Raw genomic sequence first — 57,671 nt, 5'->3', positions numbered from 1 at the left:
GGTAATATTCCAGTGCAATGAAACGGGTTGTGGGATAAAGCGCTAGCGCTTTCTGAACCCCTGCTCCCTTGCATGCTGATAGCGCTTCCCACTCACGCTCTAAGCTAGATTTCTCAGAGCCTAATGGCGCTCGACGCAACACAACCGTGTCACCGGTTTCAATCTCTGTTGCCAAGTACGCGTTCGGAACAGGCTTCGAACTGAGCTGCTCCGTCAGTGTGAATTTTCTGTCTAACACCGTCCCCACTTGCCAGCTTTCCTGCATAGCAAGGGTTTCCGCTAACAACTTAAGATGGTCAGGTGTCATCAAAGCCTCCTCGGCAAATCGAACTGTGTAAACAAACCTTTATCGAGCACAACCACACTGTCTTGCAGCGTGTAATCAAGAACAATCTTGTGCGTGTCTAATTCATAGTTGAGTTTGTTGATCCGACGGTCGCTGGTTGCACTACTAGCCCCATCAAAAATCGCCCTGAACAAGGCCCACTCTCCAGAATAAGAGCGCGTCGCCAAGCGATTGTCGCCTTGATAAAAGCTAGTGCTTAAATAGCCATCAATCCCCATCGAAGGCCACGACACATTGCTCCACACTCTTGGGCCATGACGATAACTGAACACATTTTCCACTTCACGAATCTGAAACTCTGTCACATCAGTGCTCATTGAGCTTGGACGCAACGACACCTGCAATGCCAGTTCTTGCCCAGCAGAACCAAAGAACAATTTGCTGATGGTTTTCGCTTTCTTAAGCTGATCTCTGGTCGATGCGGAGATAGGCATGGCTTGACCATCAATTTGTCGTAGCTTCAACAATCCGTTGTCCCAATACACAAACGGCGCGAGCATTTGGTCAATAAAGCTATCTAGCTTTCCTTGTGGCTTAAAGAAGCTTGAGAAATCATCAATCGCCACTTCCCCGCGCCCTTGTAGCGCAAACGGGAACCGACCAGCAACGGTGGCAGCATAATATTGATAAACCTGCTCATCCCACTGTTTGTTTAAGTATCCCGCACTGGCGTAGATCACTTGCTGCCACGACTGACGCTCAATAGATTTCACCCAGCCCGCCACTTGTGCGGGAGCTTTGCTTGATTGACGGCCAAATAACACCAAAGCATCTTGGCTACCTTGTGCGTGGGCAATGGCATAATCCATCATGACTTTGCCTGGGTCAGGGCTTGTCAACGCCGTATCAAAGTAGGTGTTAAGACTGTCGAACTGGGCAATAAGTGCATCCACAGGCAACGGGCTTTTGGCATCACCCTGCCCTTTCAAGAATGCGCTGTAGCTTGCGAAGGTTTCGTTCACGACATAAGACGGTTGAAGCTTCAACAGCTTGTCACCTGCCACACCGCCAACTTTATCCGCAGCTTTTGCGGCTTTCGCTACTTTACCCAACTTAAGAACCTTCGCGCCCTGTTGAAGCGCTGCTGTATCTCCTGTTTCTTCTTTTGCCAGCGTTGTGTTGATCACGATAGCATCTAACAAATCCAACAAGGGCCCACTGGATGGTTCTCGCGAAAGGCGAAGTGAATAGCTCAAGTCATTGGTTGACGTAAATTTTCTTACTTCGATATTGCTAAGAATGTCTTGCCAGCGATAAATGTAGTCTGAAAAATACAAACGTTGGATCTGCTTACTAAGCGCTGCCATCTCAGGGATCGACACGGGAGACAAATCACCTTGAATCGCTCGAAACTCTTCATACTGTTGTTTTAGTACCGGAGAGTTGGCGGAAAGATTGAGGCTGTCATATCCCTGCTTAGTGAAAATTTCAGGCATTACATAGCCATGAAACCCTTCAGAGAAACTAAACAGAACGTCGAATTTATCCCCTAACTGGCGTCGAACATCCACTTGCGCTCGATATGCAGGCAAGCTCTTTAATCTGGCATAGATCAAGCGTTCAGGAGATAGACCGTCAAGGTTACTCGATGCCACGGAGATGAGTTCTTGGTTCGGTTTAATGGCGTGGTCGTACTGACTTTCGAACAAGTCATCAAGCAAAAGGGAGAGCGATTTCACATCATCAATGGATGCTTCCCCTTGATCTTCCAAGTTCTCAAGCAAATAGGAAATCAATGCATCTTTATCCAACTGTTGTTGATTGAAGAGCATTTTGTAGTAACGCAGGATCTCGAAAATACGGGTGGGATTTCCCAAGCTCACGTATACATAGAGCTCATTACTGATCAGTTCTTCAACACGTGGCAACAAAAACAAATGCAACTGTTCTTCGTAGGTGCTGTAAACCTTACTGGCGGTGTCTTGTTGCTGAACACTAACTTGGCTATACCAAGGTCGCGGCGCTATTCCTTCTTTCACCACACCACGTAGTTCACTCATGACCGAAATCGTATCAATAATGGTGTGTGATTCTTTAGCGAGTCGTTCGATATCACTTTGATACAAACCGAGCTGGGTTAATGCCTTGCTGCGCCAAGCTTCATCGTTATCCCAGTTTTCTTTCATTGCCGCTGACACACCGCCAATGACCAAAAACGCTACCGCCACCATGGCGGTTCTCGACAACAAGTAACGTGTCTGACGGAACATGTTCATGGCCGTTATCTTGCGCTCAGGCAACAGCACATCAGAAAACAGGCGGCCTGCAAAATAGCCGCGTCTACCCGGCAGTTGCTCTCTGCGTACTAAGGCATTGAATTCTGCGCGCTCAGCGATAACTTGCGTCAGTAAATCCAACTCTTTGCCGCTTTGTCCACTTGAGACGAGATAAATACCCCGAACCCATACTGCGCTCCGAACACGGTTTTCTCGCCCGACTTCCGCCATTAATGCGCGTGCTTGATCGAAGAAAATGCGCAATTGATAAGGCAGTGCGAGCACTGAATCCGTGCGTTCGTTACTGACATTTCGTAGCAAGGTCATTTGCTGTTTAGCGAGATCTTTAAGCAGCAGTTTTACTTTTTCGTCAAACTGAATAGTATCGAATCGGCGAGTATCATCATTTGATAAGGTTATGCCGAACGGGTTGTCGACGTCTCGGCCCGAATAGCTTTCAAAGAAAGGGACGAAATCCGCAATCGTATCGGCTTTGGTGAACACACTATAAACCGGAAGATTAACGCCAAGCGCTTCACAGAGAGAAAGCACTGCATCTTGCAAGGTCGACGCGAGCGCCTGCGCATCTTTTTTGTCGGCTTCGATCAATTGATTAGCTTCAACAACCGTCAAAACGCCACTCAAACCCTGCCTTGGTCGGTATTTCATTAGTTGCTGTGCCAGCACCTTCCACAAAGCTGGATCCACACCATCATGATCAAAGAGTCGATGTCCTGCTTCTATGACCACCATTTGGTCATTGCTCCAAAAGCGTAGGTATTGCGTGGCATCGGTTTCACTCAGCTGAATATCAATGACAGGTTCGAGGTCATTCTGACGAAGCAGCGCACTCTTGGCGCTGTTTTGACGCCCGATGAGTACATACCAAGGCAATGAATACATGCTCGACAACTTACGGTTTCCGTCACCTTTAATTTTTCGGATCGATGCCGTAAAGATGTCTCGAATTGCTTTCGTGTCTTGTTCGAGCAAGACCTGTTGCTCGTGTTTTTGAATAGATTCTTCCGTTTTCGGCTTAGAGAAAAGACCAAAGGCCAACACCAAGAATGGCAAAACAAATGCGCCGATAAGAAACGCCATACGCGCCCAAGCAATGCTGGAATCGACAGGAACGGACCACCAGCCAAGCAAGCATGCACCTGACATAACCAGTGCAAGCAAAAGGAGTAAGAATGCCTTTTTCATATTATTGCTGCGCCCTCCTGATTGTCGCATTCAGTCCGTAGCGAACATTCAGTTCATTTTTAAGTTTTTTAATCGCATTCAGGTTATTACCGGCATCCAAGATGACTTCTATTCCTGAATCCGTTTCAACGGAATACGTGTCATAGCCTGATTTACTCAGATTACTGGAAAGCTTGAGCACATCAGCCGTTTCAGAGAAGACTGCCAGAAGAATTTCCCAATCAACCGTGACGGAAGTAGGTGTCGTCACTTCTTGCTCCTTTGGTTCATTCAACGGCAACAAACCCAAATCTTGTTCGTTGCTTACGTACACCAAATCCTGATTGGTTTTCGCCAAGTCCACGTCAGACAAATCGAGGGTGGCAAATTGGCTAAGCAAGGCATCACTGCGGGTGTGATACCAATATTCAGATGCGAAATAGCCACCGCCCAATAACACGCAAGACAACGTGATGATTTTCGCCATACTTAACGGTTTGTTCGGCTGTGTGTGGGTGTGTAATTCGGGGGTTCGAGGAATAGGCAGTGGTGATTCTTCTCGATAGTGACGAAGAATGCCATAAACATCAGATTTGATGTCATGCAACGCACCCGGCTCAACGTGACGATAACGACCTTTAAACCCGAGCATGACCAAGACATACTGAAGTTCAATAAAGTCAGCAAGTTTTGCAGGTTGCTGACAGGCCTTTTCCAGCAAAACGAAGAATACTTCACCGCCATTGCGCTGATTGAACACCTTGCTCAGCAGGGAATGATTCTCCCATCGAGCACGTTGTCCCCACTCGGTATAAAGAATGATTTCATCGAAGGCGGCACACAGCACAAAACATGCTCTGTCGATCACGCTAGGGTGATAATCAAGGTACAAGCCTCGGCGCTTGAAATTGGTTATCCCGTCGAGAACTTGCTGACGAAAACGCTCCAGATCTCTCGGCTCGCCTTGCCGCGGTAACGTCACCAACGTGCCGAGTAATTCCGTCGCGGCATTGAGCAGTGGGCTGCCATAAACAGCAAGATTTTCAATTAACTGGCCGCTATCACCCAATTCAGGCAAGGCTTCTTGAGCCGCAGCTTGAGCTTGGGCGTGTACATCCAACTGCTGCCGACGAACAACAATGGTGGGTTCTTCGTTAAAGAGTCCGCTCATGCGCTGCCTACCTGATCACGTGGAGTTCAACAGTGACATTACCCACGCGCTCATCAATATGCAGCGCAATGGGTTCATCTTTCTTCACGAGAGATTGCCAAAGATCCGATTGAATATTCACTTCGAAATACGCTGCATTGCTGCGTGACTTCAACTCCGTCGGTGCGACAGGCAAATAACGAAGTTCGACCCCAGAAAGTGCATTTCTGACAAGATCAGCAATGTCGCTGTTTCCTGCCATTTTTGCCGCCAAGGAGAATTGCTCGCCCAACTCGACCGCACCCATATCGTCTGACGAAACAACAACGATGAAGCGACCGCTATTAAATAGCGCCCGATCTTTCACGATGGTGCGAAGTAAACGGCGAGAAACAAACAGGCTGGTGTCCCAAGGCAAGGTGGTGACGTTATCAAGCTGCACTTCGCGCAGCAGCACTTGTATTTCCGCGAATGCAATGGAGAAATTGTCATACATGGCATTTGGGTTCCATGTCGGAAACTCTTCCGGCATGCGCCCTTCTAGCCCTTGCATTTGACCGACCATAGCAATGCACTCGAGATAGAGCGCTTCGGCGGTCAACGCACCGGTGTCCAGCCAATGGCGAATTTTTGGCAACCAGCCGCCCAAGGTTTGTAGCCAAAGATAATCACGCATCAGTGCTTGGTAGCTTTTGCTGCCGCTGTCGACTTGGAGACGATTAGAAATGGTTTGTGCACGATACTGCATTTGCGCATAGATTTCCGACACGCAATCTTTCAAGTAGTCTGACACACTGAAGCTCAAACATGCAGGAACAAATGCCTTATTGAGCAGCACTTCACCTTCCGATTTATGCTCAGAAACAAACGCCACAGGCAGCAAGGTGTAATCTTGCAGATCTTCACCTTCTAGCTTCAATACAATATTCAGTTGCGCCACTTCCAACGGCACGGCTTCACTGTGATCGCGGCTGGTGTCATAGGCTTGAAATTCTAGTGGCATGTTGCGCATATGCTGGCCTTGGCCCACATCAACCACGCCAGCGCGATACACAGGCACTGCCAAATACACACGCTTGTTTAACGTGCCTTTCGGAATGTCGAGCACCAAGCCTTGAGCCATCTCGAAAGGCGTGCCATCAGGGAATATCCCCTTGGCTTTTTTTACGCCAACCTTGCCAATCTTTGGCATAGAAGCGTCAAGTTCAAGTTCCGAAAGCCCGAAGCTTCCAGGCGCAATTTGCCCACAATATGATTTGGCGAAATGCTCTAAATACCGCTCTTGTTGTTGGAAATGTTGAGGGCTAAGAAACATGCCCTCGCTCCAAACGACCTTTTTCATGTCCACGGTTTAATCCTCTGTCCCTGTCATCGTCAGGTTAATGCCATCCAATTGCAGCGTGATGGTTTGAGACCAATTTCCAAACGATGTAAAAATTGCTTTGTTGTTAGCTTCTCGATAGTTCGCAAACGCGACGATGACGCCAACAAATTTGGTTTCCGCGTTCGCGGGAATAATTTCGGTGCGGGCTTCCCCCGGCATAACGCTTGGCAAATAGCGCTTAGACAAAAGCCCTGCTTTCAATGCCCCTTGGTCGTCGTTATACAGCTGAATGAAATCGGCCTGATTAAACGCTTCACTGTCAGCGAGTTGATAAACACGGATTTCGACAGGCGAAGGCAGGTTATCCACGTTGGGGTTAATGTTGCTTTCTGCACGAATATCCATGGTGAATTTCGGGGGCGAATCATCGCTAAACCAATCAATCGGATTAACGGAAACCGAAGAACCACACCCCGCCAATACGCCAATGGAAAGAAAACAAGCAAGTAACGCTTTCATCTTACTTGTCTCCCATTTTCAGCATGCGGTAAGACTCTTTGAAGTAGGCTCCGAACTTGATTTGCCAATCTCTGTTTGTCACTTGACGCTGAAAATAGCGCTTGTACATATCCCAGTATTTGGGTTTTCGACCAAAAAATGAGGGGCGTACAAGATCGTTAAACATACCTTCTAAGCTGTCGGGGGAAAGCTCTTCCAGTAAGCGCCCTAACGCCAATTCCATCGCCTTCTCAACACATTGCTGCTCGTGCTCACGCGGCGTTAGATATTCGGCGACAGAGGTATGATTTTGCCCAACAGGCTCAAACACATCTTCCGTATGTGCAGTAAAACTTGGGAAATTGTCATCTCCATCAACAAAGGGGTCATCCGAAAACCCGTGTGACAAATCGGCAGGTGCTTCCATTTGTGGTTGCGACGAAAATGCTGCCGCTGCTGAAGGCTGTGCGGATGAGGAGTTCGGCGCAGTATAGTTGGAACGTGCATTCGCAAACGGATCGTCTGTTTGCATGCCCGCTTCGTCAGAGCCACCTAAACCCTGTTCACCAAAGCCAGAAGGGGTTTGCCGAAAAACATTGCCTTGTTCGTTGCCTAGCCCTGCCCCAAAAGGCGCTCTTCCCTGATCATTCTGAGGCGTATTAAATGTGTTTTCTTGAAAAGGGTCTGCATCAAACGCGTTTTGTTGAAAAGCAGCGCGATTCGAAGAAACCGACGCGCCTTGACCATTGGCTGGCTGTGAGGGCGGTGCGGTATTGAAACGCGGCGCTGCTTGTTGTGTTGGGGCTTGTTGCTGAGCGTTCGAAAATGGGTCATCACTAAATGGCATGCCTTGTGAGCCCGCGAGTGATGGCTGTTTTACTGCCGCCGCTTGCTCGGGTACAAAGCAAGACACAAGCAAACGGTATTGCCCGACATTGAGCACATCACCATCGGTTAAGGTGGTTTGATTTCCTTTGCCTAGTGGCTGAGGCGCACCATTAATAAACAAGCCATTTGTGCTGTTGTCGACGACTTGATAGCCACGCGCTGATTTTTTGATCATGGCATGGGTTCCAGAAATCTCGCGGCTGGCATCGCTAAGCTGCAACGTCGAGCCATAAGCACGACCAATCTCACCACCTTCTTCTGGAAATTGTTTATTCCACTCTGAAACGGTCTCGCCAGAGGGCGAGCTAATAATCCTAATTGATAGCGGCATAGCCTCTTCCCATACATTTCTTGGTCGAAGAATTAAACGAATCCATAAACTGCGGGTATTTCTCGACAAAGTTTCGAGAAAAATACACACCCAACGGATTACTCTTTATCCGTTTTTTTGAAATCGCGCGGTAGCTGACACCTTGTTTTTTTATCGTTTCACCAATCACGGCATCGTTAGCCAAAATGGCTCCGACCTCGCCATTGAGCAGCAATTCAAGCAACGCATCTGGCGAACGCGGCTTGCGTTCAACGCGGTAACCTTGCTTGTGTAACCAAAACCATTTGTTTGACCCAAAAAGCGCCGCCACTTCTACGTGCTCTTTGAACTTTTCACTGCCAACATCCGTGGCATCTGAGAGAAAAACCCAACTCCACTTTTGCTCATCAATCGGCGATGAAAAAACGGCGTAGGTATCACGAATGGCGTTTTGTGACGCGAGGAAGAAGCCATGCTGGCTACCTACTTCCACCATCAATTGCGCCTTATCCCATTTCGTCATCGTCAACTGATAGGGTTGCTTCATCTCCTTCATCACGCATTTTACCGAATCCACACCCGGCCCTTTCATCACACCATCTTCTTGGTATTGATAAGGAAACCACTCCTGTGTTGTCAGTAACAGACGCTCTGGGCCGATATCAGCACTCACCCGAAAACTTGAAAACATAACCATCAATGCAGTGGTGACGAGCACGTTTTTACACATCTTTTTTGCTCTCAATTATTGACTCTCCACACTCATACCTTGAGAACGCACAACATTGCCGCTTTCCGAATACACATCGCTCGCCATTTCGAGCAACACTAACGGCACGGCTTTTTCTAGGCGTTTTGCTTGTCTAAAACTGATCGAAATATCGGGCGGTGAGATCACGCCCACGGGTAAACCGCCCGCCTTTTCGCCATCACGAAGAATACGAATGCCATAAAGCGCAGCTTGGTGGGCGTTGTTGACAAAACTCACGCCAACTGACATCAAAGCACTGTGTTCATTGCCGTTTACGGCTTCTGGCACCACGGTTAGCAACGGCAGGTTTTGGGATAAACCATTAATTTCATCAACCCGTGCGAGCAAACTCGAACTGCCTGTTAACCACAGCAAGGTCTTATCTAAATTGCCGTCTTGTGACTTAAGAGCACGGATTTCCGACGTCATGACACGCTCAAGCGTTTGATCTTCCATCGACTCATCAACCTCAAAACCCAGCACACGAATACCACGACGCTCGGCTTCTTGTTTCAGCGGTAAAAACTGGGTGAGATAAGCGCTTTTGTTTGTACGAGCATACAAAACGCCAATCTGAGACAACTCAGGCATGTATTTCAGCAAGAAGCTCAACGTGACGTTGGCAGGGAGGTTGAGCGAGGTGAATGCGAAATTATCGCCCGAGCCGCGATAGTTATCGATAAGCCCCATTAACACCGGATCTTTCGCATTCACTGAAACAACGGGGAGTTTTCCACCCTGATATTGTTTGTGAACGGCAACAGTGGCTTTTGACCCCACGGTATAAATTAGCTGCGCGCGCTGTTCGGCAGCATCAAGCACTTGTTCAAGCTCAGCCTCTGTTTTGGGTAGCTTGACCACATTAAACGAGACACTATCAAATTCTTGCTGATACACATTGAGCATGGTCAGCAAGGCCGTATCGTACGACGCCGCTTTGCGAGAAACGATAACCCAAATCGTAGGATTCGATTTGCGCGGAGCAATATGCAGTTCGTGGTTATTCCCTTCAAACGTCCAATCTTCTTCCGCGGTGATCTTAACCGTCTCTCCCATCCAATCGGGCCAATCGGATGGCGTGGCATGCAACGGAATCGAGAACGACATTAAACTCACGAGAATCACGCCAAGCACGTTTACTTTCAAGAGATGAAGCTTACTCATGACTGCACCTCGCTCATTGCCTCTCTGTCGGCACGCGTAGAGCCTGTCAGGAAAAAGACGATGCCCGCCAACACAAAGAAACCTGCCAATAACGTGAAACTTAGGCTGATGCTGAACGAGGTAATCAGAACGCCAATGAGCATTGCGCCTGTGACGTGTCCGACACGTTCGAGGAATCGATAGGTCGCCGCCGCTTTTGCTTCTTCATTCGTAGGTACATTGGAAACGATCTGGGTAACAACAGGGGCATTGATCAGTCCATGAGACAGGCCAAGCAACATCATGGCAAGCGTGCTCACAAGCACTGTCAGGGACATTGCATCTCTCTCTAATCCCCAACCAAGAAGCAGCAATGCAGATGCAGTAATCAAACTGCCAACCCCCAAAGACAGCTTGGCACCCCCTTTCTTGTCGATCATAGGGGTCACTTTTCCGTTAACGAACAACACCACAATGGCGTACGTCATGAGCACCTGACCCACACTTTCTTTTGAAATACCCTGATCGGCCATGATCAAAGGAACAGCGAAAAATACGACACCCGTAAGCAACATTTTGGCGGGAATACCTACCAACAAGAGCGTTCGAAGGAAAGACGCTTGGCAAAGGTAGCGAGCTGAATCTCGAGCCAGTTCTTTTGCCGCATTCTTCACCATCGCGGTTTTGGAATCCGGTCTTCGCACATCCGATTTTGATACCAAAACGGGTAGCCATTGCGCGAACAAGAACATGCCAAAACCAATCACCGCCGACAGGGCGAAAATGCCTTGCACTCCCAACATATCCGCGAGAAGAGCACCGAATGCCGCGCCTGCAATAAACCCAGCGTTGAAGCAGAAAACAATAATGCCAGTGGCTTGGGTTTTGTTGTGTTGGTTGCTGTAAGACAAAATATATTGTTGTACCGCGATGAACACAGCAGCTTGCCCGACACCAGAAATGAACCTTGCAGAAAGCAATACCGCGATGTGGTCGCTGACAAAAATCGCCAAACTCCCCAACGCCGCAAGACAAATCCCTGCAAGTAGAACGCGTCGATTGTCGGCATACTCTGCCACTTTCGATGCTGGCAACAGTGTTAGCGTAAAACCGAGGAAATACAGGGAGAAGAAAACAGAGGCAGCCGCGTCAGAATACCCAGCACTTAATGCGACTTGCTCGATAAACTGCGGCAAGATAGGTGCCATTAACGCTTCCATGAGTACTGTCATCAAAAGAAGCGGCTTTATTTTGTCCAACACATCATCGTTACTTTGGCTGTCTGCCGTCGCTTCCTTACTCAGCAGTTTCACAAAGGCAAAGCAAACGAACGCACAACCACCAAACAAAATCGCGAAACTCTTTAATACCTTGAGAAGTTGCCCAAGCAACACTTCTGGATGGAAAGCGATGTGAATGATATTGCCTTTGTCATCTTCACTTTCATACTCTGCAAGTTGCGATAGCACTTGGCTATGTTGACCATCCTCACTGCGGGCAATCGCGCGGTCATCGACGAACACAGTCAATGAAGCGACTTCCTTATTAGACCGAATGAAATCAGCCAACATCTGATCCATGCCTCCCACCAAGTCGGGATCAATGTCAGCTTGGAGCACAGGAGCTAGTCGATGCCCAATCAGGCTTGCCATCGAGTCCGCTTTGTTCTCTAGGCTTTGTTTGAGCAGTATCGTCACCAAAACGACCACCAGCATCGTCATGGTCAAAAATATGACAGAGAAGCTCTTCAGGTATCGGCTGCCGCTTTGATTCAACGTGACGGACCAAATAAACAAAGAAAGCAAAATCAACATGGCCCATAAAAGCGTCAGAAAGCTCGCATCGACTTTTTCTTTTATTGGCGTATCACTCAGTAAAATATCTAGAGAACCCGCGCGGGAGAACTTATTGTTCAGCGGAATAGTAATCAAGTTGCCCTCGATCACCGTGTTGGTGTAGCGATAAAGCTCAGTTTCACCAGAGGTTAAACGCAGGTCGACCACCGACGGGTCAGTATCTGCAATCGGTGATAACAAGGCCTGTAGGCCGGCGATATCTTGCAACGGCACACCAGAACTTAGAATCTGCTCAATGTTGAGTTTCGCGACTTCTGCCTGCGCCAAAATCGCTTCTCGTGTTTGATGCTGATAGCTCTTTAGCGTTTGTGCATACCCCACAAACACCACGAGAAATAGGGAAAGCCCAAGCAGCAGAATACCGAAGAATACACGGCTGTTTTTCGACAGATTACTCATGCTCATCCCCTTTTGCGTTCAAAGCTGTAAAGGCATCTGTTAGGCAATGAGAAACGTTGGTAGGTCGGTGTCGATAAAGCTGCTGTAAACGATTAAACAATAGTGATTGTATGAGTGATTCGTAGTCCAACCCCTCAAGACTTAACCCAAAGCTCACCAAATTAACTTCACTGCCTTTTGGTGATTTCAGATCAGGTTTCGGGTTGGCCTCAAGAACAAACAACCGCCCCTTCTTATCCATTCGAAGGTCAACGCGGATCAAGGTTTGGAGGTTGAACGTGCGGAATATCTGGCAAGCAATAGAAGAGATGTCAGCTTTCAGCTTTTCATCTACCACGAGCTTGAGTCGGTCAGACGTTATGGGGCACACATCCATCGAGGTAAATATCAGCTCGTTGTCTGCCAGTAAACGCTCAGTCACCGAAAACACCAACGGATGGTCTTGCTCTTCGAGTTCGCCGTCACGATAAACAATCGGTCCCATGACAGCGGCAACAAACTCAGCCCCAGAAAGATAAGGCTCAATGATCACCGCATTGCTCGTCGCTGCGTGCACTTGATTCACAACACTCACCAGATCATCGCGATCGAACACGGGATGTACATGGATGGACGCGCGACCAACAACCGGTTTAACGATGTAACCTTGCCCAAACTCAGCATCCATATGATCAAGCATGCGCTGCTGAGACTCTGAGAAGAATGGCGCTTCGGGTTGCAGCGTAATAAACGGAGCCGTTGGGATACCTATCGCTGAAAGCTCGTTTTTGAACATTAATTTATTGTCGAGCAAACCCGCTGTCATTGGCGCATGTCCGACATAGGGAACACCCAGCATTTCTAGCATACTGGGCAAATGGCACATGGAGTCGAAACCTTGCAAGCCCCCACTGTTGGCGAACACAAGATCAAACTCGCCGTCTTTGAGTTGTCGCGGAAGCTTCATGCTTTCTTCAAGCAAAGCGACACGTCGAAAGCCAGCGATATGCAAGGCATCTGCGATATCTTCAGCAACAACGCGGTACGTTTTGGTGGAGCGCGGGCTCAGGTTTTCATGGATATAGTTGTCCGTGTGGTGCTTTTCACCACCACAGACAATCGCAATCTTCACCTGTCTTTTAATCCAGTCTATCTGTTCTTGATTAAACAGTGCCGCGCTCATACATCACCTTTAACGTCTTACAATTTTCGCCCAGTGTCCTTTTTCACTCTCAGGAACTGGGCGTACTTCAAACCACTTCTAAGCCGTTCTCTTAGTCGATATCGAAACCAAATTGACTGCCATCAACGCGAACGCGAATAGCGGTGATTGGCTCACCTTGACTCATGCGCGTAATACACTGATTCGCGAGTTCAGGCATCAAGGTTCGATTGATGATTTGCTCGATCGCTCGCGCACCGGTTTCTGGTGAGTGGTTGCGCATCACTAGCTGTTCAATCACATCATCGGCGTACTCAAAGGTTGCGCCGTAATGAGCCGAAACACGCTTCTCGATGCGTCTCAAAGACAACTTGGCAATGGATGCCATCTCTTCTTCATTCAAAGGGAAATACGGCACCACAGTGGCGCGCCCTAGGAATGCAGGCTTAAAGAAATTTTGAAGCTCAGGGAAGATACGTTGCGTCAGATCTGGAATAGACGGACGCTCTGTTGCGCAAGCAGCAACCACAGCACTGTCTGCTGCATTTGACGTCATAATGATGATGGTATTACGAAAGTCGATTTCTCGGCCTTCACTGTCGCTGATCGTGCCTTTATCAAAGATTTGGTAGAACAGGTCATGCACACCAGGGTGCGCCTTTTCCATTTCATCCAACAAGAGCACAGAATACGGATTCTTACGCACGGCTTCTGTTAATACACCGCCTTTCCCGAAGCCCACGTAACCCGCAGGTGATCCCAGCAACATGGAGATTTTGTGTTCTTCTTTAAACTCGGTCATGTTGATCGTTGTGATGTTCTGCTCACCGCCATACAACAAGTCTGTCAGTGCCAACGCCGTTTCCGTTTTACCCACACCACTTGGTCCGCACATGAGGAATACGCCCACCGGTTTACGTGGATCAGTCAGACCCGCACGGGACATACGAATGGCTTTTGAAATCTCATCAATAGGGGCTACTTGGCCAATCACGCGCTGACCAATATGCGTTTCGAGATGCATCAAGCGTTCGACTTCTTCTTTCACCATGTTGCCAACAGGGATCCCCGTCCACAGTGAAATAACTTCAGCGATGGTTTCTTGGTTCACTTGTGGCAATACAAGGGCATGCTCACCTTGAATATCACGAAGTTCGGTCATTTTCTCGTCGAGTTCTTTGCGTTCTGGCAACGCAGAGATGTCTTCGCCGTCGCGGTATTTTTCATCAAGCAACTCTTGTAAATCCAGAATGCTCGATACCAAGGTTTTTTCTTCTTCCCACTGTTTTTCTAGAGCGTCATGCTCTGCATGCAAAGATTCCAAACGAGACTCTGCTTTCTCCAGTTGATCACTTTCAATCGACCACAACGCAGACTCATGGCGAAATGAATCTATTTCATTGTTGGTATAGAGAATTTGCTCAGCCAAACCTTCTAATTTCTGTGGCGTTGCGCTTTGGCTCAAACCGATTCGAGAACATGCCGTGTCTAGCAGGCTGATGGCTTTATCTGGCAATTTACGTTCAGGAAGATAACGAATAGACAGTGTCACCGCCGCTTCGATAGCTTCTTGCAGCACTTTCACATTGTGGTGCTTCTCTAAGCTTGCCTTCACGCCACGCAACATTTGAATGGCATCTTCTTGGTTTGGCTCACCGACTGAAACCACTTGGAATCGGCGCGTCAGTGCGGCATCTGTTTCGAAGTACTGTTTGTACTCTGCCCACGTTGTCGCAGCGAGTGAACGAAACTCACCACGCGCTAATGCTGGCTTCAAGATATTGGCTGCGTCGTTTTGACCTGCTGCGCCACCCGCACCAATTAGGGTATGCGCTTCATCAATGAACATGATGATCGGGGTCGGTGATTGTTTGATTTCGTTGATGATATCTTTAAGGCGATTTTCAAATTCACCTTTGATGCTGGCACCCGCTTGAAGAAGGGACAAATCTAGGCTGCGCAGTTCAACGTTCGCCAATGCTGGCGGGACGTTTCCATCAACAATTTGTTGCGCGAGGCCTTCAACAATAGCGGTTTTACCCACACCAGGGTCACCCACAAGAATCGGGCTGTTTTGACGACGACGGCATAAGATATCAATAGATTTGCGGATTTCGCTCGAACGCCCAGAGATAGGGTCGAGTTTTCCATTACGCGCGGCTTCGGTCAGGTTATGGGTAAATTTATCTAACGCCGCAGTACCCGCATCGCCTGCTTCTACAGGCGCTCCACCCGCAGAAGATGCCTCGCCTAATTTATCGCTAGAATATTCGTTGGCCTTGCTTTTTAGCCACTCTGAAGACAGCTCAGAGATCCAATTGCTCAATGGGCCATTATAGGCACTTTGAGTAATACGCTGCTGCAATACCAACAATAGATGGTACTCGTTCACACTCGCTTGGGATTGATTCAGTGACGCAAGCAGCCAAGCATCTTTTAAGAGTTCAATCAGTGATGGTGACAGCGAAGGTGCAGCATCATTACCACGAGCATACGATGATAACTTCTGATCGAGTTGATCAAGCAGTGCGCCTTTAGACGCGTTGCTTTGGTTTACCGCAGCGTGCCATCCGAGGGTTGAATCTTTCATCAACTCGTAAAACCAATGTTCTAGCTCCACAGCATAATGTGTGCGACCCATACAGTCGCCAGCCGCAGCCTCAAGCGATGATTTTACGCCCGGCGCCAGTCTTCTCACCAAATTCTGTAGTTCGATGTTTATCATAATGCTATCCGTTATCCCTTAAGTGGCATTTCTACAAATGTCATCTTGTTATCCTGCGTCCTTATCCAAGCTGACTGGCCTAATTGCTGCCCTTTTTGCTGCGTCTCCGAAAGCGAAAGTCTCGGTAGATACTGCCCATCGACTTTCATCAACAAGCGAAATTTGAGGTTCACACCGATATACTGCGTCACCATTTGGTTAATGGCAGAAACAAGACGTTTATCACGACCAATTGCGCGGTAGTCTTCATAGTTTTGCGGTCGAATTTTGACGTCGAGTTTTTGCCCCACCATGGCGGCCTTTTTGCCGATTAACGCATCAAAGCCCAAGACGCGATTTTTTCCTGACGCGCCGATTTGTGTTAGCGCATCTTGGCTAATGGGCTGATAGGAAAGCGCGCTTCGCTCCACATCAAACGGATAACCAAAGTAGTCTTCAAGCATGCAACGTAGTGTTTCTGGGCAAGTCACTTTCAAGCCGATCAGGCCTGTGTATTGCACAAAGTGACTGGCAGGAATGCCCTTAGGACTTCCCGCTGCGCCATGTAAGTTGGTGAGCAACCCTGTGATAGATGGGCGATAAGATGCCCAGGTGAAGGTTTCTTCTTCGCACTGCGCTGACAAGTTATGTTTGTTTTCGGTTTGGCAGAGCAAACGGTAATAGCGGTTATTAAAGCTGTCGAAGAAGTCCGCCATGGCATGATCTTCTTCATCAAACACCGCTTGAATAGCTTCTTTATAAAGACTTCTCGGCATCACCCCTTTCGCGCCAGATAGCCCAGGCAAAGAGGTCGTGATCTGCCAGCTATCACTCATACTGCGTTCAACAGACACGACCTCTGAATGATAATAAGCGGGGAGCCGCGCTGCTTTAAATCGAATACTTGGGCGTACACCTTGTGCTTGAGCATGATGCTTCACCAACTGCCAACTGCTCTGCAGGGACGCGAGATAGGGCTGATCAACCCATTCCTTTAAAGAAGACTTTTGCATCCCGACCTCCTTGGAAAGGCTTGGAATACGCCGTCTTGTCCTTCAAGCAAAATGTCCACTTGCGTAAAGCTATTAAAACCTGCAAAACATGCGAAAAAGCGATCGAGCAGATGAGAAAACAGCTCTATGCCGCCTACCAATTCATTCGCGTTGAGCGTGACGCTTATCTTGGTCCCATATGCAAAACAGCTTTTTCCTGAGACACGGATTGGCGCAACCACTTGCTCCGTATCAATCGCCACTAACGAATTAATGTAGGCTGTGATTTGTTGGCTTTCATGGTGGTTATAAAGCGAAAACAAGGACTTCAATTGCGTGACAGGATCTTCAGCACCAAAAATGGCGTGATAGTTAAAATGCAGATGCGAAAGTAACACCCAAGAACTGTTCTGAAGATCTTTCTTTGGTGCTGGCTGTGTGGGTCGGCGGCTTAATCGCGCCGTGCCGGGTATCGTGATAGTTTCACGGCATTGAATGTGGCTTTTGGTGTTCAGCTTGGCGGCGCGTCGGCCGTTCGAACACAAAGTGGTGACCAACCAAGTGCGAGGCTCACTGTCTGCACTTTCATTGCGTGTATCCGTCACCTTGAGGCGACATTCCGTCTCACCCAATTCGGTTTCACGCTCTGACAACTGCCAGCGATAACCGGTTTTTGATGCGTAATATTGGTCACTGTATAAAGCAGGAATGACCGTCGTTCCCCGTTCGTCAACATCCTCAACACGCTCAATGGAAAACAGAGATAGCGCATCAGGGTTACTGGCATCGATGGTCAGCGGATATGACGATTGAGTGAAATCAATGCGTGTCGGTTCAGCCACAACACGATGGAGGTTAACGATAGGCGTGCTATGAAGCATGAAGTTTGATTTATCAATGGCACGCGCCACATCCACTTCAAGATCTTCAACAAACAGTTTGATTGTCAGGCTATGTGAATCAATGTGTTTGACTGCATCCCCTAACTTCAAACGCAATGCATGAAAACGCTCAGGGAAAACAAAGAATTCGGTGAGAAGCTTAAAGCCAAAGAAACTGCTCGCAAGATACGGCAATGTGGATTGTTCACTGTCAAACCCCACCACTTCGAGCGCATCTTGTCCAAGAATGCGTTCGCCGCCATCCCAAGAAACAACCACTTGCTCAATACCGGACAACACCATGTCATGCAGGCGAAGCATTAGGTTTGGATCGCCCTGCAATTGCAAATCTATGTGTGACATCGCCAAAGTAGACAAGGGCATGCCTTCATCAAACGCGCTAAACGTGAATGCCAGCATCGCTTTAGATTGTTCCGCGCCACGTGGTTTTACGATATCAAAGGGCGCCATTGCGACATCAACATCTGACAACGAAATGGGGTTTAACGTTAGGTTTTGGGTGGTACGAAACACGGCATGATGACCATTGTCATCAGACACGTCGAATTCAGTATCTTTGGGAATAACGTGCTGTGCGGTTGCATCATCACCCACATCAATACTGAGGATGCCAAATGAAGGCACAGGACGAAGGTAATGCGGAAACAGAAGGCGTAACAGGCTTTCTGTAAATTCTGGATAGGCATCATCGAGGCGTTTTTGAAGCTTACCGTTAAGCAGCGCGACACTTTCGATTAAACGCGCAACCTGGGGATCATCAACGGTTTCTTTGTTGACACCGAGCGAGCTTGCCGCGCCTGGGTGGCGCTGAGAAAACGCAGCCGCTTCTTCGCGGATAAAGCGAAGTTCTTGTTCAAAATAGGCAAGCAGAGAATCAGACAAGGTTCGTTTTCCTTACATCAAGTTTGCTGGTGCTAAAATCTAAAAACGAATCAAAAACGACCGTCTCATCGCCCTGGTCAGTGTGCATAATGGCGGTAATGCGAAACTCCAGCTGGTTATTACCTGTTGTGTCTTCATTGACCTCTAAATCAACCGCAGACAAACGCGGTTCGAATGCTTTGATGAGTTGACGAATCTCCTCTCCCACCACTTCACTGTTCGCTTTGCTTTGGGAACGAGAGATGTTTTGCATGCCGAGGGTGGCAACGGTGCCATTGAGGGAGCTAGCATCGTTATTGCCCGTCCAAATCGGGGCGCGTCCTGAAATCAAAGAGGATATGTGTGCAATGATGGCGTCACGCGCATCATCGAGATCGCCCCGCCATTGCTGTTTTAATTTCATGGTTAAGCTCATACGCTTTCTCCGACTTCATTAGAAGAAACCGTCGTCGAAAGCACGATTTGAGCGTCGAGAATTTCGTATTGATACTGGGGTTGTAGGCGAATTTCACAGAGGTAGCGGGTTTGGTCAGACGCATCTTCGATCAAAGCAATGTCACAAGACTTAAGCGGATAACGCGCCATGATGGCATCTTCACCGTAATCCACTTCACTGATGTATTTTTGAATCCAGCGTTCTAGGCTACGCTTACAATCTGCTGCGCTGTCAAAGCTGCCCACTTGGTCACGTAATTGCGCTTTGATGTAGTGCCCAAAACGACATGCCATCAAATTGGTTTGAAGCATGCCCAGTAAGCGACTTGCTTCATCTGGGGCTTTCCATACTGACTGATTCGAAAAGAACCCCTGCTGACCGCTCAAGTACAAACTACTGAGCGCAACAAAACCCTGTTCGGACCAAAACCCATCTTCTTCACTGAATACATCAACTCGCGCAAACTGATTGTTCTTATCAAGCAAGATAGCGCCATGACTGGCGGTTTCATCATAAGCGCGCAAGAAGCCAAACCAGCTAATACGATCAAATTCCCGTAATACATTGGCTGCCAGTAAGTAGGCTGGATTCCCCCACAACACCGGCTCAGACAGCGGTACCTCATTAAACACAAACCCCGCAGGGTAATTTTGCCAAGGTAAACGCTGGCTATATTCAGGCAATACAAGATGGAGGAAGCGGCTTGGTTGGTTTTTGCGCAGTAATTGCCAAGATCGGTAATCATCGCTATCTAAAATCCGAGCAATACGTGCGTTGTCATGCATCTGGCGCTCAGGCTGGTCGCCAAAGAAATACGGGTCGACACCAAGTGTAATGGGGCACAATGCCCTCTCTCCGACTTCAGACAAGAGTTGTAGGGTATAGAGGTCGTCATAATCACTGTCATCACTAAAATCAGGATGAACGCGATGATCGATCACCAACATACCAAAAGGCTGACCACCGGCTGTATCAAGTTCCTGAGAGTAGGTTTTTCTGTAGAGCGTCGATTGAGAAACGTCGAAAGATAGACTCACATCATTCGCAATTTCCTGCCATGTGGCATCGAGCATTTTTACTTTGATGCGTCGCATTGAAACGGGCAGTTCGATAAGGCTTTGTAGCCCTCGCCAACTCGATTCAAGCTTTTTAAATTGTGGTTCTTGGATCACCAACGAGAGCTGCTCGCTGATTTTCTCATCGAGTGCAGAAATAAGCCGAGTAACAGACGATCTAAACGCTCCCAGATCATTATCACGTGACGAGGCCAGCAGAGCCTGCCAGTGCTCGCTGTCGTGAGAATTAATAAAGGTTGCGCTATCTGCCATCGGCTATCGTCCCTAGTCAAAAAGCGGGGATGCTTCCCCGCCATTTGAATTAGCCTGGAATATTGGCAACCATCCGTAAGGAGGTTGTCAATTCTTCCATTTGTAGCCAAGGGCGAAGATAAGCGACAGCAGAGTAAGCACCAGGCTTACCGGCTTGTTCCTGAACGGTCACTTTTGCTTCAACCAAAGGATGACGAGCTTTCGCTTCGTTGCCGATAGCATTTGGGTTCACATATTGGTGAATCCAAGTATTTAGCTCTTTCTCAACATCGGTGGCTTCAAGGTGTGAACCAATCTTGTCGCGGCCCATTACTTTCAAGAAGTGTGCGATACGGCTACTTGCCATGGTGTAAGGCAAACGAGCTGAAATAGCGGCGTTAGCGGTAGCTTCAGGGTCGGTATACGTCTTCGGCTTGTGTGCTGTTTGCGCACCCATAAACACGCCATAGTTGGTGTTTTTGTAGTGAACCAACGGCAAGAAGCCTAAGTCGCTAAGCTCTTTTTCGCGCTCATCCGTTAGGTTAACTTCGGTAGGACATTGCTGCAGGAGATCGCCAGCATCGTTCTTGAAGGTAAAGTTTGGAAGGTTTTCCACTTTACCACCGTTGTCATTGCCGCGAATGGCAGTACACCAGCCAAACTGACGATAGGCATTGGTCAGGTTTAGACCGTAATCGTAAGCTGCATTGCTCCACACAAAATCGTCTTCTGACTCTGGTACGGCTGAGCCGTCAGCGCCTTTTGCCAATTCTTCAAAAGCAAAAGATTTCACTGGGATGGTGCCTTCACCGTATGGCAGACGTGCAAGCGTTTTCGGTAGCGTTAACGCCACATAACGGCTGTCGTCACTTGCGCGGAACGCATTCCAGCTCGCGTAAGCTGGAGAGTCGAAACCGGCAGCAACGGGCTTGCCTTCTTGGAAAGTCTGGAACGAGTCGAAATCAAACATGCTCGCGTTTGCTGCTGCTACGAAAGGAGCGTGAGAAGCAGAAGCGACTTCACCCATGTAGCGCAGTAACGCCACATCTTCGTCGCCATAACCAAACTCATAATCACCAATCAGTGCACCATAAGGTTGACCACCCGCGGTACCAAACTCTTCTTGATAGATCATGGTGAAGAAACGGCTGCGATCGATCGCTGGCGCATCTTCAAATTGCTCGAGCAATTCTTGTTTGGTGTAGTCAGCCAGTTTGATTTTCAGATCTGGACCCAAATCGCTGTTCTTCACCAGTTTCTGCAGGCCAAGCCATGTACCTTCAAGCTTTTGAAAATCTTTCTCTTTCATCACAGCTTGTAGCTGCTCAGAAATCTTCTCATCAATGGCGACAATGGCTTTTTCGATGGTCAACGTGAGGTTTTTGTCCCAAGTGACTGTGCCATCAAGCACTTGTGAAGTGAGGTTAGAAAGTAACTCTTTGGTTGTATCTGGCGGTGTTTGCGTCGTTGCAGTAATCGCGCGTTCTAGAAAACTCGCTTGGCCTTCGGCCGCTTCTGCACCTGCTTGATTTGCTTGTTGTTCAGTCGACATTACTCATCTCCTTCCTTCTTCACGCCAAGCTCATCAGCCAACCCTTGGATTGCATCTGTGCTTTGCAGAACTTCTTTCAGAAGGCGCTCAAGATCACGAGAGCGGTCTGCTTTGCTCAGCAGGTCTTTTAGCTGGTTACGCGTTTCAACCAATTGTCTCAGTGGATCAATTTGATCAACCAAGCTCTCAGGGTGAAAGTCGCGCATTGATTGGAAGCTAAGGTTAACTTCGAACTGGCTATCGTCGTCAGCCAATTTGTTGTCAACTTTATAGCTGAGTTGCGGGTGAACCTGAGTCATCACTGAATCGAAGTTGTCTTTATCGACGCCAGTAAATTCACGCTCTTCCAAGTCCGTTTTATCAGAGTCAGGTTTGTGACCAGAGAAATCACCAATGACACCGACCACGAAAGGCAGCTCTTTGGTCTCTACAGCCCCATTTGTTTCCACATCATAAGTAATACTGACTCGGTTCTTACTTACACGTTTATGTTGTGCATTCAGTGCCATAACACAATTCCATTTTTAATTTTACGTCACTAAGAAAAAGCGCTGACCACAAAGGCAGCGCCTATCGATTACTTAGCACCTGACAGCAATTTACCTTGAGGTACGTTGTAGGTGACGATGCCGCCATCTTTCAGCTCGCCATCTTCAAGTTCATAGTTATGCTTTTGTGAAATCTCAATGTAAGAAAGGGCGACTTTCTCCATTGGTTGAGAGCCATCAGTGCCTTCAACGTTGTAAGACACAAGACGCGCATTGGAGAGTTTAATTTGGAAGTAAACCACTGCACCTTGACCACCAGACTCTGGCTTGGTGAATGCGATTTCGACCATCTTTCCTTCTTTACCTGGGTTAAACAGGAAAGACAGCAGATCTTCAGACGCACCATCAGCTTGCTTGGTAAAGTTCACTTCCGTGATTGCCACCATGCCTGAGTCGGCGTTGTTAGCATTACCGATATCCATAGCAACGTTGCGTACGCCACCCCATTTGTACGAACTGATCGCAAACCAGCCAGTACCTTCCAGCCCTTCAATCGTTGCTCCGCCTTTCACATCCACGCCATCAATGCGCATAAAAATACTAGCCATAGTTTTCCCTATTTATTTGTGAACAAATCTATCCCTACCAACGTAAACCCGTTGAACCCGATGAGGATTTACTAGAGCTTTCTTTCGGTGTTTCCTTCTGATCAGTGCTATGCGAAGCATTTTCCTGAACGGAATTTTGCATCGGCGCAGAAGAAGGACGAGAGGTCGTTGCTGACGTCATCTCAGGCAACACCACTCTCTCCTCGTTATCTAAGCCAATAAGATTAAAAATTTTGTCCTGATCGTTTTCTCTGCCCACCAGCAGTTCAGACATGAGTTCTGGCAACGGCATGTAGCCCCAACGAATGGCTTTTTCTAATAGAAAAGAAACGGGGCTGTGAGGTTCACTGACACGAAAATACTCCGCCAACTCACGCAGTTGGACGAACGCTTGATCTCGGTTCATGTTGTTCATTTTCGCTGCCTCTGAGAAGCTTGCGGTTTCAGACACCGAGACACTGACTTGAGATACCGATTGCTGGCTGACTGATTGGCTATCATTGACGCCAGCCTGTATCTCCATCGATTGGGCATTGTCTTGGCTAGAGGAATCTTGGCTATTGGAAGGTTCAGAATGTTCTTGTGTAGGCGTCAGCCCAGTGAGATAGGTGATTGCACTCTGAACTTTGGAAATGAGAGATAAGGCGAAGGTAAAGTTCACACCTTTAACCAGCATCGGCTGAGTATGTTTATTGACACACTCAGACACTGACACAAACAGTTTGGATAGCTGCGCAAGGTTATCGGTGCGAGCTTGCACAAGGCTCTTTTGTGATGCGAGTGCTTGTGTCGCTTGCTGGCGTAACTGAGCTGCCCCGCCTTTATTCTCTGCACTTTGATACTGAAAGAAAGTGATGTCGCCAACCAGTGGCAACATGAGAAGCGGCGCGTAGAGAAGACTGCTGTCTTCACTGTCCCCACATATCTGGAAAAACGCTTTTACCTTGGCTTCAAACTGCTCTTTTTGGGCTTCATCACCCTCACCTTTCAACTTGTCTTGAGGTAAAACGGGATTGAGAGACTCCCATTCATTCTCGACAAGTTCATTTAGCCAAGCGATGAGGTTTGACGCTCCATCAACGCTATTATCCACTATGAGCTGAACAGCAAGCATCCATCCGATCAGCTCTATATCCCGACTTTCTGTTTCAAACGTTCTCTTTAAGCTCGCACCCAATTGCTTCCATGCCTGCAGGTTATCTTCCTGCAGGTTGTCCAGTTCGGCTTCATCTGGGTTTTGTGCCAGTTTTCTCAGTGCGGTTTGAGCGACATTAAATTCATTTCTTAGCGGCCTGAACGTTGCTCGGTCAGTCTTCAGATATTTGCCACATGGCAATTCGCTCGAAATAGGGCTTGAAAGTGATCGTTTTACGTCTTCCGTGAATATCATACCTATGCAGTTTCCCTGTATTGCTGCGACATCCTTTCACAGCAAAGTCATTTTGCTAAAGCCACGAATCGAATTAGAAACTTGTAAACACCCACAAATGAAAGGGTTACATTCCAGCGTGATGTGCTTCTAGGTGTTTAACTTGCTTGTTAACTGAGTACATCTCAAATCAACGTAAAACGCTTCTTAACAAACAAAATTATGTTGATTTTTGTATTATAAAATGGAATTTAGTCCAAAATTTGAAACATATGAAACGATAAGGTTACAATATATTGATGCATTAGTCACATATAGGGTCTTTGATTTTCGTAAATCCCTCAATTCAACCCGCAAAGCATTTCGCTGTACAAAATTCTGCTCATACTATGACTTCCACAATCCTTTGGGATTTACAGTGAGTAGCGTTGTGATTTATTGATATGAAACCCAAACGTAGATTCAGCATAGGGTTAGCTAGATACTCGACACTAATTATTGATAACATACAGATTAAAAAGGATATTTCTGCATGATTACGATTCAAGAAACAGGCAGGTTGTCTAAACCTTTGGACGAAGCAAGAAAAATTCTGATCGTCCCTCAAGGCTATGCAGGATTTTGCTTTGAACCAAACAAATTCCCAGACCAAGCCAAAACCGTACTCACCACAACAGGTGTGGGCCCCTGTCATTGCTTGATCATTGTGGAAGATTACTCAGACAGTGTTGTTTTATGCCACCTTGACGAGAGTTTCACAAACAACGCATTCGCACACACCACCCGCCTTTTAGAAATCTTGAGAGATGGCTGTGGCGTAAGTAGCCCTAAATACAGTCTCTCAATAGCGACCAGCAGCCCAATAAGAGACACGGTGTTACGTGGTAGAGAAGTCATTCGGGCTGCCAATGCATTTTGTGGTAACGATAGAATGGAAGCACCTCTCGTACACACCGTCTGTGGGCAAACCGACCATGCTTTTACAGTCGGAGATCCAACGACAACGCACCATATCGGCGATATAGACCAGAGTAAGCACTTTGACAGAAGTGATGGCGTGCTGGGTTGGTCTACGTGGCAGAGGATTGGTGGTATGAGCCCAGGTTTAACCGGACGAAGAATTCGATACCTTCTAAATCCTGATATTACGCCAACGCGTTATATCAAGCCGGTTTAGTGCTTTTCCAAAAGAAGAGAGTAGTAGCAAATAAGCTTCTTCATGACGTGCAGAGCTACTCGATAATCGGTTATTCGATAATCGATAATCGATAATCGATAATCGATAATCGATTCATGTAACCATCACGTTTAACGAAAAAGGAGGCATTTAGCCTCCTTTTCTATTATCTGTCGCCTATTGTTTGTCGCCTATTGGCTTTATCAGAATGACAGGGCTTGCTCGCCTTCCCAAACGATTCGACGGTATCTATCAGGATTGGTATCGCCTTCTGTGCTAAACAGCAGGACAACAGAATCTTCGTCTAAGCCCAACGCTTGTGCATGTTCCTTGCTGTCTTCTTGCATCAGCAGGTACAGCAGACCCATACAGATAGCGCCTGATTCACCACTGGTAACAGGCTCATCGCCAACCAAAGGGTTACCCAGAATACGCATGCCTGTCGCTGCAACGTTATCTTCTACCGACACGAAGCTATGGCTGCAGTCACGCAGGATTGGCCAAGTCACAGGGTTTGGCTCACCACAAGCAAGACCCGCCATGATTGAACTTAAAGAGCCCGTCACGTTGACCATTTCACCTTTGTCGCCAGAACGGAAGATGCAGTCTGCCGCCGAAGGTTCTGCAATAATCGCTTTGAACGTATCCGCACCCAATTTGTCAGCAAGGTAGCCCAATACACCACCAGCCATCGCGCCGACGCCAGCCTGCAATAGGACGTGCGTGGGTTTTTCTTGTGCTTGCTCAACGGCTTCATCAGCCATTGTCATGTAGCCTTGAGAAATCCATGTTGGGATCTTCTCATATCCTTCCCATGCGGTATCTTGTACTAGCATCCAGCCATTGTCTTCCGCGGTTTGGTTCGCCAAACGCACGGTATCGTCGTAATTAACTTCCGTGACAATACATTCCGCACCCAAGCCACGAATGCGATCGACACTTGCCTGTGGCGAGCCTTTCGGCATGTAAACCACTGCTTTTTGACCCATTTCACGCGCAGCCCATGCCACACCTGTACCGTGGTTACCTGCTGTTGCTGTCGTGAACGTCAGTGGTTTTTCCAATTTGGATGCCACAGTTTTCAAGTCAATTTCGCTGATATCAACATTCAGATGTTCAGCCAATTGGCGGCCCAATGCATACGAACCTCCCAACACTTTGAATGCGTTTAAGCCAAAGCGTTTAGATTCATCTTTTACCAAAATGGTTTTCACACCAAGGCGCTTAGCCAGTTCAGGCAATGACACCAAAGGCGTTGGCGCGTAACCTTCAATCTGTTGATGGAAAGCGCGTACTTCCTTGGCAACATTATCAGAGAAAATCGGGCTAGTTTGACCGGTAAAGTGCTTATTTTTCGATACTTTCAACATGGCGGATACTTCATGACAAGAGTGAGGCGTAGTGGGACACGCTAAGTGCCCCACTGCAAGACAGGTGCTTAAGGATTAACGTTTGATAAACGCAATCGCTTCCACTTCAACCAGAGCGTCTTTTGGTAAACGAGCCGCTTGAACGCAAGAGCGTGCAGGTGCCATTTCAGTACCAAACACTTCAGTGTAAACCTCGTTGAATGCCACGAAGTTTTCCATGTCAGATAGGAAACAGGTTGTTTTCAATACCGTGTCGATTGACGCACCAGACTCTTCCAAAATCGCTTTAAGGTTCTCCAGTGACTGACGCGCTTGCTCTTTAATACCACCTTCCACGAATGCCATGGTTTGTGGATCCAATGGCAATTGACCAGAGGTAAAGATCAGATCTTGGAAACCCATTGCTTGAGAGTATGGACCAATAGCAGCAGGAGCAGAATCAGTGTGGATTTTGGTTTTAGTTGTCATTTTTCAATCTCTTACTTAAATGTTTACGACTTGAACTCGCGCAGATATTTGTAAATTGCATGGCGAGTAATACCTAGCCTTTCTGAAACAATTGCTGTGGCTTCTTTGAGTTCAAAAATGCCGTTTTCAAACAACAGTTTAGTAATGGCTTTATTCTTTCCTTTAAGGTTGATTGAGGCATCAGCTTCCACTTCCACAATGGCGTGGTTTAGCGCCTGATCGATCACTTCATTCGCGCTTGCACTGAAATTTTCACTGACGGACATGGCAGAGTGAGCCATGTCTGGCATCAGGGTTTTAATAATTTCAGGGAACGGAAAAGACAAATTCATGTTGATACAGAACATGCCAATCGGTCGGCCTTCTTCTCCTTCAAGGATGCATGTCGTCGACTTAAGTAACGCGCCATCTTTACTTTCAGTAAAGTAGCTATTCGGCGTCACATTCCCAGTTTTTTCGAACGCTCTTAACATTCGAAGCCCCAGATCTGTGATTGGTGAACCCACGTCTCGCCCAGTGTGATGACCATTCACTATCTTCACCACTGATTTCTCAAGGCTTTCAAAAGAGTGAATAACCACTTCACAGTGAGGCCCGATGAAGTCAGCGATTGTGTCCGCTAGCCGAAAATAGGCCTGCAGCATATCGCGATCTTTAGGCGTAAATTTGGTCGAGAATTCACTGATACTTTCCATGGGCACCGTCGTCTATTTGGTTAACATAAGTTGACTACATTGTCATATGAAGGTGAAAACCATTCAACCTTTAAAATTAAGTTTCGGTAACTATAGAACGCCTAATTTGCCTCTTAATCAACTTAATTTCACATCAAAGTTTAAATATGTTGACTAAAATCACTATTCCGAACAAACAAACACGATTTGAGTGCACTTTAGTTAACGGTGAGCTTGAGGTCACATTATTTAACTCAATTATTCGTAAACTTGCTCGCCATAACGTTACCGAAAGTGAACGATAAACGAATTACAGTTCACTGCGAGTAACTTCAAACGATGAGTAGAGAAGGAAAGTGTAATGATTGATTATCTGGCCCGTGGTTTTGAAGTGGCTGAGTTTGAGGCGCGTACTGCCCATGCTCAACAGATGATGCGTGACATGAAGCTCGATGCAATGATTCTAACGACCGAGCCAAACGTTCGCTATTTCACAGGGTTCTTTACCCAGTTCTGGCACAGCCCTACCCGCCCTTGGTTCCTTGTGATCCCAGCTGAAGGCAAGCCAACCGCCATCATTCCTGAGATCGGTTCAAGCGGCATGGCGGGTACGTGGATTGATAACATCATTACTTGGCCTTCTCCACGCCCTGAAGACGACGGCATTAGCCTAGTTGCGGCTTATCTGAACTCTCTTCCCGCGCGTTTTGGCCGTATCGGCGCTACGCTGGGCATTGAATCTCACCTTCGTATGCCAGTGAACAACTACCTACAACTCACCACCATGGTGAATAAGGAATTTGTTGATGTTTCACTGCAAATGCATGAAATCCGTCAAGTTAAGTCAGCAGCAGAAATCGCCAAGGTAAAAGAAATCTGCCGCATTACTAATGTGGGTTTTGCAAAAGTGCCTGAATACGCCAAAGCGGGCATGTCTGAGCGTGAGATTTGTAAGCAGTTCCGTATCGATATGCTGTTAGAAGGAGCCGATGAATGTCCTTACATCATTGCGGGTTCTGGCCCTGACGGTTATGACAGCATCATCATGGGCCCAACCGACAGAGTCATCGAAGACGGCGACGTGCTGATCATCGACACGGGTGCAAAACGTGATGGTTACTTCTCTGATTTCGACCGTAACTGGGCATTCGGCAGTGCAAGTGAGCAAACCAAAGCTGCTTACCGCGCAGTTTACGATTCCACCTCAGCTGGCTTTGAAGCCGCACGTCCTGGCGCAACCACGTCAGACATTTACAACGCGATGTGGAAAGTGTTGGAAGCCAACGGTGCATTAGGTAACGACGTTGGTCGCCTTGGTCACGGTCTAGGAATGGAACTGACTGAGCGTCCATCAAACACCGCTACCGATAACACCGTACTAAAACCGGGCATGGTCATGACGCTAGAACCAGGCATGGTTTACGCTCCTGGCAAATCAATGGTGCACGAAGAGAACATTGTGATCACTGAGAACGGTGCTGAGTGGCTTAGCGAGCGCGCAGAACCTGAGCTAATCATCATTAAATAACAAAGAATTACCTCTAATAATATCAATAAGTGGGCCGACTTATTCGGCCCCATGACAGATTGAGTACCCTATGAAAACCCTAGATGAATTTAAGCAGTTTGAAATTCCTCTGACGTACCAACCCGCTCCTCGTATTAACCGCACCCACATTGGTCTGGTTCAATTAAGCACAGATCACTCGCTAGAAATGGATTGGGCAAAACTACTTGGCACCCAAGCGGCAGTATTCAGCAGCCGTGTTTATTACTCCAGTGAGATGACACCGGAAGCACTAGATAACATTGCAAACGGCATTGGTGAAGCGTCAGATCTGATCGCTTACGGCTTGCCAATGGATGTCATGGCGTTTGGTTGCACCTCCGCCACCATTATCATTGGTGAAGAACGTGTGGGTCAGTTGCTAACCCAAAACCGTGGAAATATTCCAACCACCAACCCTTGGACTGCTGCAAAAGCTGCTTTCAAACGTCTAGGCGCTAAAAAAATCGCTGTGTTCTCTCCATACCCGACCGATGTGAACTTCCCGCTTTACCAGCAATTGACGGAAGCAGGTTTCGACGTGGTAAGACTGGGCTCCCTTGGCATTGAACGTGATACGGACATCACAACAGTTTCCCGCGAATCGATGCTAGAAGCGCTTGAAAATATGCTGCCAGATTGCGATGCCGATTTGGTCTTCATGTCTTGCACCAACTTGCGCGTGCTCGACCACATCAAAGAGATCGAAGATCGCTTCGGGATCCCTGTGGTATGCAGCAATTCCGCTATGTTCTGGCACGCCATGCACTTATCAGGAAACATCGCTTCCTGCCCAGGCTTTGGCCGCTTACTGAATCTGGATGAATCTCCATACCCAACCTTTGAACAAAGCAAAGATGGTGAAGGAGAAGGCATAGAAGCCGCGATGTAACACGCGCTTTACCAGAAAAAGTTTAGCTCTACCGGTTACCGAGCGTTCCCTATTACCTCTGACAGTCAGGCAAATTACTGCCTGTGGGAACGCTCGTCTCAAATTTATTGTTTTTGAAGGAATAAGACTATGAACCGTACAGCAATGGGTTGGGCAGCAGCAATTTTCGTCGGCTTACTTTGGGGTATTCCTTGGATTGTTGGCACGCCAATTTTGGAAGTCATGGATCCTCAAGTCTTGGTATGGGCACGTTACACCGTCGCCTTTATGACGCTGGCAATTATTCTTAAAGTCGGCACCGCCACCGGCAAAGTGGAAAAGAAATGTGAATTCAAACTGAACTGGGCAAACCGTCACGACATTATCTGGACAGCTGCATGTGGCATCATCGGTCAAGGCGCTTTTAGTTTCTTCTCCTTCCTATCTCTTGATTACATTACCGCATCTGAAAACGGTGTGATTCAAGGCTTGATCCCAATCCTAATTCTTACTGTGGGCTTCGTTCGCCATGGCGCTCGCTTCAATACATTACAAATGGTGTCTGCACTGGGTGCGTTCGTCGGCGTCGCGATTCTCGTTATGGACCCAAGCTCTGAAACCAATGGTTTCAACATCGGTCACTTGATCTGCTTCGCGAGTGCAGCAAGCTTTGCCACCATGGCTTACGCTCGCGCTGAGTTGGCACAAAAGTACGGCTCAGTCGCGACCATGTTCCACCAGTTCGTCTTTGCTTCTCTCGGCTTTGGTATGTACCTCGTATTTACAGGTGCCGATTTGAGCTCTGCACTGGGTATTTTCAGCTCCCCATTGCGTATTGCTTGTATCACTATTTTGGGTGTAGGTATCTCAGGCATCAGCTACCTCGTTTACATCTACGCCATGGAGCGAGTAGGTGTTGATGGTACTGGCATGGCACTGAACCTAATGCCGCTGTCTTCCTTTATCCTCGCAGTATTTGCGCTGGGTGAAGCGGTGACACCAATGCGACTGCTAGCAATTATGGTGGTTATTGGCTCCATGATGATGTTCATGAAAGTCGGTAACAAAAAGCCTGACGTTGAAGCTGAAACTCGCAACACCAAACTCAAAGTACAAAAAGCATAAGTTAACTACGTGGCGCTGCTCACTCACGCAGCGCCCCAATTTTCATGAGGAACACCATGACCATTAAACAACTCGTTACTGAATGGCGTCATCACATTCACAAGCATCCTGAATTTGGCTTTGAAGAAGTGCTGACATCAGAAATGGTCGCAAACAAGCTCGAAGAGTTTGGTTTGGAAGTACACAGAAACATCGGTAAAACAGGTGTTGTTGGCATCTTAAAATGTGGAAACAGTGACCGCTCTATCGGTCTTCGTGCTGATATGGATGCACTTCACATTGAAGAAAAGAACACCTTCTCACATTGCTCAGTACACAAAGGTGTTATGCACGCTTGCGGTCATGATGGTCACACAGCCATGTTGCTTGGTGCGGCGCATCAACTGGCTCAAACCAAAGATTTTGACGGTACCGTTTATTTTATTTTCCAACCCGGCGAAGAGCACGGCGTGGGTGCAAAAGCCATGATTGCCGACGGCTTATTTACCCGTTGGAACATTGATGCGGTATACGCCATGCACAACCTGCCAGGAATTCCTGCAGGACATTTTGCGACTCGCCCTCACTCGTTAATGGCGAGCGAAAGTAGTTTTGAAATCGAAGTGATCGCAACGGGTGGTCATGCCGCCATGCCGCACATGGGAACCGACCCAATCGTTGTTGGTGCCCAGATCGTAACGGCAATGCAGACCATCGTATCGCGCAATCTCAGTGCGATTGATGAAACTGCCGTTATCTCCGTGACCGAATTCAAAACCAACGGCACAGTAAACGTTATTCCTTCACGCGTAACCATTAAGGGCGATACCCGAAGCTTTACTGATCAGGCTCTGCATAAAATTGAAAAAGCCATCGAGCGAATTGTGGCGGGTCAATGTATGTCTGCGGGTGTGGAATACGAGTATCACTTCAACAACAGCTTCCTCTCGACTATCAATAGCGCGGAAGAAACCGAGCACGCCGTACGTGCAGCAATCAAAGTGGCGGGTGAAGATAAAGTCAACGGCGCGTGTCAGCCGTTTACCATCAGCGAAGATTTTTCGTTCATGCTTCGTGAGCGTCCAGGCTGCTACATCCTGGTTGGCAATGGTGTGGGTGAATGCGGTGGAACAGCACTACACAACCCCCACTACGATTTCAACGATGAGATTCTGATGTCAGGCGTTCAGTTCTGGCAGACACTGGTTGAAGACCAGTTATCCAAATAACCATAACAGAAACACCCTACGACCTTGCGCCCCCTACGGGCGCTTTTTTTTCACGTTTCCAATACACCCAAACAACCTGAAGAAACAGGATTCAGCGAGGTTTACTGACGCGAGAAACTAGGCTTTTCGCCTCTCGTCCATTGCCAGTTTTCTATAGGCTCTCGGGCTATATCGAAACTGCTGCTTGAAACACTTCGAAAAATAGTTGCTGTCGGAAAAACCGCTACGCTCCGCAATACATTGAATAGTATGGTCGTTGTCGCTATCTAATAGTTTTATCGCATAGCTAAGCTGAACCTGCTTTAAATACTGGTTTGGCGATGAATCCATAAATTGTCGAAACAACCTTTCTAACTGACGCTTACTGATAAATGCTGCTTTGGCGATAGTATCGGTATTGACCTCGGCATCATTGAAGTTCTGTTCAATAAACACAAGGGCTCGGCTCAACGCAATCGTGGTCGGTGGCAAATCACTGCTGCTATCTTGATAAATCCTTGCCAGCCTAATCACCAATTGTTGCATCAAACCCGTCAACACAACCTCAAATGCGGATTGAGATGATTCATATTCCATTCTGATGTCATGCAGCAAGTGGGTGAACGCAAGTAACTGTTGCTTACTCAGTGACAGTTTCGGTTTATATTCCGTCGTTTGTCTGGCAATCGGTTCTATCTTGAACATTGCCTGATACCCAGACAACTGACGCATTGACGGTAGCTCAAAGAATGGCGTTTTCGCGTCAAACATAAGGTTAACGATTTCGAGCTTCTTCACGTCCCTAAAGCCATGCTCAATATCGCCATTGATCACAAACACGTCCCCTTTGCTGATCGCGTACTCGTGCCCCGCTACCGTATGCTTCCCACTCCCACTCATCACAAAAAACAACTCAGCAAAATCATGCTTGTGTGAGGCAAAATCGCAATGATGATGCCCGTCTAGATAAGCAAATTTCAGGTGGCTATGCTTTTGATGTGCTCTAAGTTGGTATACGACACTCATGTCGCTAGATTCCTTATTCTGGTCGCCATATTGGTAGTTTCACGCACGTCGCGAGTATACTATTTCTTTTCAATAACGTGAATTTTCAACATGTTTTCAACGACATTATCCAGCTGATTGTCAGAGTACCTATGACGATAGCAAGACTAGAACGGTTGTGTGATTGTATATGAACAAACAAGAAATCAATGATGCACAAAGAAACCTCGTCTCGGTAAGCCGACAAGCTGCTGCTGAAGGCGTCGTACTCTTAAAAAACACTGACTCGGTTTTACCCTTGAAAGAAAAGGATGTGGTGTCCTTGTTTGGGCGTTGCCAAATTGACACCTATCGAAGTGGCACGGGGTCAGGGGGTGCGGTGAATGTTCCCTATGCCATCAGCGTTCTAGAAGGATTTAGAGCCAACAGCGCGATCACCATCAATGAAGATTTGATTGCCGTGTATCAAGACTGGATAGCCGATCACCCGTTCGATGACGGTGGTGGCGCTTGGGCAGCCGAGCCTTGGTTCCAACAAGAAATGCCTTTGTCAGATGAACTTGTCGCCAGTGCTTCGGCCTGCTCGAACAAAGCAATGGTGTTTATCGGACGAACCGCAGGCGAAGATCAAGACAACGCCGATGAACAAGGCAGCTACCGTTTAACGGATCGTGAAATCGACATGATCACCAAAGTGGCGCATCACTTTTCGGACGTTATCGTGGTCATGAATGTATCGAACATCATGGACATGTCGTGGTTAAACACGCTGGAAGACAAACAATCGCTCAAAGCCGTGCTTTATAGCTGGGCTGCGGGAATGGAAGGCGGTCATGCGCTTGCTGATATCGTCTCTGGTCAACAGTCCCCAAGTGGTCGTTTAACCGACACCATTGCACATCAGCTCTCTGACTACCCATCATCCGCCAATTTCGGACGTAAAGACCGTAACCTTTACGTTGAAGACATCTATGTTGGCTACCGATATTTTGAAACCTTCCAACCCGATTCTGTTCAATTTGAGTTTGGCGCGGGTTTATCCTATACCGCGTTTACTCGTGAGCTCGTAGACTTCTCGATTCAAGGCGAAGGCGCAAAGGCGTTGCTAACTTTTGACATCAAAGTGAGTAACATTGGTAGCGATTACGCCAGCAAAGAAGTGGTGCAGCTATATGTTGAAGCGCCACAAGGTCAATTAGGCAAGCCCGCAAAAGTGCTAATCGGTTTCGCCAAGACAAAGGTCATTGAGCCAAGCGACAGTGATTCTGTGAGAATCTCCGTGCCTGCAAGCATGCTGGCTTCGTATGATGATAGTGGCGCAACTGGGTATCGTAACAGCTATGTACTTGAATCTGGCACCTACCGATTTTTCTTAGGAGACAGCATTCGCCACGCAAACCATATCGCCGCTGACTACCACGTTAATGCGCTAGTCGTGGTTGAATCGTTAAGCGAAGCGTGTGCACCGGTTGACTCATTTGACCGCATCAAACCCGCCGACAAAAAACCAAGTGGCATTTACGAAACTCACCTCGACACTGTGCCTGTTCGCACCATTTCTTTAGCTGAGCGTATTCATGAAAACATGCCCAAACCACTTGAGATAGTGGGCGATAAAGGCATCAAACTCATCGATGTGAAGCAAGGCAAAGCGAGCTTGAGCGAATTTGTCGCGCAAATGTCACCTGAGCAACTCGCCATGATCGTGCGTGGTGAAGGCATGTGTAGCCCTAAAGTCACGCCGGGCACAGCGTCTGCATTTGGTGGGCTATCCGATTGCTTATTTAACTTGGGAATTCCAGTGGCCTCGGCTGCAGATGGCCCTTCAGGGATCCGCATGGATAGCGGTCACAAAGCCACTCAAGTGCCTATAGGAACACTGCTTGGCTGTACATGGAATGTAGAACTCAACGAAACGTTATTTCACCTAATAGGCAAAGAGTTACGCGCAAACCAGATTGATACGCTTTTAGGCCCAGGGATCAACATTCATCGGCACCCGCTGAACGGTCGAAACTTTGAGTATTTCTCAGAGGATCCACTATTAACGGGTGTCATGGCAGCGGCGCAAACCCGAGGCCTCGCTGATGCTGGCGTCTCAGGTACCATCAAGCACTTTGCAGGAAATGACCAAGAAACTGCCCGTGTCGATGTTGATAGCGTGATGTCTGAGCGCGCACTTCGAGAAATCCATATCAAGCCTTTCGAGATCGCCGTGAAGGAAGGTAAAGCCTCCACCATTATGACCTCTTACAATCCGGTCAATGGGCACTGGGCTGCGTCTAACTACGACTTGAATACAACAATCCTCCGCAACGAATGGGGCTTCACTGGCATTGTGATGACTGATTGGTGGGCGAAAATGAACGACCCGATCAACGCAGGACAGGAAAGCAAGACGTTCACTTCTTTCATGATACGCGCTCAAAACGATCTGTATATGGTGGTAGAACACAACGGTGCAGAATCAAATATCATGGGTGACGATACCTTAGAAGCGTTAGCAAACAACACATTAACCCTCGGTGAGTTGCAACGCAGCGCGATGAACATTTGTCGTTTCATTATGTCCACGCCTGTTATGGAGCGCCCTCTCAAAGCCTATGAACCCATAAAGTCATATGTGGCTTTAGACCAAGCACCCGAAGGTTCAATTCATCGCACCGAGCAAACGTTGAGCCTACACACTAACGTGAATAAATCAGTAACACTTGAGGTAAACGAACCGGCCAGTTATCAATTCCAAGGTGTTATGCACTTTGACCGAGATTCGCTCGCGCAATCAGCATGTAGCTTATTTCTTAACGGCGAGTTTGGTATGACATTGCCAACAAATGGCACAGACGGTGAGCGCGTGACGGTTGAAGGCCTGCAAGTGAAGCTTCAACCTGGCTTCTACGTGTTAGATATTGATTTTGTTAAGCCAGGCCTAGTGCTAGAAGAGATAACGATTTCGAAGGTGTAATGGCATTTTTGGTGCGAAGCAGCGCTCTAAGTTGCCCAGCCGCAGACGTTCTGTGACTATTTATTATGTGTTTTAGCATGACATATCTACGTCAGTAAGGAATGGCTGGAACGCGAAAAATTAGCCTCACGGTTTTCATTTGTTTTATTTTCTCATGAGTGACGAGTATTCTGGGCTGTTTTTACATGATGATAAAGATCCTGCATCTCGACAGAATACTCTAGCCCTCCTAAGAGAAATTGGAGTCAGATTTTTGGTTTATGGTCTGAGTGGCTTTGATTATCTGAGCATAAATCAAAGAGCTGACTCCTTTCATATATTCTATACCTCGGTGACCACACTCCCGTCAGGTCTGATCATTCCAATGGTATAGGCTTGATCCAACATGCTGTCGTCTATGATCGCTCCACGAAGATCAGCACCCGACAGGTAGGTGTCTTTGTCCATTAGTACACCTGTTAGATTTGCGCCCTTCAAATTTGCACCCGATAGATTGGCCCCTTTCATATTGCAGAAAAGAAACGAGCCCTTTTCCAAATTGGATGATGAAAGGTTAGCCTTGGCCAGGGTGACAAATGACATGTCTACTTGCGGCGCATAGACACTCACCAATAGCGCTTTGTCTAATCGCGCTTTTGTAAAGTTCGCGCCAGCCAGCGATGACTCCGTTAGGTCAGCCTCACTCAGATTTGAATCACTCAGGTCAGCGCCATCCAATGATATTTTGATCAAACACACTTCTGCCAGATCCAGTCTGTTCATTGCGCATTTCTTTTCATTCAGGCGCTCCATCGCAATCTGTCTCGCCCGGGATGTTTTCACGCCATGCGAGCTGTCAATCGTTTTCCAACACTCAAGGATTCCGGCTTTTTCTGCATCGTTATTACCGCGAAGCATAGTCATGATTAACAGCACTAAAGAGCAGGCACTGAGTAACCTCGTCCAATTCGGAACCCCATATATGGCGGCAATCTCCAAAACCACCACAGACAGTGCCAACCACAAAATCAATAGCTTTGGCACTGGCAGAGAATAAAGCCACGCCAAAGCGCCCGTTTTTACGGGTTTCTTGGCTGTCTCGGTTGTACTTTGGTTTTGCGCTTTCGCTTTTGCCGCACCCTCTTGCATTATCTGAGCGGCGTTGCTGTAGACCTCTGACCAAGCAGCCGCATAGTCATCCGTCCATTCCTCGCCTAACTCTTCCTCAAATGTCTGAAGCAGGGTCTGACCGACTATCGAGTAGTGCGACTCCAGCACACCATAAGACAAGTGCCGCTGCCCCAACGGTCCCAGCATATTCTGCAACTTTTCCGGATCATGCAAAGCAGCAACCATTGCCGTCAACGCGGCAAGCAGTTTGTCGGCCATTTTTGTCATCGAGGTGTTCGCGAAAAGTGGCATCAGGTGTGGCGAATGCTCTGAAATCCGCTGATAGAAAAGCTCTGCGAACTTCTTTCCATCTGGCAGTTTCGCAAAGCTTTCTTCAACTAATTCAATCGTATCCATATTTAAAATTAACCTTTGAAAAAACGACCAAATAATATAAAAGTATAAACGAAAAAAAATACCCTATTCATTCTGAGCTCAACAAAGCCGAATCGGCCATGTGCAAGTATAAATTCCTATACGAATTGCATGTTTTTATTTACCAATGCCAACCAAATGTTAAGCATAGTTATTTAACCTCATCTCACCCATGACCATAATATATAATGGAATACTCATATCTTTGTCGTTTTTATATTTACCTATACCGCACAACAAACCTTTTAATGGCTTTTTTCAGATAGAAAAAGTGAAATTAAAAACTAAATTAATGAAAATGCAACATAGCCTTTTAACTAACCAGAGACAGGCATGGAGCTAACCCTCAACGAGTACAACAGCCTGATACAACACGGGGGCTTCAAACCCCCTTTGCACGCGAAGGGTTGGCTACATTTGCTGAAGGGCGAGCAGAACTTCAGCATCTGGAGTGGGGAGGGGTTACTGGCTTTGATGACGAGTCGACTTACTCTCTGACACTGGGACAAACCTCACCAAGATTCTATATCCTGAGGGTGCCTAACACGCTGCACTTTATGAATGGTTCGGAGCGCGTCGAAGTCGATGTTCCTGTTACGGTTCGCTCTGGGCACAATGGCGGTGATATTCGTGTGGTTCGAGTTGACCCCTCCATGCCGGGCTATGATGTTTCAGCAGCGTTAGTATTTCCCGCCGACAATGCCACTGAACGCCTCTTCTCACAGGGACCCGCCACAAGGGATAACCTGCGCCAGCTAAGAAATTACACCAATATTCGAAAAGCCAGATGGGTAAGGCCGGAAAACATCCGGATACTCGACGAGGGAAATTAGAACCAGAGGATTGCTGGCACTCGATTGTTGGTCATGAAGTCGACATCATGCAGCGTGTTAGACGTTAGCCTGAGTGCATGTGGATTCATCAACAGAAAAACCACAACCTATCGTCACCTTAATCAAACTGACACGTTTAACGCAGTGTTCACCTAGATGGCCAAACCCAAAAATGGACAGAAATGGCTTAGAGTTGGAGCTTTAAGCTATACGATTCGGATTAGCTGAGCTTGAGTGAAATCTAGCTTTTGCTGACTACAAAATCAGTATCTATTCATACTTCTTTCTGAGATTCAAGTCACTAGCTAAAGTCGGATTTATAAGTAGCTACGAAAAAGCACAAATTGACTATGTTAGTCAGATAAGCCTTGATAAGTTCAATCTAGAACTAATTAGAAAACTGGAAGCGCTTAAAGTTTGTGGTAAAACGATTACCCCCACTTTCAGTGTCAAGAAAGTTCTATCAGTCAAAAAAAACTCGATTACACCTTGCCGGATGCATTCTTCAAAGTAACATTTACCCTCCGATCCATTCACATGAAGAACTATTCGAAAGACAAACTCGAAAATGTCCTCAAAGCTATGGGGATGACACCAGTCTATACGCAGTTTAGTGACGAGACATTTGCTGTGAACGTGGTAAAGGACATCCACCTGAACGCTCTAGAGCTGTCACACCATCGTAGAATAGAACGCTTTCTGAAATACACTAAGCAAAGCCTCTTCATCGACACTAAGTTACCGACGTGGTTTTATGCCTCGACAGTGATAGGTTCAATGTTGACAGGTCTATCTCTGAAGAGCGAACAACTGAAGGGTGTTATTGATGTCGTAAGTCAGTATATAGTGAATTTTGTGGAGTATTTGTCCTAACGAATTTCGGGGCAAAATCGCTCTAGCAGTTAACACCAGTTTCAGCTTTCCCCAATGTCGTCATTTCTGCCCTTTCCGGTGTTCTGGCATGACGTTCAGAAAGCTCGGAAAGTAACAATTTACCGGACTAAATATTCGTCTCTATTAGTATCTTTAACCAATCCATGAAATTTAACAAACCGGCAACACATAAGACCAGTTTTATCAGAGATCTGTGTAAGGATGATTTTGTTCTTTCGAGAACAAACCATCCTGCCAAATCATGAGGGGCTAAGTATGAGTTACATTTTGGAACACGTAGCAGTACGTAATAATTTCAACTCAGCAAGAACGCCAGCCGAAGTTGCTGAGTTAAGAGAGAAATGGAGTGTCGCTCAGTCTGAGCTAAACGCGACTTTCCCTTCTGTTCCCAATTTACTTTGGCAAGAATTGGAAGGGCTTTTGATTGGTGGCTCGGATTATAACGTTAGTGAGGAAGGCGACGTTATGGTTCACGCATATCTGCTTGCGCAATCTTTCAGTATCGCCGCAATGAATATCATCAATAAGCACGTTGGAACTGTGCCAATTCATGCTAGATTAGGATGTGTCGGAGAGGGAATTGGTGTAAACATTTCTATTGAAGTTACTGGCATAGACAACCTAGATTTTGAAGCTATTGAGCAGGACTTTCATAATCATCTTGCTCACCAAAAAACTTTAGTATCTGCGACAAATTCAATCCAATAACAAAACGGCGGGACTTATTCCCGCCCTTTCCGCTCTGGCAGACCCGTACGTAAAAAGCTCGGAATATAAGTCAGGATAGGGGCGAAAAACGATAGCTTCACGCGAAAATACCACCTTAAACGCCATAAGTTAATTTAACAAAAATTGCGGGGCGTTTTTTCGTCCGCCTTCAAAACCTTTGTTATGGAGATACCCACCAAAATTGTAAGTTTTCCAACTACTTTTGAATATAAAGAAAGAAGTACGCATAGGCTAAAGGCGTCGCCAGTAGTGGAGCTGATATGACAAACCATTTTGCTGTTTTTTTGAAGTAGAATTTTATCGCCATTCTATTCAGTAGAAGCAGAGACTTACCAAGTCTACTAAAGAAGTAACCGAACCTTATAAATGTCCCAAATCCGACTAGCAGGCTTGAAACAATAAGAGCTCCCTCTATTGAAATATTGTCCGGAAAATCAACGCCACGCCCAGTTAGTAGCCAAGCGAAGGAAATCAACACCATAAGAAGCAGCAAAGCAGATCCTTCAGTCTGGGTACGAATTGACTCCACCCTCTGTTCACTTGCTTTTCTAAGATATGAATCACTGAAGCACCTACGAATCACTCTTAAGCGACTATCAAGTTTGACCAAAGGGTCAGATGTTATGAAATCATCAACAGAGCTCCGCAGCTTAAGAAGCCAGCAACAGAAAAAAGTCATCAACACTAACAAAATCAGATAGCCCATACTTTCTCCATAACGTCGTTTTAAGGGACGAAAAACGATAGCTTCGCGCAAAAATTCCACCTTAAACGCCGTAAACTAATTTAACAAAAATTGCGGGGCGTTTTTTCGTCCGCATTGAAAACCTTTGTTATACGTTTACTCTCTGAAACCGAAGATACGCAGCCCTCTATCCGTCATTTCAGTATCGAAGTGACCAACTGAGTTTAAGAGAGACAATGCTCCATCTATATCTTGATGCCAATGTTTAAAGGGCACATTTTCATACCCACTAGGCTTACCTACTTTGGGGATTTCTAGCCACTCGATTCGCTTGTAGGCGAAAGGACCTGAACCATAGTCACCCACATATTTTTCCATCAACTCATCTGATTTGGTAAACCAGCCTAGAAACTCATCATCATTATCAACAAACTTCCAATAACACTGACTCAAACTCAATTCTGGTACATCTAATACCGTAAACACTTTACGCCATTTAGAATTTGACATGAGTGACACTGAAAATCGCTTTTTAATAACCTTATCTAAGTATTCATCCATTCTTGCAGGCATGTCAAAACCTCCAAACGTATAACAATTTATTAGATCCCAAAATGGTGTTATTTCAGTATTATGCGACACCTTTGCACTTACTGTGTGTATCAACAGTGGAAAAGTAAGGTTCAGATTATAAACAGTATCGTAAATACAGGCCTATTAATGCCTTGTTAAAAGTGGGTCTATCTCAAAATGGAGCATAAACGAGCTAGATTTTAACCATTTCCAACTCCCCCACTATGCACTGTGCCCATAGCGTTAAATGAATGGGTTTCCGCTTAACGGGTACAACAGCCTGACACTCTACCCGTTTTCAACATGCCCTTTCGGGTACTTTTCCAAAGGCGTGCATAGCCATAGCGTTTCGAAGCCGCTACCAATACTAAAGAGGAGGATGATAAAGCGAGAAGTCAGTATGACGAGATACACTGACCGCGGAGGTAAGAGTTTGCCGTGAAGAAAACCCGCACAAGCATGATTCACTCGTTTGCAGACCCAGAGCATGGCATGGCATGGCATGGCGGGATTTTCAAACCCCGAGATAAAATCACCATCGCTAGAATGCAAAAAGGCCGCTGTATCTTTCGCAAGAACAGCGGCCTTTTCTAATTTGGTGGAGCCAAAAGGAAAGAATAAAAGCGGGATTTACTGTTCGCTTCACTCACGCCCTTCGGGCCGTCGCCTATTCCGACTGCGTCGGGGCAACGTTGTCTCGCTTCGCTCGGCTGAACCCTTGCTAGGGTTCTGCTCCCCTATCTKTTTCGAGGTTTAAAAATGCAAAAAGGCCGCTGAAATATCAGCGGCCTTTTCTAATTTGGCGGAGAGATAGGGATTTGAACCCTAGGTGGGCTATAAACCCACGCCGGTTTTCAAGACCGGTGCTTTAAACCACTCAGCCATCTCTCCGTGAGTGGAGCGTATAGTAATGTTCGACGTTGGGTTTGTAAACCCACTAATTATGCATTTTTGTTTGAATGGGTGTTTTTGCGCCACCATGCGCATATCGCATACAGAATGAGGTCTGCATTCAACCACCTAGTCACAAATGAACAGTTGGTTTTTTGCTGAAATGCATAAACATCTCATCATGACCAACATAATATTCTAGTCAACAAGGAAACTCACAGAAACTCAGGGGAATTGTCAATGTAGCGGCAGGTTGCATATTCATGGGACACATAGACCAATGAATAAAGTAAAAACAACGTGTTACACTAATGACTTGTTCACACTTTCGATCAAAAAAACAAACAATTTCGCCAAGATCATTGCATGGGTCACACCTCTTACTTGTTCGATTTGCAGCCAAGCTAACTGCTCCTATACTGTGGATGTTAACCGCGTGTTAATTTTTAACTTGCCGTGGTTTTACAAGGTTCTCATCATTTTTTGGCTACTTGCCTCTCTTGAACCTTGTCCATGAGTAACAACCAGTTATAACCAAAAAAGGATTGATAGGTATGGTTTCCAAAAAGTCGACATTTGGACTTGCAGTTATCTCAGCACTGCTTTTCTCCGGCACTGCTAGTGCAGAAGGTCAAAGCACTCTAGATAAAGTCAAAAAGGCAGGCGTACTAAGTTGTGGTGTCAGCACCGGTCTTCCTGGCTTTTCTAACCCAAACGCAGAAGGTCAATGGGAAGGTATTGATGTCGAGTTTTGTCAGGCTATGGCCGCGGCAGTGCTCGGTGACAAAAGCAAAGTGAAATACGTTCCTCTAACAGCGAAAGAACGTTTCACTGCACTTCAATCTGGTGAAATCGATGTACTTTCACGTAACACGACGTGGACACTACAGCGTGACGGTACTCTGGGTCTGAACTTCGTGGGCGTTAACTACTACGATGGTCAAGGCTTCATGGTGAAGAAAGACTTGGGTGTGAACAGCGCACTTGAGCTTGATGGCGCATCAGTTTGTGTTCAATCAGGTACAACGACTGAACTTAACCTTTCTGATTACTTCCGCTCGAACGCGATGTCGTTCAAGCCCGTCGTTTACGATACATATGATGCAACCGTTAAAGGCTTTGAATCTGGCCGTTGTGACACGCTAACGACTGACCAATCAGGTCTGTACGCTTCACGTATTAAGTTGGCTGATCCAAACAGCGCGGAAGTTCTGCCTGAAATCATTTCTAAAGAGCCTCTAGGCCCTGTTGTTCGTCAAGGTGATGACAACTGGTTCAACATCGCTAAGTGGACGTTGAATACCATGATCAATGGTGAAGAGTTCAACATCACTTCAGCTAACGTTGACGAAATGCTGAAATCAAAAGATCCAAACATTCGTCGTATTCTTGGTCTGGACGGTCCTAAAGGTAAAGGTCTTGGCTTGAACGATGATTGGGGTTACCAAGTTATCAAGCAAGTTGGCAACTACGATGAGAGCTTCCAACGCACTGTTGGTACAGACTCTCCGCTTAACATTCAACGTGGCGTGAACGCGCTATGGAATGACGGCGGCATCATGTACGCGCCACCTATCCGCTAATCTATTCGTTTTTACGTATAGCACTTGTGGGGCACAACTCTGTGCCCCTTATTTTAACGTGAAAGGATAGAGGTGCGGCTGTATGGCATCTAAAGAGAATTCGCTTAGCTCATCGGCTACTCGCCCTGAGAAGAAGCAAAGTCTGATATACAATCCAACGTTTCGCTCTGTGGTGTTTCAAGCCGTTGCAATTTGTGCCTTGGTGTTTTTCGTTTACAACATCGTAAACAACGCACTGACAAATCTCGATGCACGCGGTATTGCTACAGGGTTTGGCTTTATGAGCCAAGAAGCGGGTTTTGGCATTGGATTAACACTGATTGAGTACGATGAAACCTACTCATATGGTCGAACCTTTTTCGTTGGCCTATTGAACACTGCGTTGGTTTCTATACTTGGTATTGCATTGGCAACTGTCCTAGGTTTTCTCGTGGGTATCGCGAGACTTTCTAGAAACTGGTTATTGAGCCGTTTCGCCGCAATTTACATTGAGATCTTCCGAAATATCCCCCTTCTGCTTCAGATATTTTTCTGGTATTTCGCAGTACTACAAGCACTCCCGTCCCCGAGACAGAGTATCAGCATAGGTGATTCCCTCTTCTTGAACGTACGAGGCTTGTTTGTTACTCGCCCCGTGTTCGAAGATGGATCAGTATGGATGCTTATTGCTCTTATTGTGGCCGTCGTTTTCAGCTTTGGTTTAGCCCGCTTTGCGAAGAAGAAGCAAATTGCAACAGGCGAACAAACGCCAGTTTTCGCGATTTCTCTCGCTGCTATTGTCGGCTTGCCTTTACTCGCATTCTTCTTCTCTGGGATGCCAGTATCACTGGAATACCCTGAGCTTAAAGGGTTTAACTTCCGTGGTGGTATATCCATTCTCCCAGAACTCGCGGCACTAACACTTGCACTGTCTATATACACTGCATCGTTTATCGCCGAGATTGTTCGCTCTGGTATTAATGCGGTGAACCATGGTCAAACAGAAGCGGCAATGGCATTGGGCTTACCGCGAAACAAAACACTTCGTTTGGTTGTTATCCCGCAAGCCATGCGAATCATCATTCCGCCTCTGACGAGCCAATATTTGAACTTAACCAAAAACTCGTCTCTCGCAATGGCGATTGGTTACCCCGATTTGGTCTCGGTATTCGCTGGTACCACGCTGAACCAAACAGGGCAAGCCATTGAAATTATTGCAATGACAATGGGTGTATACCTAACGCTTAGTTTATTAACAGCGTTATTAATGAACATATACAACGCCAAAGTCGCGCTGGTAGAGAGGTAACCCATGGCTAAACAACATGAGTTTCAACCAGATTTGCCGCCACCGCCTAGTACGGTAGGACCGATTAGCTGGATGCGTCAGAACTTGTTCTCGTCCCCTCTCAACTCCATCATGACATTGATTCTGGCTTTTCTTGCCGTTAAAGGGTTATGGGCTGTTGTTGATTGGGCTTTCATCAATTCAGATTGGATCGGAACATCCAGAGAGGATTGTTCGAAAGAAGGTGCGTGTTGGGTATTTATCAACGTACGTTTCGATCAGTTTATGTTTGGTTTCTATCCGCAAGAAGAGCTTTGGCGTCCTCAGCTTTTCTACGCAATTTTGGCCATTTTCACGGGTCTTTTGATCTATGAACGCACACCAAAACGCGGATGGATACTTCTAACGTTCCTGATTGCTTTCCCGTTAATGGCCGTGTTCTTGATCTTCGGTGATGTTGCTGGCTTACCAAAAGTGGAAACACACCTTTGGGGCGGGCTGCTGATCACTATGATCATCGCCATCGTTGGGATTGTCGTATCACTGCCGATTGGTGTAATGCTGGCATTGGGTCGGCGTTCTGACATGCCGATCATCCGCAGCCTATGTACTGTTTACATCGAAGTATGGCGTGGCGTTCCGCTGATCACTGTCCTGTTTATGGCTTCTGTCATGCTGCCGCTATTTATGTCTGGCGAATCAGAAACCAATAAACTGGTGCGTGCATTGATCGGTGTGGTCATGTTCTCAGCAGCGTATATGGCAGAGGTGGTTCGTGGTGGTTTGCAGGCGATACCTAAGGGCCAATATGAAGCGGCTGACGCTCTCGGCCTCTCTTACTGGAAGAAAATGGGACTCATCATTCTGCCTCAGGCGTTGAAAATCACCATTCCTTCCATTGTTAACACCTTTATTGGTCTGTTCAAAGACACCAGCCTCGTCCTTATCATTGGTATGTTTGACGTTCTGGGTATTGGTCAGGCTGCGAATACCGACCCGAATTGGCTTGGTTTCGCGACGGAAAGCTATGTGTTTGTGGCATTGGTGTTCTGGATTTTCTGTTTCGGTATGTCTCGTTACAGTATTTATCTAGAAAACAAACTCCACACTGGTCACAAGCGATAGAGAAACAAGGATAGTATTATGACTCAACAAGACGCCCCTGTTATCGAACTGACCGATATGAACAAATGGTATGGTCAGTTTCACGTACTAAAGAACATTAACCTGAGGGTTTCTAAAGGCGAGAAGATCGTTATCTGTGGCCCTTCTGGTTCAGGAAAGTCCACCATGATCCGTTGCATCAACCGCCTAGAGGAACATCAGCAAGGCACCATTGTTGTTGGTGGTACTGAGTTGACTGACGATCTGAAAAACATTGAATTGGTGAGAAAAGAAGTCGGGATGTGTTTCCAGCATTTCAACCTATTCCCTCACCTCACTGTGTTGGAAAACTGCACCCTAGCGCCAATTTGGGTGAAGAAAATGCCAAAAGACGAAGCAGAAGCGATTGCGATGAAGTTTCTGGAACGCGTAAAAATTCCAGAGCAGGCTGACAAATTCCCAGGTCAGCTTTCTGGTGGTCAGCAACAACGCGTCGCTATTGCTCGTTCTTTGTGCATGAATCCAAACGTGATGCTTTTCGATGAACCAACCTCTGCGCTTGACCCAGAGATGGTTCGCGAAGTGTTAGATGTTATGGTTGAACTGGCAGAAGAAGGCATGACCATGTTGTGTGTGACACACGAAATGGGTTTTGCCAAAGAGGTGGCAGATCGCGTTATCTTTATGGATGCGGGTGAAATCATTGAAGAAAATGTCCCAGACGAATTCTTCAACAACCCTCAATCTGACCGTACTCAATTGTTCCTGAGTCAGATTCTTCAGCACTAATCACACACATGACAAATGGATTTTGAGTTAAAAACTCATTAACATTTGGTTACATGTTGAAGCAAGCTTAGCCGACGGGATATATTAGTATTCTCAAAGGCTAAGCTGTTTTATTATCAGCAATGCGACAATTGTGACTTGAAAAATTGAGCCAAAGGCGCAATAAATGTCGTATGAGAATATATCTGTACCCCATCGGGAGAAAGCTATGAACGATCGTTTTGTTGCTCGCGAGTACTCGCAAGAGAGCCAGTTAGCAACCAACAAAGTGTTGCGAAACACCTATTTCTTATTGTCACTTACCCTGCTGTGGTCAGCGTTGGTCGCTGGTGTGTCAATGGCGGCGAACATGCCTTACCCTGGCATTATCATCACGCTGGTTGGGTTTTATGGCTTACTTTTCCTCATTGAAAAGAAAAAGAATAGCTCAATGGGTATCGTGCTTACTTTCGCACTTACCGGTTTCATGGGTTACACACTAGGCCCTATCCTCAACATGTACGTGGGCGCAGGTCTTGGCTGGGCAATCGCTCCTGCATTGGGCGGTACAGCACTGACCTTCATGGCGTGTTCAGCTTACGCACTGACAACTAAGCGTGACCTATCGTTCCTAAACGGTATGTTGATGGCAGGCTTTGTTGTGCTAATCGTAGGTGTGATCGCGAACATCTTCCTACAGATGCCAATGCTGTCTGTTGCTATTAGCGGCGTGTTTGTTCTGTTCTCAACAGGCGTAATCCTGCTGACGACTCAGTCAATCATCCGTGGTGGCGAAACGAACTATGTGTCAGCAACTGTTACTCTGTATGTATCGATTTACAACTTGTTCCTGAGCCTGCTGCAATTGCTTGGCATTTTCGGTGGCGACGATTAATCGCGCAACAAACAAGCTAACGTAAACGACAAAAGCTCCTTCGGGAGCTTTTTTGTTTTCTGTTTTGATTTCCGATTTACATTTTCCTGCCATTGCCAAATTGTGATCTTGAAGCCTCTCTCACAAGCCGATATGCTTTGCGCGATCGAAACACGAGGTAATCCATGTTGGAATTAAACGGTAAACACATTGAAACCGATGCACAGGGGTATCTGAAGCATTTCTCTGAATGGGATGCTGCACTTGTGCCCATGCTGGCTGAACAAGAAAACATTGAGCTGACTGATGCGCATTGGGAAGTGGTTTACTTTGTTCAAGACTTCTATAAAGAATTCAACACCTCTCCAGCGGTTCGCTTACTGGTGAAATCCATGGAGAAAAAGTACGGCCCAGAAAAAGGCAACAGTCGATACCTTTATAAACTGTTCCCTAAAGGCCCAGCAAAGCAAGCAACCAAACTTGCCGGCCTTCCAAAACCCGTAAAATGCATTTAACGAAAAGAGGCGCTTAATGCGCCTCTTTTCTTTTTATGGTCTTCCTCGCCGCGCGTCAGCAAAGACCATCACCATCACCACAGTTTCAGCTAACGAATCGAAAAGCCGTCAATCAGCTGCCAGTCAACGCGTTCATGTGTTAAACCTGTCACGTTGGCAGTGGTTGGCCCATGCTCTAACCACGCGAGCAATCTGTTCACATTTGTCTCCTCACCACACATTAGCACTGTCACACTGCCATCATCCTCATTGCGAGCAAAGCCACTCAATGACAACCTCAACCCCTCATGAGCAGTGTGAAATCGAAACCCCACCCCTTGAACCCTTCCGGAAACGGTTGCTATAGCACACATTTGAGACATTGGTCACACCCCTATGATTGGTTATTACCGTATGCAACAGTGTAAAATCTATCTGCCTGAGTGCAGCCTTAATGGTCATTTCGCACATCACGCACTTTCTGTTAGCGCACTCTACAAGGATTTACCCATCATGAAAGAAACGCCGTTTCGTTGGATTGACCAATACCTCATCCGACTCAGTTTGAAAGAGAAATTCATGGTGCTCTACGCATGCCTTTTTTCTCTGACTATCGCCACAGGTGTCATCTTTCACTCAGCGTCATCTGCTCAAATTGCAGATGTTCAAAACAAACATAGCGCAGCACTGAATGCGGTGCTGTCTCACTACGATGTCAGTACTAATGACGCAGCGGATATTCTCGCGTCAGCAGGCGTCGCCGTTAGCCCGTCAAACAGCAACTGGGCCCAATCCTCTGTTACAACCTATTCTGCGAAAGCGACCAGCTTTTGGTCGCACATTAGCATGACCGCTATCACCGTGATGACACTGTTGTTTGTCGTCGGCTTGCTCGCCCTGCACTACGTCTCTAGCTTTATTGGTGGCGCTATGTACACGATGAACTCATCGTTACAACGCATGCTAGACGGCGACCTAACTAGCCGCATGAACTTCTTCCCAGTGAGGGATGAATTCAGCATTATCGCTAACACAGTGGATAGCGTGGCAGATCGCGAGCATAGCCTTGTTAAAGCCATCAAGAACGCTTCAACGTTGATGGGGCAAATCTCTGCGGATTTGACCAATCGCAGCACTGAAAGCCAAAGCCTCTCGACAGAACAACGTTCGTACCTTGACTCTCTTGCAAGCGCAACAGAAGAGATGGCGGGTTCTATTCGTGATGTTGCCACTCACGCGGAAGAAACCTCAGGCGAAATCATGGTCGCGGGTGAAGCTTCTCAACAAAGCCGCAACCAAGTAAACCAAACCCTGCATGCCATTCAAGCTCTGAGCGCGGAGATTGAAGCAGCGTCAAAAGCGGTATCTTCGCTGGAACAAAACTCCAACGAGATTGGTAGCATGGTTGCAACGATCAGCGCCATTTCCGAGCAAACAAACCTACTCGCCTTGAATGCGGCGATTGAAGCGGCTCGCGCGGGCGAACAAGGCCGTGGTTTCGCGGTTGTTGCCGATGAAGTCCGCACCTTGGCAGGACGCACACAACAAGCGACCGTTGAAATTCAACGCATGATTCAAGATTTGGAAAGCAATACCGCTCACCTACGTGGCGTCATGCAGGGCACGGTTGATAATGCCGCAGCAAGCGAATCACTCATGCACAATATTGACCTAGAAATTGGCAATATTTCTGAGCGCAGCCAGCGTATTACCGACCGCAGCACCGAAATCGCGACAGCCGCGAATCAACAAGGCAGCGTTGCGGGTACAATTTCGTCTGATGTGGAACGTGTTCGTCAGCAAGCATGGCAAGTCAGTGAGATGATCCAACAGACCGCGAATGACGTGACACACCTGCAAAAGCAATCTAACAGTCTCACTTCACTGGTCGACGGTCTTCGTACCGAATAAAACCAAGAGAAAAACAAAGAAAAAGCAGCCGCAATACCAGCGGCTGTTTGCATTCTTGCCCTTCTTCTCTGACAATACCCACCAATTTATAGGCCGCTGTATGCTATTGCGGCTAGCCAGACTTTAGAATTTTAGGAAAAACCAATGAATCCGTCTGTTTACCTGGTTAAAGGCCGTGAAAAATCACTACGCCGTCGCCACCCATGGATTTTCTCTCGTGGCATTCAACGCGTTGAAGGTAAGCCCTCTCTCGGTCAAACAGTGGATGTCTATGATCATCAAGGCCAATGGCTTGCCCGTGGTGCGTTTTCTCCTAATTCTCAGATCCGTGTTCGCGTGTGGTCGTTCGAGCAAGAAGAAATCGATGTCGCTTTCTTCAAAAAGCGCCTGCAAGAAGCACAAGGTCTTCGCGATGTATTAGCTGCGCGTGATGGTCTTACGGGTTACCGTTTGATCGCGGCTGAGTCCGATGGCCTGCCAGGTATTACCATTGACCGCTATGAAAACTTCATGGTTTGTCAGTTACTCAGTGCCGGTGCTGAAGCGCAAAAACAAAACCTCGTTGATGCCATTGTAGAGCTATACCCTGCGTGCAGCATCTACGAGCGCTCTGACGTGTCTGTTCGTAAGAAAGAAGGCTTAAAAGAGCGTACAGGCGTTCTCCACGGAGACATGCCACCGCCATCATTGGTCATTGAAGAGAACGGTGTAAAAATTAACGTTGATATCACGGGTGGCCACAAAACTGGCTTCTACTTGGATCAACGTGACAGCCGTGAAGCGTCTGTGAAGTACGTGAACGGGAAGCGTGTACTGAACTGTTTCTGCTACACCGGTGGTTTTGGTTTGTATGCACTTAAAGGCGGCGCGTCTGAAGTTATCAATGTCGACGTTTCACAGCCTGCTCTGGACATTGCAAAAGCTAACGCCGAAATGAACGGCTATGACCTGACAAAAGCACAGTTTGTAAACGCAGATGTATTTAAACTGCTGCGTGAATACCGTGACAGCGGCGAACTGTTTGATGTCGTGATCATGGATCCACCTAAGTTTGCGGAATCTAAGTCGCAATTGACGGGGGCATGCCGTGGCTATAAAGACATCAACATGCTCGCCATGCAGATACTGAAGCCAGGCGGAACATTACTGACTTACTCTTGCTCAGGCTTGATGGATAACTCGTTGTTCCAAAAAATCATTGCGGATGCCGCTCTAGATGCGCACCGTCAAGTTCAGTTCATTGAACGTTTTGAACAAGCAGCCGACCACCCACTCGATAGCGCCTACCCAGAAGGCTTCTATCTGAAAGGTTTCGCCTGCTACGTTAAATAAATATATAAACACATAAACTTTGGCCCACCCTTTTTTTCGTGGGCCTTTTTAAATCATTTAGGGGAACACGATGAAAAGAACGTATATTCTTGCGTCCTTGCTGTCTGCATTGCTGCCGTTGTCTGCAATGGCGAGCGTTACATTGCATGTTAACGATAACGTAGAGTTGTTGGCCTATAACGGTCAATCACATAAAACAACCATGTTCGGCGGCCAAGATCCTGTGGTTTTGGCGAACGGTACTCAACAAATCGCATTCCGTTTTGTTGAAAGCTTCGAAGAGGGAAAAGATATCTCGTTCGCTAAATCAGATGTGCTGGTTGCAACGTTTAACGCCAACGATGAAGATATCTATTTCGCCTTCCCTAAAATCAAGAACAAGCGTGAGATTCGTGAATTCAACGAAAACCCAACGTTTCAATTGATCGATGCCTCAGATTCACCTATCGCGTTTGAACAAAACAAGTTGATGAAAAGCGGCTTTCAACTAAGTCGTGACTATGTTGCAGAGCTTTCTCGCTTCAACCAAACCGATGAAAGTGCGTCACTCCAACTCACCGTAGTACCGACTGTAACGCCGTCAACCCCGGCTTCACGTGGTGCCAAGGTAGTGCTCAATGACAGCGCGTCAATTGATGAAGTGGAATACCAATTACATTACTGGTTCCAAAAAGCCAGTCCTGAAACCAAGGCGAAATTTAAAGCCTACGTGAATACGCAATAACATCAAAAAGGCCACCTACTCAGGTGGCCTTCTTACTGCATCTACACGTTCATTTATTTCTATAATTTCTAAGACTACACGCTGAAATCACTCTGATAGCATCCGGCTAATGTCATCAAGACTTGCGGGATCATCAATGGTTGACGGGACGACGTAACTTTCACCATCTGCGATTTGACGGATAATACGACGCAAGATTTTCCCAGAACGTGTTTTCGGTAATCTATCCACAATGATAGCTCGATTGAAGCATGCAACCGGGCCAATTTCATTACGAACCTTGGCCACCAGCGCTTTTTCAATATCACCATCATGTGAGTGATAACCGTCTTTCAGCACGACCAATCCCAGTGGTAATTGGCCTTTCAATTCATCATATACCCCGACCACCGCACATTCTGCAACCGCATCATGCGCACCGACGATTTCTTCCATCTCCCCCGTTGATAGGCGATGACCAGACACATTGATCACGTCGTCGATCCGCCCCATCACAAATAGGTAGCCATCTTCGTCCATGTAGCCACCATCACCCGACACATAGTAGCCAGAGAACTGCTGCAAATAACCCGATTCAAACCGATCATGATTTCGCCAAACGGTGGACAAACAACTCGGCGGCAACGGGCGCTCTACAGCAATATACCCTTGCTGATTCGCAGCAACAGATTCCCCCATTTCGTTGAGGATTTTTACATTGAACCCCGGCGTAGGTTTGGTCGACGAACCCGGCTTAGTAATGAAGCTCTCAAGCCCCAACGGATTGCACGATATCGCCCATCCCGTTTCTGTTTGCCACCAGTGATCAATCACGGGGCGGCCTGTGTGCGATTCAACCCATTCCAATGTTGGCGGGTCTAGCCTCTCGCCCGCCATAAAGATACTTCTCAGTGACGCCATCGGATAATCAGCAATCAACTTTCCTTCTGGGTCTTCTTTTTTGATGGCGCGAAACGCCGTAGGTGCAGAGAACAACACAGACACATTATATTCATCACACACTCGCCAAAAAGCGCCCGGATTTGGCGTTTTCACAGGCTTCCCTTCAAACATGATGGTGGTACAGCCGTGTATCAATGGGGCATAAACGATGTAAGAGTGCCCGACCACCCAGCCAACATCTGACGCGGCCCAATACACTTCACCAGGTTCAACGTTGTACACGGTCGACATGCTGTATTTCATCGCAACAGCATGACCACCATTATCTCGAACCACACCCTTAGGCTTTCCAGTCGTCCCTGACGTATAGAGAATGTACAAAGGATCGGTAGAATTGACGGGAACGCAGTCATGCGGCGAGGCGCGTTCAAATAAGGTCGCCCAATCTGCATCACGCTCATGATCAAGCGCAGCGGGTTGTTCAGGTCTTTGGTAAACAACAACAGTGTCTGGCTTCCAGCGGCTATCCATTACCGCTTGATCAACCATTGGTTTGTAAGGAATAACCTTGCACACTTCGATTCCACATGACGCCGTCAGTAAGACTTTCGGCTCGGCATCTTCGAGCCTTACCGCAAGTTCATTGGGCGCAAAGCCACCAAACACAACCGAATGAATCGCCCCAAGTCGTGCGCAGGCCAACATCGAAATCGCAGCCTGCGGGATCATGGGCATGTAAATCACAACCCGGTCGCCTTTGGTAACACCCAGTTCCGCCAACATACCTGCACATTTGGCGACTTGATCACGAAGCACTGAATAGCTGTATTGTGCTTTTTTGCCTGTCACTGGCGAGTCATAGATCAGTGCCGTCTGGTCACCTCGTCCATTTTCGACGTGATAATCCAGCGCCAAATAGGCGGTGTTGAGCTCACCATCAGGAAACCAGCGCTCTATGCCATTCGTATCGTTTTCCAATGCTTTGGTTGGCGGCGTAAACCACTGAATACTTTTTGCTTGTTTCAGCCAGAAATCCTCTGGGCTGGTGACGGACTCTTGATAGGCGTTTAGATAGGCTGACATAGTCATGCTCCTTGCCTCGTGCTGAGGTCTTGCCTTTGTACCCACACCATGACATGCACTGTGCACTCAGTGAGGTAAAAAGCTTGGCAGCAAACAGATGTCGTTGCTTACTGCCAAGTAACGGTCGTTTCTCAAGCCTTATGCTGGCTTGTTGTTGAAACACTAATTAATGGTAAACATCTCCATAAAGCGGTTTACCGGCATTTCCATCAAGGCATCTTGATTTAGACAAAGCGCGTAAATACTTTCGGCTTGTGCCGCAGGAAAACGGGTAAGCAGGTTGCGCTTAAATTTCTGCTCAAGCACTGGGATCCCTTCTTCTCGACGACGACGATGCCCAATCGGATATTCCACTTCGACCTTCGCTGTGGACGTTCCATCGTTAAAAAAAATCTGAATGGCATTGGCGATCGAGCGCTTATCCGCGTCCAAATACTCTTCGCTGTATCGCTTGTCTTCAACAATGATCATTTTTTCGCGCAATGCATCAATGCGAGTGTCTCCCTGATGGAAGCTGTCTTCATAGTGCTCTGCCACCAGGTCACCGTGAATGAGAGGAACGGCAATCATGTATTGCAGGCAATGGTCGCGATCGGCGGGATTCGCCAAGTCACCCACTTTTGAAATAATTCGAATAGCCGATTCATGGGTCGTGACTTCGATGCGTTCAATCTCATCGAGACGATTGACGACCTCTGGATGTAACGTCACGGCACATTCAACGGCGGTTTGTGAATGGAATTCAGCGGGGAACGAAATTTTGAACAAGACGTTTTCCATCACGTACGAATCAAACGCTTGGTTCACGCGAAATGATTCACCTTTGAACAACACATCATAGAAGCCCCATTGCTCCGCCGTTAGCACAGAAGGTTGCCCCATTTCACCTTTCATGGTGATCATGGCCAATCTCACGGCACGAGACGTTGCGTCACCGGCAGCCCAAGACTTACGAGACCCCGCATTCGGCGCATGGCGGTAAGTTCGGAGCGCACAACCATCAACCCATGCTTGCGAGAGCGCATCAATCACTTGGTCGCGACTTCCTCCCAGCATGCGTGTTACAACGGCTGTTGAAGCAACACGAACCAGCAACACGTGGTCAAGTCCAACTCGGTTATAACTATTTTCTAGCGCCAATACGCCTTGGATCTCGTGGGCTTTGATCATCGCCGTCAGCACGGCTTCCATGGTCAGCGCGGGCTTACCTTCTGACACGGCTACGCGACTTAAGTAATCTGCTGTGGCAAGAATGCCGCCAAGGTTGTCTGATGGGTGCCCCCACTCTGCCGCCAACCAGGTGTCGTTAAAATCTAGCCAGCGAATCATGCAGCCAATATTGAATGCGGCTGTGATCGGGTCAAGTTCATGTGAAGTGCCCGGAACACGCGCACCATTTCGAACTGTCGTTCCCGGTACCAGTGGTCCCATATGTTTGGTGCACTCAGGAAAACGTAGCGCCAATAACCCACAGCCTAAGGTATCCATCAAGCAATTACGCGCCGTGTTGTAGGCTTCCGCTGAGTTAATTTCCGCCTCACACACATAATCAGCAATGGTTTGAAGCAGCGCGTCAGGCTCTGGACGTTGGTTTTCATCGACATTCATTGACATGTTTCGGTTCCTTCCCTTAATCAGTTATTGGCGTTTTTCAAGTGGCAACCAGTCTTGATGCTCTGGCCCAACATAATCCGCGCTTGGTCTTATAATTCGGTTGTTTTCACGTTGTTCAAACACATGTGCACACCAGCCCGTAACACGGCTCATCACAAAAATTGGCGTAAATAATTTGGTGGGGATCCCCATAAAGTGGTACGCAGAAGCGTGAAAGAAGTCCGCGTTCGGAAATAAGTCTTTCTCGCGCTTCATCACCTGTTCTACGCGCTCAGAAACGTCATACAACATGGCATCGGGCGACGAGGTGGAAAGCTGCTTTGACCATGCTTTGATCAGCGCGTTACGTGGATCAGACTCTCGATAAATGGCATGCCCAAAACCCATGACTTTTTCTTTGTTCACCAACATCCCCATGAGCGCGGTTTCCGCTTCATCAGGCGACGCCCAATGTTCAATCATATCCATCGCCGCCTCATTCGCACCGCCGTGGAGCGGGCCACGCAACGTACCAATTGCCGCAGTGACGCAAGAATGGATATCAGACAGGGTTGACGCACAAACACGTGCCGCAAAGGTAGAAGCATTGAATTCATGTTCGGCATACAGTACAAGCGAGCAATGCATAACACGCGTATGCAATTCAGTCGGCGTCGCGTCGGAAAGCATATCGAGGAAGTAACCAGCAATGGTGTCCTGCTCACTGGCTGCCGTATCAATGCGAACACCATGATGAGAGAAACGATACCAATAACAAATGATGGCAGGCAGATGTGCAAGAATAGTATCTGCCTTGTCTGATTGCTCAGAGAAGTCGAGTTCAGTGTCCAAGTTGCCCAGCATCGAACAGCCGGTTCGCATAACATCCATGGGGTGTGCATCTGCCGGGATATTTTCAAGCACGACTCGCAACGCTTCTGGCAACCCTCTTTTGGCAACGAGTTCATGCTTGTAGTCGCTTAAAGCCTGAGCGTTAGGCAAATGGCCTTTCAATAACAAAAAGGCGACTTCTTCAAACTCCGCGTGATGGGCGAGATCGGTAATGTCATAACCGCGATAGGTTAAACCGGT

Annotated in this window: 48 protein-coding genes and 1 tRNA gene (2 of these 49 running past the window's edge); 18 read left to right on the top strand and 31 right to left on the bottom strand. The window is 47.2% G+C overall.

Going from position 1 to position 57,671, the window contains the following annotated elements:
* The 19 genes from L4D06_RS09850 to L4D06_RS09760 form a co-directional block, all read right to left on the bottom strand.
* Nucleotides 1-307, bottom strand: the 5' portion of a protein-coding gene (locus L4D06_RS09850; RefSeq protein WP_429739147.1) for a protein kinase domain-containing protein. The gene continues 404 nt to the left of window position 1, outside the view; the window shows 307 of its 711 coding nt (coding positions 1-307); it begins with the start codon at nt 305-307; its stop codon lies off the left edge, out of view.
* Nucleotides 307-3,768: a type VI secretion system membrane subunit TssM gene (gene tssM / locus L4D06_RS09845; RefSeq protein WP_429739146.1), complete on the bottom strand. Its 3,462-nt coding sequence runs from the start codon at nt 3,766-3,768 to the stop codon at nt 307-309. Before tssM ends, L4D06_RS09850 begins: the two co-directional genes overlap by 1 nt.
* A gap of 1 nt (nt 3,769) precedes the next feature.
* A complete protein-coding gene (gene icmH, locus L4D06_RS09840) occupies nt 3,770-4,918 on the bottom strand; it encodes a type IVB secretion system protein IcmH/DotU (protein WP_429739145.1) in 1,149 nt (382 codons plus the stop codon).
* 7 nt (nt 4,919-4,925) lie between these two features.
* Complete coding sequence (gene tssK, locus L4D06_RS09835) at nt 4,926-6,239, bottom strand: type VI secretion system baseplate subunit TssK (RefSeq protein ID WP_429739176.1); 1,314 nt, start codon at nt 6,237-6,239, stop codon at nt 4,926-4,928.
* Nucleotides 6,240-6,248: 9 nt separating this feature from the next.
* Nucleotides 6,249-6,740, bottom strand: a complete 492-nt coding sequence (gene tssJ, locus L4D06_RS09830; RefSeq protein ID WP_429739143.1) for a type VI secretion system lipoprotein TssJ — start codon at nt 6,738-6,740, stop codon at nt 6,249-6,251.
* 1 nt (nt 6,741) lies between these two features.
* A complete protein-coding gene (locus L4D06_RS09825; RefSeq protein WP_429739141.1) occupies nt 6,742-7,938 on the bottom strand; it encodes a type VI secretion system-associated FHA domain protein in 1,197 nt (398 codons plus the stop codon).
* Entirely contained in the window at nt 7,922-8,647 is a 726-nt protein-coding gene (locus L4D06_RS09820) for a substrate-binding periplasmic protein (protein WP_429739139.1), read from the bottom strand. The genes L4D06_RS09825 and L4D06_RS09820 overlap by 17 nt, the downstream gene beginning before the upstream one ends.
* A gap of 15 nt (nt 8,648-8,662) precedes the next feature.
* The gene (locus L4D06_RS09815; RefSeq protein WP_429739137.1) at nt 8,663-9,832 is read right to left on the bottom strand and encodes an ABC transporter substrate binding protein; all 1,170 of its coding nucleotides are present in this window, start codon (nt 9,830-9,832) and stop codon (nt 8,663-8,665) included.
* The gene (locus tag L4D06_RS09810; protein WP_429739135.1) at nt 9,829-12,066 is read right to left on the bottom strand and encodes an MFS transporter; all 2,238 of its coding nucleotides are present in this window, start codon (nt 12,064-12,066) and stop codon (nt 9,829-9,831) included. The genes L4D06_RS09815 and L4D06_RS09810 overlap by 4 nt, the downstream gene beginning before the upstream one ends.
* Entirely contained in the window at nt 12,059-13,228 is a 1,170-nt protein-coding gene (locus L4D06_RS09805) for an ATP-grasp domain-containing protein (protein WP_429739133.1), read from the bottom strand. The genes L4D06_RS09810 and L4D06_RS09805 overlap by 8 nt, the downstream gene beginning before the upstream one ends.
* Nucleotides 13,229-13,319: 91 nt before the next feature.
* The gene (gene tssH, locus L4D06_RS09800; RefSeq protein ID WP_429739131.1) at nt 13,320-15,932 is read right to left on the bottom strand and encodes a type VI secretion system ATPase TssH; all 2,613 of its coding nucleotides are present in this window, start codon (nt 15,930-15,932) and stop codon (nt 13,320-13,322) included.
* Between the two features lie 11 nt (nt 15,933-15,943).
* Nucleotides 15,944-16,924 (bottom strand): type VI secretion system baseplate subunit TssG, encoded by a 981-nt coding sequence (locus L4D06_RS09795; RefSeq protein WP_429739129.1) that lies wholly within the window; start codon nt 16,922-16,924, stop codon nt 15,944-15,946.
* Nucleotides 16,906-18,687, bottom strand: coding sequence for a type VI secretion system baseplate subunit TssF (gene tssF / locus L4D06_RS09790; protein ID WP_429739127.1), 1,782 nt, complete (start codon nt 18,685-18,687; stop codon nt 16,906-16,908). Before tssF ends, L4D06_RS09795 begins: the two co-directional genes overlap by 19 nt.
* On the bottom strand, nt 18,680-19,090 hold the full coding sequence (gene tssE, locus L4D06_RS09785; protein WP_429739126.1) for a type VI secretion system baseplate subunit TssE: 411 nt from the start codon (nt 19,088-19,090) through the stop codon (nt 18,680-18,682). The genes tssF and tssE overlap by 8 nt, the downstream gene beginning before the upstream one ends.
* Before the next feature lie 8 nt (nt 19,091-19,098).
* The gene (locus tag L4D06_RS09780; RefSeq protein WP_429739124.1) at nt 19,099-20,451 is read right to left on the bottom strand and encodes a type VI secretion system contractile sheath domain-containing protein; all 1,353 of its coding nucleotides are present in this window, start codon (nt 20,449-20,451) and stop codon (nt 19,099-19,101) included.
* A gap of 49 nt (nt 20,452-20,500) precedes the next feature.
* Nucleotides 20,501-21,982, bottom strand: coding sequence for a type VI secretion system contractile sheath large subunit (tssC, locus tag L4D06_RS09775; protein ID WP_017003022.1), 1,482 nt, complete (start codon nt 21,980-21,982; stop codon nt 20,501-20,503).
* Nucleotides 21,982-22,491, bottom strand: coding sequence for a type VI secretion system contractile sheath small subunit (tssB, locus tag L4D06_RS09770; RefSeq protein WP_017003023.1), 510 nt, complete (start codon nt 22,489-22,491; stop codon nt 21,982-21,984). Before tssB ends, tssC begins: the two co-directional genes overlap by 1 nt.
* 68 nt (nt 22,492-22,559) lie before the next feature.
* The gene (locus tag L4D06_RS09765; protein ID WP_429739121.1) at nt 22,560-23,078 is read right to left on the bottom strand and encodes an Hcp family type VI secretion system effector; all 519 of its coding nucleotides are present in this window, start codon (nt 23,076-23,078) and stop codon (nt 22,560-22,562) included.
* A 34-nt stretch (nt 23,079-23,112) separates the two neighbouring features.
* Complete coding sequence (locus L4D06_RS09760; protein WP_429739120.1) at nt 23,113-24,468, bottom strand: type VI secretion system protein TssA; 1,356 nt, start codon at nt 24,466-24,468, stop codon at nt 23,113-23,115.
* A gap of 511 nt (nt 24,469-24,979) precedes the next feature.
* Between L4D06_RS09760 and L4D06_RS09755 the strand changes: the two genes are divergently transcribed.
* Complete coding sequence (locus L4D06_RS09755; protein WP_429739118.1) at nt 24,980-25,624, top strand: hypothetical protein; 645 nt, start codon at nt 24,980-24,982, stop codon at nt 25,622-25,624.
* 203 nt (nt 25,625-25,827) lie between these two features.
* On the opposite strand, the gene L4D06_RS09750 is transcribed toward L4D06_RS09755, so the two are convergent.
* From L4D06_RS09750 to L4D06_RS09740, 3 genes are all read right to left on the bottom strand, one after another.
* Nucleotides 25,828-26,994: a diaminopropionate ammonia-lyase gene (locus L4D06_RS09750; protein WP_429739116.1), complete on the bottom strand. Its 1,167-nt coding sequence runs from the start codon at nt 26,992-26,994 to the stop codon at nt 25,828-25,830.
* A 75-nt stretch (nt 26,995-27,069) separates the two neighbouring features.
* Nucleotides 27,070-27,462: a RidA family protein gene (locus L4D06_RS09745; RefSeq protein ID WP_274165978.1), complete on the bottom strand. Its 393-nt coding sequence runs from the start codon at nt 27,460-27,462 to the stop codon at nt 27,070-27,072.
* A gap of 23 nt (nt 27,463-27,485) precedes the next feature.
* The gene (locus L4D06_RS09740) at nt 27,486-28,157 is read right to left on the bottom strand and encodes a helix-turn-helix transcriptional regulator (RefSeq protein WP_429739115.1); all 672 of its coding nucleotides are present in this window, start codon (nt 28,155-28,157) and stop codon (nt 27,486-27,488) included.
* Nucleotides 28,158-28,497: 340 nt separating this feature from the next.
* Between L4D06_RS09740 and L4D06_RS09735 the strand changes: the two genes are divergently transcribed.
* From L4D06_RS09735 to L4D06_RS09720, 4 genes are all read left to right on the top strand, one after another.
* A complete protein-coding gene (locus tag L4D06_RS09735; RefSeq protein ID WP_429739113.1) occupies nt 28,498-29,664 on the top strand; it encodes a M24 family metallopeptidase in 1,167 nt (388 codons plus the stop codon).
* Nucleotides 29,665-29,734: 70 nt separating this feature from the next.
* Nucleotides 29,735-30,574, top strand: a complete 840-nt coding sequence (locus tag L4D06_RS09730) for a maleate cis-trans isomerase family protein (protein WP_274165975.1) — start codon at nt 29,735-29,737, stop codon at nt 30,572-30,574.
* Nucleotides 30,575-30,703: 129 nt separating this feature from the next.
* Entirely contained in the window at nt 30,704-31,678 is a 975-nt protein-coding gene (locus tag L4D06_RS09725; protein ID WP_274165974.1) for a DMT family transporter, read from the top strand.
* A gap of 56 nt (nt 31,679-31,734) precedes the next feature.
* Entirely contained in the window at nt 31,735-32,886 is a 1,152-nt protein-coding gene (locus tag L4D06_RS09720) for a M20 aminoacylase family protein (protein WP_274165973.1), read from the top strand.
* 117 nt (nt 32,887-33,003) lie between these two features.
* On the opposite strand, the gene L4D06_RS09715 is transcribed toward L4D06_RS09720, so the two are convergent.
* A complete protein-coding gene (locus tag L4D06_RS09715; RefSeq protein ID WP_429739110.1) occupies nt 33,004-33,891 on the bottom strand; it encodes a helix-turn-helix domain-containing protein in 888 nt (295 codons plus the stop codon).
* Between the two features lie 169 nt (nt 33,892-34,060).
* Between L4D06_RS09715 and L4D06_RS09710 the strand changes: the two genes are divergently transcribed.
* On the top strand, nt 34,061-36,835 hold the full coding sequence (locus L4D06_RS09710) for a glycoside hydrolase family 3 protein (RefSeq protein ID WP_429739108.1): 2,775 nt from the start codon (nt 34,061-34,063) through the stop codon (nt 36,833-36,835).
* Nucleotides 36,836-37,156: 321 nt separating this feature from the next.
* Here the strand turns inward: L4D06_RS09710 and L4D06_RS09705 are convergent, their stop codons facing one another.
* On the bottom strand, nt 37,157-38,341 hold the full coding sequence (locus L4D06_RS09705) for a pentapeptide repeat-containing protein (RefSeq protein WP_429739106.1): 1,185 nt from the start codon (nt 38,339-38,341) through the stop codon (nt 37,157-37,159).
* A gap of 425 nt (nt 38,342-38,766) precedes the next feature.
* Here L4D06_RS09705 and L4D06_RS09700 point away from each other — a divergent pair, with 425 nt between their 5' ends.
* Both L4D06_RS09700 and L4D06_RS09695 read left to right on the top strand, forming a co-directional pair.
* Nucleotides 38,767-39,192, top strand: coding sequence for a hypothetical protein (locus L4D06_RS09700; RefSeq protein WP_429739104.1), 426 nt, complete (start codon nt 38,767-38,769; stop codon nt 39,190-39,192).
* A 1,149-nt stretch (nt 39,193-40,341) separates the two neighbouring features.
* Entirely contained in the window at nt 40,342-40,794 is a 453-nt protein-coding gene (locus tag L4D06_RS09695) for a hypothetical protein (protein WP_429739102.1), read from the top strand.
* A 217-nt stretch (nt 40,795-41,011) separates the two neighbouring features.
* Here the strand turns inward: L4D06_RS09695 and L4D06_RS09690 are convergent, their stop codons facing one another.
* Nucleotides 41,012-41,572 (bottom strand): hypothetical protein, encoded by a 561-nt coding sequence (locus L4D06_RS09690; protein ID WP_429739100.1) that lies wholly within the window; start codon nt 41,570-41,572, stop codon nt 41,012-41,014.
* 84 nt (nt 41,573-41,656) lie between these two features.
* Nucleotides 41,657-42,073 (bottom strand): DUF6678 family protein, encoded by a 417-nt coding sequence (locus L4D06_RS09685; protein ID WP_429739098.1) that lies wholly within the window; start codon nt 42,071-42,073, stop codon nt 41,657-41,659.
* Between the two features lie 438 nt (nt 42,074-42,511).
* Here L4D06_RS09685 and L4D06_RS09680 point away from each other — a divergent pair, with 438 nt between their 5' ends.
* Complete coding sequence (locus tag L4D06_RS09680) at nt 42,512-42,667, top strand: hypothetical protein (RefSeq protein WP_429739097.1); 156 nt, start codon at nt 42,512-42,514, stop codon at nt 42,665-42,667.
* 206 nt (nt 42,668-42,873) lie between these two features.
* Here the strand turns inward: L4D06_RS09680 and L4D06_RS09675 are convergent.
* Nucleotides 42,874-42,964: transfer RNA gene (locus tag L4D06_RS09675), tRNA-Ser, on the bottom strand.
* Between the two features lie 554 nt (nt 42,965-43,518).
* Here L4D06_RS09675 and L4D06_RS09670 point away from each other — a divergent pair.
* The 6 genes from L4D06_RS09670 (at nt 43,519) to L4D06_RS09645 (ending at nt 49,075) form a co-directional block, all read left to right on the top strand.
* Complete coding sequence (locus L4D06_RS09670) at nt 43,519-44,547, top strand: amino acid ABC transporter substrate-binding protein (RefSeq protein ID WP_274165964.1); 1,029 nt, start codon at nt 43,519-43,521, stop codon at nt 44,545-44,547.
* A gap of 82 nt (nt 44,548-44,629) precedes the next feature.
* On the top strand, nt 44,630-45,835 hold the full coding sequence (locus L4D06_RS09665) for an amino acid ABC transporter permease (protein ID WP_274165963.1): 1,206 nt from the start codon (nt 44,630-44,632) through the stop codon (nt 45,833-45,835).
* A gap of 3 nt (nt 45,836-45,838) precedes the next feature.
* Nucleotides 45,839-46,939: an amino acid ABC transporter permease gene (locus L4D06_RS09660; protein ID WP_274165962.1), complete on the top strand. Its 1,101-nt coding sequence runs from the start codon at nt 45,839-45,841 to the stop codon at nt 46,937-46,939.
* An 18-nt stretch (nt 46,940-46,957) separates the two neighbouring features.
* A complete protein-coding gene (locus L4D06_RS09655) occupies nt 46,958-47,707 on the top strand; it encodes an amino acid ABC transporter ATP-binding protein (protein WP_274165961.1) in 750 nt (249 codons plus the stop codon).
* 208 nt (nt 47,708-47,915) lie between these two features.
* Nucleotides 47,916-48,581: a Bax inhibitor-1/YccA family protein gene (locus L4D06_RS09650; protein ID WP_274165960.1), complete on the top strand. Its 666-nt coding sequence runs from the start codon at nt 47,916-47,918 to the stop codon at nt 48,579-48,581.
* A 164-nt stretch (nt 48,582-48,745) separates the two neighbouring features.
* Nucleotides 48,746-49,075 carry a TusE/DsrC/DsvC family sulfur relay protein gene (locus L4D06_RS09645; RefSeq protein WP_274165959.1) on the top strand — a complete coding sequence of 110 codons (330 nt, stop codon included), beginning with the start codon at nt 48,746-48,748 and terminating at the stop codon, nt 49,073-49,075.
* A gap of 89 nt (nt 49,076-49,164) precedes the next feature.
* On the opposite strand, the gene yccX is transcribed toward L4D06_RS09645, so the two are convergent.
* Nucleotides 49,165-49,437 carry an acylphosphatase gene (gene yccX / locus L4D06_RS09640; RefSeq protein WP_274165958.1) on the bottom strand — a complete coding sequence of 91 codons (273 nt, stop codon included), beginning with the start codon at nt 49,435-49,437 and terminating at the stop codon, nt 49,165-49,167.
* A gap of 130 nt (nt 49,438-49,567) precedes the next feature.
* On the opposite strand from yccX, the gene L4D06_RS09635 reads away from it, so the two are divergent.
* The 3 genes from L4D06_RS09635 to L4D06_RS09625 all read left to right on the top strand — a co-directional run bounded on the left by L4D06_RS09635 (nt 49,568) and on the right by L4D06_RS09625 (nt 53,021).
* Entirely contained in the window at nt 49,568-50,965 is a 1,398-nt protein-coding gene (locus tag L4D06_RS09635; protein ID WP_274166002.1) for a methyl-accepting chemotaxis protein, read from the top strand.
* Between the two features lie 144 nt (nt 50,966-51,109).
* Nucleotides 51,110-52,297 carry a class I SAM-dependent methyltransferase gene (locus L4D06_RS09630; protein ID WP_429739094.1) on the top strand — a complete coding sequence of 396 codons (1,188 nt, stop codon included), beginning with the start codon at nt 51,110-51,112 and terminating at the stop codon, nt 52,295-52,297.
* A 70-nt stretch (nt 52,298-52,367) separates the two neighbouring features.
* Entirely contained in the window at nt 52,368-53,021 is a 654-nt protein-coding gene (locus tag L4D06_RS09625) for a YccT family protein (protein WP_429739093.1), read from the top strand.
* 87 nt (nt 53,022-53,108) lie between these two features.
* Here the strand turns inward: L4D06_RS09625 and L4D06_RS09620 are convergent, their stop codons facing one another.
* The 3 genes from L4D06_RS09620 to prpC all read right to left on the bottom strand — a co-directional run.
* The gene (locus tag L4D06_RS09620) at nt 53,109-54,992 is read right to left on the bottom strand and encodes a propionyl-CoA synthetase (protein ID WP_429739091.1); all 1,884 of its coding nucleotides are present in this window, start codon (nt 54,990-54,992) and stop codon (nt 53,109-53,111) included.
* A 156-nt stretch (nt 54,993-55,148) separates the two neighbouring features.
* The gene (locus tag L4D06_RS09615) at nt 55,149-56,600 is read right to left on the bottom strand and encodes a bifunctional 2-methylcitrate dehydratase/aconitate hydratase (protein WP_429739089.1); all 1,452 of its coding nucleotides are present in this window, start codon (nt 56,598-56,600) and stop codon (nt 55,149-55,151) included.
* 24 nt (nt 56,601-56,624) lie between these two features.
* Nucleotides 56,625-57,671, bottom strand: partial view of a bifunctional 2-methylcitrate synthase/citrate synthase gene (gene prpC, locus L4D06_RS09610; RefSeq protein ID WP_274165953.1) — the 3' portion only. The gene runs 90 nt beyond the window's last position; only the last 1,047 of its 1,137 coding nucleotides appear in the window; the start codon falls outside the window, past its right edge; its stop codon occupies nt 56,625-56,627.

The organism is Enterovibrio makurazakiensis, assembly GCF_050336585.1.
GTDB lineage: Bacteria > Pseudomonadota > Gammaproteobacteria > Enterobacterales > Vibrionaceae > Enterovibrio > Enterovibrio gelatinilyticus.
Note: the sequence above shows the minus strand (reverse complement) of the source record. Positions and strands in the feature narration are given on the sequence as shown.

Excerpts from the sequence above, each read along its gene's own strand:
- tssJ (WP_429739143.1), bottom strand. The coding sequence starts at position 6,740 with ATGAAAGCGTTACTTGCTTGTTTTCTTTCCATTGGCGTATTGGCGGGG.
- tssM (WP_429739146.1), bottom strand. The coding sequence starts at position 3,768 with ATGAAAAAGGCATTCTTACTCCTTTTGCTTGCACTGGTTATGTCAGGT.
- L4D06_RS09755 (WP_429739118.1), top strand. The coding sequence starts at position 24,980 with ATGATTACGATTCAAGAAACAGGCAGGTTGTCTAAACCTTTGGACGAA.
- L4D06_RS09750 (WP_429739116.1), bottom strand. The coding sequence starts at position 26,994 with ATGTTGAAAGTATCGAAAAATAAGCACTTTACCGGTCAAACTAGCCCG.
- L4D06_RS09635 (WP_274166002.1), top strand. The coding sequence starts at position 49,568 with ATGAAAGAAACGCCGTTTCGTTGGATTGACCAATACCTCATCCGACTC.
- yccX (WP_274165958.1), bottom strand. The coding sequence starts at position 49,437 with ATGTCTCAAATGTGTGCTATAGCAACCGTTTCCGGAAGGGTTCAAGGG.
- L4D06_RS09725 (WP_274165974.1), top strand. The coding sequence starts at position 30,704 with ATGAACCGTACAGCAATGGGTTGGGCAGCAGCAATTTTCGTCGGCTTA.
- L4D06_RS09645 (WP_274165959.1), top strand. The coding sequence starts at position 48,746 with ATGTTGGAATTAAACGGTAAACACATTGAAACCGATGCACAGGGGTAT.
- L4D06_RS09795 (WP_429739129.1), bottom strand. The coding sequence starts at position 16,924 with ATGCAAAAGTCTTCTTTAAAGGAATGGGTTGATCAGCCCTATCTCGCG.
- L4D06_RS09805 (WP_429739133.1), bottom strand. The coding sequence starts at position 13,228 with ATGAGCGCGGCACTGTTTAATCAAGAACAGATAGACTGGATTAAAAGA.
- L4D06_RS09820 (WP_429739139.1), bottom strand. The coding sequence starts at position 8,647 with ATGTGTAAAAACGTGCTCGTCACCACTGCATTGATGGTTATGTTTTCA.
- L4D06_RS09765 (WP_429739121.1), bottom strand. The coding sequence starts at position 23,078 with ATGGCTAGTATTTTTATGCGCATTGATGGCGTGGATGTGAAAGGCGGA.
- tssB (WP_017003023.1), bottom strand. The coding sequence starts at position 22,491 with ATGGCACTGAATGCACAACATAAACGTGTAAGTAAGAACCGAGTCAGT.
- icmH (WP_429739145.1), bottom strand. The coding sequence starts at position 4,918 with ATGAGCGGACTCTTTAACGAAGAACCCACCATTGTTGTTCGTCGGCAG.
- L4D06_RS09780 (WP_429739124.1), bottom strand. The coding sequence starts at position 20,451 with ATGGCAGATAGCGCAACCTTTATTAATTCTCACGACAGCGAGCACTGG.
- L4D06_RS09710 (WP_429739108.1), top strand. The coding sequence starts at position 34,061 with ATGAACAAACAAGAAATCAATGATGCACAAAGAAACCTCGTCTCGGTA.
- L4D06_RS09815 (WP_429739137.1), bottom strand. The coding sequence starts at position 9,832 with ATGAGTAAGCTTCATCTCTTGAAAGTAAACGTGCTTGGCGTGATTCTC.
- L4D06_RS09625 (WP_429739093.1), top strand. The coding sequence starts at position 52,368 with ATGAAAAGAACGTATATTCTTGCGTCCTTGCTGTCTGCATTGCTGCCG.
- L4D06_RS09650 (WP_274165960.1), top strand. The coding sequence starts at position 47,916 with ATGAACGATCGTTTTGTTGCTCGCGAGTACTCGCAAGAGAGCCAGTTA.
- L4D06_RS09630 (WP_429739094.1), top strand. The coding sequence starts at position 51,110 with ATGAATCCGTCTGTTTACCTGGTTAAAGGCCGTGAAAAATCACTACGC.
- L4D06_RS09615 (WP_429739089.1), bottom strand. The coding sequence starts at position 56,600 with ATGTCAATGAATGTCGATGAAAACCAACGTCCAGAGCCTGACGCGCTG.
- L4D06_RS09670 (WP_274165964.1), top strand. The coding sequence starts at position 43,519 with ATGGTTTCCAAAAAGTCGACATTTGGACTTGCAGTTATCTCAGCACTG.
- tssK (WP_429739176.1), bottom strand. The coding sequence starts at position 6,239 with ATGAAAAAGGTCGTTTGGAGCGAGGGCATGTTTCTTAGCCCTCAACAT.
- L4D06_RS09705 (WP_429739106.1), bottom strand. The coding sequence starts at position 38,341 with ATGGATACGATTGAATTAGTTGAAGAAAGCTTTGCGAAACTGCCAGAT.
- L4D06_RS09685 (WP_429739098.1), bottom strand. The coding sequence starts at position 42,073 with ATGCCTGCAAGAATGGATGAATACTTAGATAAGGTTATTAAAAAGCGA.
- L4D06_RS09655 (WP_274165961.1), top strand. The coding sequence starts at position 46,958 with ATGACTCAACAAGACGCCCCTGTTATCGAACTGACCGATATGAACAAA.
- tssH (WP_429739131.1), bottom strand. The coding sequence starts at position 15,932 with ATGATAAACATCGAACTACAGAATTTGGTGAGAAGACTGGCGCCGGGC.
- L4D06_RS09665 (WP_274165963.1), top strand. The coding sequence starts at position 44,630 with ATGGCATCTAAAGAGAATTCGCTTAGCTCATCGGCTACTCGCCCTGAG.
- L4D06_RS09735 (WP_429739113.1), top strand. The coding sequence starts at position 28,498 with ATGATTGATTATCTGGCCCGTGGTTTTGAAGTGGCTGAGTTTGAGGCG.
- L4D06_RS09730 (WP_274165975.1), top strand. The coding sequence starts at position 29,735 with ATGAAAACCCTAGATGAATTTAAGCAGTTTGAAATTCCTCTGACGTAC.
- tssE (WP_429739126.1), bottom strand. The coding sequence starts at position 19,090 with ATGAAATTAAAACAGCAATGGCGGGGCGATCTCGATGATGCGCGTGAC.
- L4D06_RS09720 (WP_274165973.1), top strand. The coding sequence starts at position 31,735 with ATGACCATTAAACAACTCGTTACTGAATGGCGTCATCACATTCACAAG.
- L4D06_RS09695 (WP_429739102.1), top strand. The coding sequence starts at position 40,342 with ATGAGTTACATTTTGGAACACGTAGCAGTACGTAATAATTTCAACTCA.
- L4D06_RS09760 (WP_429739120.1), bottom strand. The coding sequence starts at position 24,468 with ATGATATTCACGGAAGACGTAAAACGATCACTTTCAAGCCCTATTTCG.
- L4D06_RS09825 (WP_429739141.1), bottom strand. The coding sequence starts at position 7,938 with ATGCCGCTATCAATTAGGATTATTAGCTCGCCCTCTGGCGAGACCGTT.
- L4D06_RS09810 (WP_429739135.1), bottom strand. The coding sequence starts at position 12,066 with ATGAGTAATCTGTCGAAAAACAGCCGTGTATTCTTCGGTATTCTGCTG.
- tssC (WP_017003022.1), bottom strand. The coding sequence starts at position 21,982 with ATGTCGACTGAACAACAAGCAAATCAAGCAGGTGCAGAAGCGGCCGAA.
- L4D06_RS09745 (WP_274165978.1), bottom strand. The coding sequence starts at position 27,462 with ATGACAACTAAAACCAAAATCCACACTGATTCTGCTCCTGCTGCTATT.
- L4D06_RS09620 (WP_429739091.1), bottom strand. The coding sequence starts at position 54,992 with ATGACTATGTCAGCCTATCTAAACGCCTATCAAGAGTCCGTCACCAGC.
- L4D06_RS09740 (WP_429739115.1), bottom strand. The coding sequence starts at position 28,157 with ATGGAAAGTATCAGTGAATTCTCGACCAAATTTACGCCTAAAGATCGC.
- L4D06_RS09660 (WP_274165962.1), top strand. The coding sequence starts at position 45,839 with ATGGCTAAACAACATGAGTTTCAACCAGATTTGCCGCCACCGCCTAGT.
- L4D06_RS09715 (WP_429739110.1), bottom strand. The coding sequence starts at position 33,891 with ATGAGTGTCGTATACCAACTTAGAGCACATCAAAAGCATAGCCACCTG.